Raw genomic sequence first — 56,717 nt, forward strand, 5'->3', positions numbered from 1 at the left:
TGATTCAGCCTATGCCGTGAAGACGCTCGAAAGGCTCGACCGGGAATGCGAGGGTGGGCGCGCCGGCAACAACGGTCTCATCAAGGCCTATCTGACGACGATCCTGACGCTCGCGGCGCGGATTTCGGCGGCAGGGGGTGAAGAAGCCAAACAGGAGACGGGAGAGAACGAGCGCCGCGTCGAGCGGCTGAACGGCCTCATCCACCGGCACTACCAGTCGCATAAGACGGCTTCGTTCTACGCGCGGGAATTGGGTATGTCGCTCACCCATCTCAATCGCGTCGTGCGCGAGGCGACGGGGCTGAGCACCCACCGGCTGATCGCCCGCAGGCTGGTCGAGGAGGCCAAGCGCGATCTGGTCTTCACGCTCACCAGCGTCCAGGGCATCAGCTTTCGCCTGGGCTTTAGCGATCCGGCCTATTTCTCGCGGTTTTTCCTGCGCGAAACCGGCATGACGCCACGCGCCTACCGCAATGCGGAACAGGATAAGCTCGCGGAGAACCCCGCTTCTTCGGAGAACTGACCTGGATTTTTGAAAGAGCCCTATCGCAGCATTGTGCGCAGGTCGCTTTGCACCTTCAGCATCTCGGGCAGCATGAGCTGGATAAGATCCTTTACCTCCACTTTGGCCACCGGCGCGCCGATGTTGAGCGCGGCCACCACCGTTCCGCGGTGGTCGAAAACGGGGACGGCAATCGAGCGAAGTCCAAGTTCCAGCTCCTGGTCGTTGACGGCATAGCCCTGCTTACGGATTTGCCTGAACTCTTCCATGAGATGGTCGGGTTCGATATGCGTAAAGGGAGTTCGGGGCTTCAGTTCGGTTCGATCAAGCACTGATCGGGCTTCAGCCTCGTCCAGCCATGCCAGCAGCACGCGTCCCATCGAGGCGCAATAAGCGGGCAGGCGACTTCCGGCCATCAGATTGATCGACATGACGCGCCTTTGTGAGGCGCGCGCGATATACACGATTTCGGTTCCGTCGAGCACCGAGGCCGAAGCGCTTTCGCCCACAGCATCGGACAGGCGGTTGAGGTGCGGCTGGATGATCGTCGGCAAAGGCGTCGCGGAAAGATAGGCGTGGCCAAGGCGTAGCACTTTCGGCAACAGCATGAAGAACTTGCCATCATATTCTGCATAGCCAAGCTCGGCGAGGGTGAGGAGGCAACGTCGCGCTGTCGCCCGGTTCAGCCCGGTAATCTTCGAGACGTCGGCAATGGAGAGCCGCGGCTTGTCCTCGCCGAAAGCCTCGATCACCTTCAGTCCTTTGGCAAAACCGCCGACAAAATCCGTCTCGCGCATGCGACGCCTCCAATATGATACATCCATTTTGTGCGGTATACGAACAAATGTCAAATAACGCACAAACTGATTGACCCCGAGCCGGCGGTTTGGCTAACTCCAGCCGGGTTGATGCCGGGAGATGGCGCGAAGCATGGCTTCGTGTGCCTGCTCGCCGGCATGGAGGTATGATGGACAAGACAATCGGAAGTCTGGCGGAAGCGGTTGCCGAAATCGGAGATGGCGCGACCGTCATGATCGGAGGTTTCGGCGGCTCGGGCGCGCCGATCGAGCTTATTCATGCCCTGATCGACAAGGGATCAAAGAACCTGACGGTGATCAACAACAATGCGGGCAATGGCCGTATCGGCATTGCCGCGATGATCGATGCCGGCATGGTCAGGAAAATGATCTGCTCGTTTCCACGCTCGTCCGATCCGCGTGCATTTACGGACAAGTATCTTGCCGGTGAGATCCAACTTGAGCTGGTTCCCCAAGGTACGCTCGCCGAGCGCATCCGTGCCGGAGGTGCCGGTATTCCGGCGTTTTATACGCCAACGGCGTATGGCACCGAACTTGCCGAGGGCAAGGTCATCGCGGAATTCGATGGGCGGCCTTACGTTCAGGAGCGCTGGTTGAAAGCCGATTTCGCGCTGATCAAAGCGCATACCGGCGATATCCACGGCAATCTTACCTACCGGATGGCGGCGCGCAATTTCAATCCATTGATGTGCATGGCGGCCGCGAAGACCATCGCGCAGGTGTCGAAGATCGTGCCGCTTGGCGGCATTGAGCCAGAGCATGTCGTGACCCCCGGCATTTTTGTCGACCGCGTTGTCGAAGCCGCCAATCCGCAACAGGAGGAAGAGCTCATTCGGGCAGGAGTGGCCTACGTATGACCATCGATACTCGCGAGGACATCAAGCTTTCCAACGCCCAGATCGCCTGGCGCGCGGCACAGGATATCGTTGATGGCGCCTATGTAAATCTCGGCATCGGTTTCCCGGAAATGGTTGCCCGTTATCAGCCTGAAGGTCGCGAGGCGATCTTCCACACCGAAAACGGCATTCTTGATTTCGGTGAAGCGCCGCCGGAAGGCGAAGAAGACTGGGATCTGATCAATGCGGGCAAGAAGGCCGTGACCTTGAAGCCGGGCGCTGCTTTCTTCAATCATGCTGACAGCTTCGCCATGGTGCGCGGCGGCCATCTCGGTGTAGCGATCCTCGGTGCCTATCAGGTCGCCCAAAACGGCGATCTTGCCAACTGGCGCGTTGGCGCCAGGGGGGTGCCTGCGGTCGGCGGCGCGATGGACCTCGTGCATGGAGCAAAGCAGGTCGTCGTTATCACAGAACACGTCACCAGGAAAGGTGAGCCGAAACTGGTGGAGCAATGCACTTTCCCGCTGACGGGCGTTGGTTGCATCACGCGCATCTATACGAGCCATGCCGTCATCGACGTCGATAAGGGCCGTTTCGTGTTGCGTGAAAAACTGACGGCGATCACGTTGGAAGAGCTTCAGGCCATGACGGGCGCGAAGCTCCATATCGATGGCCCCGTCGCTGATCTCGTCGTTCCTGAACTGTGAGGCTCACCATGAGCGAAGCCTATATCTGCGATTACATCCGCACGCCGATTGGTCGTTATGGCGGAGCACTTTCGTCAGTTCGTGCCGACGATCTGGGCGCAATTCCGCTCAAGGCCCTGATGGAGCGGAATGGTTCCGTCGACTGGGATGCCGTTGACGATGTCATATTTGGTTCGGCAAATCAGGCAGGCGAAGATAATCGCAACGTCGCACGCATGTCGCTGCTTCTGGCCGGGCTTCCGGTCAGTGTGTCGGGTACCACGATCAACCGTCTTTGTGGTTCCGGCATGGATGCGGTCATCACCGCCGCCCGTGCCATTAGGGCAGGCGAGGCGGAACTGATCGTCGCCGGGGGCGTGGAAAGCATGAGCCGCGCGCCCTTCGTCATGCCGAAGGCAGATAGCGCCTTCTCACGCAAGGCGGAAATCTTCGACACGACCATCGGATGGCGCCTCATCAATCCCTTGATGAAAAAGCAGTATGGCGTCGATTCCATGCCGGAAACCGGAGAGAACGTCGCCGAGGATTACAAGGTATCGCGTCAGGATCAGGACGTTTTCGCGCTCCATAGCCAGGAAAAAGCTGCCGCTGCGCAGGCTAACGGCCGCCTCGCGATGGAAATCGTCTCAGTCCCGGTCCCGCAGCGCAAGGGCGATCCGGTGATCGTTGAAAAGGACGAACATCCGCGTGCAGCAAGCATCGAAGCGCTCGCAAGGCTTGGTACGCCCTTCCGCGAAGGCGGTACGGTGACGGCGGGCAATGCATCCGGCGTCAACGATGGTGCGGCAGCGCTTATCATTGCTTCTGAAACCGCGGTGAAGAAATATGGCCTTAAGCCGATAGCCCGCGTCATCGGCGGTGCGGCGGCGGGCGTTCCGCCGCGTATCATGGGTATCGGACCGGCTCCGGCAACGAAGAAGCTTTGCGCTCGGACCGGCATCGCGCCGGGTGCTTTCGATGTCATCGAACTGAACGAAGCCTTCGCCTCGCAATGTCTTGCCGTTTTGCGTGAACTCGGAATCGCCGACGATGACAGGCGCGTCAACCCGAATGGCGGTGCAATCGCCCTCGGTCATCCGCTTGGCATGTCCGGTGCGCGCGTCGCCGGAACCGCGGCACTGGAGCTGTCGCTCAAAGGCGGCCAATATGCGCTGGCAACCATGTGCATCGGCGTGGGCCAGGGTATCGCAATCGCGCTCGAGCGCGTTTAGAGCTGCCGCCAGACGGCGGCGTCGAAACAACCTGATATGCCAAGATCAACTTTATCCGCACGACCTGGATCGGCGGGCCAAAGGGATGCGTTCATTCGGTCTACACATCCTGCCAGCGGGGAATGAGCGCGGCTTGTCCATGCAACTGCCCATGCTTGTCGACCAATTGCCACACAGTGACGTGATCAACCCGGAATCGTCTTCCCGATTTTGCCACGCGTACTCCACGGTAATCCGAGATGTAGCCATCCCGTACAACGATGTCGAGCAGACGCTGCCGTTCTTCACGATCCGGCAGCTCGGCTGAAAACCGCGACAAAAGCGCGGTGAATTCATCCCAATCATATTCGAAACATGACTGAGCAGTCTTGTTTGCATAGATGAAACGGGGATCGGCATCGGTATTGTGGGCCAGCAAGCCGAAAGGAGCGTCTTCATAAAGCCATCGCGCTGCACGCGAAGCTTCCTGTTCTCCGGGCACAAGCGATTTCCTTGTGAACCTGAAATAGCTGTCCGAGAGCAGGTTGAAGAAATCCAGATCCGTGCTTTTTCCCATAATATCTCCCATGGAATCGCAATGTTGTTCTCTGCGATGAATGCGGCAATTCAGCGTTACAGATTGGTGGCACGCGGACATGGGCGCACAACCTGTCCTGCATCGAACAGCACTTCGAGGAGTATCTATGGGCGCTGGCGGCAGTGCGCAACACAAACGCCGGAACTGGCAAGCCGATGATCAAAATGCAGAGTTCTCTAGTGGCTGATCATCCAGGGCCTCGCGCCGACAAAGGACTTGGACCCGTCCGGCCGGCGTGTGGTCCTTGACGAGCGTTCTGTCGAGCAGCAGGAACATCCGGGGCCATGAGAACGCTCGGAAAGCCTGTTGCTCTTCGGGGTGTGCCTGGCCTGCTCATTGACGGCGTGTGCGGCGCGCAGCCCCGTTTCCATCGAGGCAATGTTGGGCATGCGCAAAATAACGCGGCGAGCGGATTGCCCGCAGTCGGGGCAGTCGCGCGGCTCGGCGGATTTGGCCATGGGGCGGAGTGCGGTAAAGACACCGCACTCCGCGCATTCGTAGTCGTAGAAGGGCATCGGGAGCACCTCAGAGGTCGGGAGCGAGCGGGACGGAGACCGAGCCGTCGAGGAACTTCGTCGGCCCGTCGCTGCCTGGCATGATGTCGAACTCGAAGATATCCGTCGGTAGCCACAAGGTCGCGCAGGCATTGGGGATGTCGACCACGCCCGAGATGTGGCCCTGGACCGGGGCCGTGCCGAGGATGGCATAGGCCTGGGCGCGCGAATAGCCGAACTTCGTCAGATACTCGATGGCGTTGAGGCAGGCCTGGCGGTAGGCGATGTGAACATCGAGATAATGCTGTTTGCCCGCCTCATCGACAGAGATGCCTTCGAAGATCAGGTAATCGTCGTATCTGGGCGTGATGGGGGAAGGGCGGAAAATCGGGTTCCTGATGCCGTATTTGGCCATGCCGCCCTTGAGTAGCGACACCTTGATATGCAGCCAGCCGGCCATCTCAATGGCGCCGCAGAAGGTGATCTCGCCGTCGCCCTGGCTGAAATGCAGATCGCCCATGGAGAGCCCGGCGCCGTCCACATAGACGGGGAAATAGATCTTCGAGCCGCGGCTCAGATCCTTGATGTCGCAGTTGCCGCCATGCTCGCGCGGCGGCACGGTGCGGGCGCCTTCCGCCGCGGCCTTGTCGCGGGCCTCACCCTTGAGCTTGCCCATATGGGCGGTCTCGTCACCATTGGGGAGCGTGGCAAGTGCAGGTACGCGCTCGGGATCCGTGTCGAACAGTGCCTTTTCGCGTGCGTTCCACGCCTCCAGCATCTTCCTGTCGGGCAGGCAGCCGATGAGCCCGGGATGGATGAGGCCGGCATATTTCACGCCTGGCACGTGGCGCGAGGAGGTGAACATACCGTGGAAATCCCAGATGGACTTCTGTGCTTCCGGAAAATGTTCGGTGAGGAAGCCACCACCGTTGTTCTTCGAGAAGAAGCCGTTAAATCCCCATAGCGAGTTTTCGACGGCGCCGATGTCGAGGATGTCGACCACCAGGAGATCACCGGGTTCCGCACCCTTGACGCCGATGGGGCCGGACAGGAAGTGGACCTGATTCAAGTCGACGTCGCGCACGTCGGCCGCGTCGTCGTCGTTCTTGATCTGCCCGCCCGTCCAGTCATAGGTCTCGACCCGAAAATCGTCGCCAGGCTCCACCCAGCAGGCCATGGGGATGTCGGGGTGCCAGCGGTTGTGGATCCTCTCGTTCTCGTAGGGTGAGGTGGCGAGATCGACCTTGATCAGTGTTTCGGGCATGGATGGCTCCTTTTTGTGAATGATGAACGGTCAGACGGACAGGAAGGCGGCGACTTTCTTTTCGTCGATGCCTTCCCGCCGGCTTTCGTGGACGAATTCGCCGTTCTCGATGACGAGCACGTGGTCGGCGATGTCGAGCGCGAAGCTCAAGACCTGCTCGGAGACGACGATGGAAAGGCCACGCTCGTCGCGGATGCGGCGCAGCGTGCGCGCCATCTCCTTGATGATCGAAGGCTGGATGCCCTCGGTCGGCTCGTCCAGCAGCAGCACCTTGGGCCGCGAGGCGAGCGCGCGGGCGATGGCGAGCTGCTGCTGTTGGCCGCCGGAGAGATTGCCGCCGCGCCGGTTCCTCATCTCCAGGAGCACCGGGAACAGCTCGTAGATGTCGCCGGGCACGGCGCTTTCGCCGGTGACGGTCAGCCCTGTCTCGATGTTCTCCTTCACTGTCATGGTGGAGAAGATCATGCGCCCCTGCGGCACGAAGGCGAGACCCTTGGCCACGCGCTCGTAGGGTTCGGAAGCCTCGATCGCTGCGCCGTCGATGCGAATGCCACCCGATTGCGAGGGCAGCATGCCGATCAGCGACTTCATGAGCGTGGTCTTGCCCATGCCGTTGCGCCCCATGATGGCGACGATCTCGCCCGGTCTCACATCGAAGGAGACGGAATGGATCACCTCGCTCTGCCCGTAGGCGACGGAAAGATTGTCGACGCTCAACATTGTCTAATGCCCCAGATAGACTTCGATGACCTTGGGATCGTGCTGGACATGGTCCATCGAGCCCTCGGAGAGGACTTTGCCCTGATGCATGACGGTGACGCGGTGGGCGATGTCCTGGACGAATTTCATGTCGTGCTCGATGACGATCACCGAATGGTCCTGGATGATGCGGTGCAGGAGTTCGGCCGTCTTCACGCGCTCCGAAACGCTCATGCCGGCCACCGGCTCGTCGAGCATCAGGAGTTCCGGGCTCTGGATCAGGAGCATGCCGATCTCCAGCCATTGCTTCTGCCCGTGGCTCAGGATTGCCGCTTCCGTCTTGAGCTGGTTCTTGAGGAAGATCATCTCGGCGATCTCCTCGACACGGCTGACCACCTCGGCATCGCGCTTGAAGGCGAGGGCGCCGAAGACGCCGCGGCCGCGCGGGAAGGAGAGCTCGAGATTCTCGAAGACCGTCAGGTCCTCGTAGATCGACGGGTTCTGGAATTTCCGCCCCACGCCGGCATGAACGATCTCGTGCTCCCTCATCCGCGTCAGCTCCTTGTCGCGAAAGCGAATGGAACCCGCGGTGGCCTTTGTCCGTCCGCAGATCAGGTCGAGCACGGTGGTCTTGCCGGCGCCGTTGGGGCCGATGATGACGCGGATCTCGTTCTCGTCGACGTAGAAGGAGAGGTCGTTGACGGCCTTGAATCCGTCGAAGGAGACGGTGAGGCCTTCGACGGAGAGGAGGAAGTCCTTGGACGTGGAGGCCGGGTTGGTCTGTTGCATGAGTGAGCCTCCTATTCAGCGGCCAGCTTGACGGCTTCGACCGGTGCGGTGTCGGGAGCGGGCGACGGAGGCGATTTCCGCGTCAGCTTTGCCAAAAACGGCTCGACATGGGACCGGTAGAGCCCGGCAAGCCCATTGGGGAAAGCCATGACGACGGCGATGAAGAGCCCGCCCATGGCGAAGAGCCAAAGTTCCGGGAAAGTTTCGGAAAAGCTGGTCTTGGCCCAGTTGACGATGAGCGCGCCATAGACCGCGCCGAAGAGCGACAGCCGCCCGCCGACGGCGGCGAAAATGACCATCTCGATAGAGGGTACGATACCCACGAAGGAGGGCGACATGAAGCCCACCTGCAGGGTGAACATCGCCCCGCCGATGGCCGAGAAGGCGGCTGCCAGGCAGAAGATGAAGATCTTGAAATCGGCCACGCTGTAGCCGGAGAAGCGTACCCGGTCCTCCTTGTCGCGCATGGCGATGAGTAGCCGGCCGAACTTCGACATGCGCACCATCTGGCCGAGAACGAGGACGGCAATCAGGAGGACGGCGTTGACGAAATAGAGGATGAACTTGGCGCTGTCGGTGCGGATGTCCCAGCCGAGCAGCGTGCGCAGGTCGGTGATGCCGTTGACCCCGCCGGTATAGCCCTGCTGGCCGATGATGAGGATGGTGAGGATGGCGGCGATGGCTTGCGTGATGATGGCGAAATAGACGCCGCCCACTCGCCTTTTGAACATCGCCGCGCCGATGACGTAGGCGAAGACGACCGGCACCAGGATGACGGCGGCGGCCGCGAAGGGGAAGGATTTGAACGGCACCCACCAGAAGGGGAGCTCGGTCACCTGGTTCCAGTCCATGAAGTCGGGGATGCCGGGGGTGGACTGGATGGCCGTATTCTCGGGGCTGGAGGCCTCGAGTTTCAGGAACATGGCCATGCAGTAGCCGCCGAGGCCGAAGAAGATTCCCTGGCCGAGGCTCAGGATTCCGCCATGCCCCCAACACAGCACCAGACCGACCGCCACGAAGGCATAGGTGAGGTACTTACCCACCAGATTGAGGCGGAAGACGTCCATGGTGACGGGAAAGACGATCAGGATGAGCGCGGCCACGATGGCAAGCGCAATCCATTCGCGCCTTGTGTAGAGGGTGGTGTTCATGGCGTCGTCTCCCGTCAGCGGCGCATCTTGAGGGTGAAGAGACCTTCCGGCCGCAGCATGAGGATGCCGACCACGGTGAGAAGTGTGAGAACCTTGGCCATGGAGCCGGACATGAAGAATTCCATCGTCGACTGCGCCTGGGAGATGGTGAAGGCGGAGGCAATGGTGCCGAGCAGGCTCGCAGCCCCGCCGAAGACGACGACCAGGAAAGTGTCGACAATGTAGAGCTGGCCCGCTGTCGGCCCGGTGGAACCGATCATGGTGAAGGCCGAACCCGCCACGCCGGCCACACCGCAGCCGAGGCCGAAGGTGAGGCGGTCAACCTTCTTCGTGTTGATCCCGACCGCGCCCGCCATGGCGCGGTTCTGCACCACCGCGCGCACCTGTTTGCCCCAGCGGGAGCGGAACATCAGGAGGAAGACGGCAAGCGAGATGAGCATCGTGAGCGCCATCACGAAGATGCCGTTGATGGGCACCTCGATGATGTCGGTGAGTGCGAAGGAGCCCATCATCCAGTCGGGTAGGCTCACCCCCACCTCGCGCGCGCCGAAGACGGAGCGGTAGAGCTGCTGCAGGATAAGGCTCAGGCCCCAGGTGGCGAGCAGCGTGTCGAGTGGGCGCCTGTAGAGATGGCGGATCATCGCCCACTCCACCAGGATGCCGAGCGCGCCGGTGACGATGAAAGCGAGCGCCATCGCGATGAAGAAATAGGCGGGAAAGAGTGCGGGTGCGTAGGCTGTCACGAGCCCCGAGCAGAGCCAGGTGACATAGGCGCCCAGGATCATGAACTCGCCATGGGCCATGTTGATGACGCCCATCTGGCCGAAGATGATGGCGAGCCCCAGCGCCATCAGCACGAAGACGGAGAAGAGGATCAGCCCGGCGAAACCCTGCATCGCCAGGATGGAGCTGAATTCGAGAAGGGTGTAGTCGCCGATCATGTTCGCCTCGCGCAGACTGGATGTGCCGGTGGAACGCTGTGAGGGAGAGCCCCTCCGGACGAGCGCCGGAGGGGCCGGGTCGAAAGGTTTATTGATACCCTGCCGGGAACGGATCGGGCTGCACGAGATCGGCGGTCTCGAACACCACCTCGTACTGTCCGTCGTTCAGCGCATGGCCGACGCGGGTCTTCGACCACAGATGATGGTTCTCGTGGATGCGCACATAGCCTTCGGGCGCCTTGGCGAACTCGATGCCGGGAGAGGCCGCACGCACTTTGTCGATGTCGAAGCTGCCGGCCTTCTCCACCGCCATCTTCCAGAGCCAGGGACCGAGATAGGCGGCCTGCGTCACGTCTCCGATGACGATTTCGTCACCCCACATTTCCTTGAAGGCCTTGACGAATTCGGCATTGTTGTCGTTCGGCAGGCTCTGGAAGTATTTCATGCAGGCATAGGCGCCCACGATGTTCTCGCCGCCGATGCCGAGGATCTCATCCTCCGTTACCGAGATGGTGAGAAGCAGTGGCTTCTCCTTGGTCATGTCGATGCCGGCCGCCTTCAACTGCTTGTAAAAGGCGACGTTGGAGCCGCCGACGACGATGGCGTAGATGACATCGGGCTTGGTCAGCTTGATCTTGTTGATGACCGAATTGAACTGGGTGTGGCCGAGTGGGTAATATTCCTCGCCCGACACCTTGAGGCCCAACTTCTCGATGTGCTTGCGGGCGATCTTGTTGGAGGTGCGCGGCCAGATATAGTCGGACCCCAGCAGATAGAAGCTCTTGGCGCCCTTGTTCTGCACCACCCAGTCGATGCCGGCGATGATCTGTTGTGTCGCTTCTTGGCCCGTATAGATGACGTTGGGAGACTGCTCCAGCCCCTCGTAGAAGGTCGGGTAGTAGAGCATGCCGTTATATTGCTCAAAGACCGGCAGCACCGCCTTGCGCGAGGCGGACGTCCAGCAGCCCATCACTGAGGCCACCTTGTCCTGCACGAGCAGCTTCTTGGCTTTCTCGGCGAAGGTTGGCCAGTCGGAGGCGCCGTCCTCCTGGATGAAGTCGATCTGCCTGCCGAGCACGCCGCCTGCTTCGTTGATCTGCTTGATGGCGAGTTTCTCCGCCTGCACGGAACCGGTCTCTGAAATCGCCATCGTGCCGGTGACCGAGTGAAGGATGCCGACCGTCACCTTGTCGTCGGTCACTGCAAGCCCGGTTGTATTCACCTCCGCAGTCGGATAATCGGCTGCGTTCACCTTGCCGCCAAGCATGCCCATGAAAGGCAGGGCGCTGAAGCCCGCCAGCACTTGGCGGCGTGTGGCTGAAAGTGCTTTTTTAGGAGTGTCGTCGCTCATGATGATGCCCTGTCCCGTTAGCCAATTGTCAAAGCGTGCTGGCTTGCTGGATGCCAACTGCTGCAATTTTGGACATCAAAGCGATTTGCCTATCAACGGGGCATTTAACGTATTCACGTTGCCCGAATTTACCCGTAAGCTGCGGGAAATGACGGAGTGTGAGGGCGGCGAATAAGGTGAATGGAGGGGCATTGAAGGCCCCCGACGGATGTGGAGGGTTAGAACAAGGGAGAGTTTTTGAGGGACAGGCCTGCGCTGTTGTTGCGGGCCGTCAGGGTTTTGGGGAACATATGACTGCAGGGTTCAAGGTTACCCGCACCAGACGCACCTACAATAAGTGGGTGGCCAATCAGACACTTGAAGACTTTGCGCTGCGCTTCACCGCCCACAGGGTCCGCAAATGGTCTGCTTGGCGCATCGCCAACACTGCAATCGGCGCGGTCTCGTTTCTCGCGCTGGAGGCGATCGGTGGAACGTTGACGCTGAACTACGGCTTTGAAACCACTTTCTGGGCTGTGGTTTCGAGCTGTTTCGTCATATTTCTTCTGGGAATCCCTATCTCCTACAATTCGGCGAAATACGGCGTCGACATCGATCTTCTGACGCGCGGTGCCGGCTTCGGCTATCTTGGCTCGACCGTTACATCGCTGATCTATGCCAGCTTCACCTTCATCTTCTTCTCCATAGAGGCGGCGATCATGGCGGCCGCGCTGGAGTTGTGTTTCGGCATTCCTCTTGCCGCTGGTTATCTGGTCAGCGCGCTTCTGATCATCCCGCTCGTCATTCACGGCATCACCTTCATCAACAGGTTCCAGGCCTGGACCCAACCCTTCTGGCTGTGTCTGCAGGTGTTACCTTTCGTATATATCGGCGCACAAAGTCTTCCCTCCGTGCGGGAATGGACCGGCTATACCGGCCTGCTCGGCCCTGTGGACGGCACATTCTCCTTGCCCTTGTTCGGCGCGGCGTCGGCCGTCGTCTTCTCGGTCGTCGCCCAGATCGGCGAGCAGGTGGATTATCTGCGGTTTCTGCCGCGCAAGCTGCACACCAATCGCGTTGCCTGGTGGACGGCATTGCTTGCGGCGGGGCCGGGATGGGTGGTGATCGGCGCATTGAAGATGCTGGCGGGTTCGTTCCTGGCCTACTACGCCTTTGAAAGCGGCGTTGCCTTTCATGACGCTTCCGAACCGACGCAGATGTATCTGACCGTATTCCGGGACATGGTTGCCAGCCCCGAATTCGCTCTGGCGCTGACCGGCATCTTCGTCGTTCTGTGCCAGGTGAAGATCAACGTTACCAACACCTATGCCGGCTCCATCGCTTGGTCGAATTTCTTCTCCCGTCTCACACACAGCCACCCCGGCCGGGTCGTGTGGGTGGTGTTCAACGTGGTGATCGGTGTGCTGCTGATGCAGTTCGGGGTCTATAAGGGGTTGGAGCAGGTTCTCGGGCTCTACGCCATCATCGCCGGGGCCTGGCTGGCGGCGATCGTCTCGGATCTGACCATCAACAAGCCGCTCGGCCTGTCGCCTCGCTATATCGAGTTCAAGCGGGCGCATCTCTATGACATCAACCCGGTCGGCTTCGGGGCCGTGGCCATCGCCATTCTGCTGTCGCTGATGTCTTATCTCGGCTGGTTCGGGAGCGTGGCGGCTGCGCTCTACGCCCACGTCGCCATCGGCTCCGCCATTCTGCTCGCGCCCCTGATCGCCGTTGCCACCGGCGGGCGCTACTATCTTGCCCGGACCTCATCCGCGTCCGGTTCGCAACAGACATTGCAGTGCTGTGTCTGTGAGCACAGTTTTGAGGTGGAGGACATGGCTGCCTGTCCCGTGTACAGGGGGCCGATCTGTTCTTTGTGCTGCTCGCTCGATGCGCATTGCGGCGACCGCTGCAAGGAAAATGCGCGTTTCGCGGAGCAGATCGGCATATTTGCCAGAGCGGTTTTCCCACCCCGCATCGCTTCCCTGGTCAGTTCGCGGATCGGTACATATCTCGGCATATTGCTGGTTGTCAGCGCTGTGATCGCCCTGGTCCTGCTGGTGGTTTACTACCAGTCCACGGCCCGCGACGGCCTGCCGCCGGAGCTCGTTTCGCTGATGTTCCTCCGGTTGTTCGTGATCATCTTCGTTATCGCTGCGGTCATGGTCTGGCTCTTCGTGCTGGCCCATGAGAGCCGTGTCTTTGCCGAGGATGAAGCGCGCCGCCACACGACCTTACTTATGGATGAGATCGAAGCGCATGAAGAGACTGACCGGCTACTTCAAAAAGCCAAGGAAGCTGCCGAGTCGGCCAATCAGGCCAAGAGCAAATATATCGTCGGTCTCAGCCATGAATTGCGCACGCCGCTCAACTCCATCCTCGGCTATGCGCAGTTGCTCAACCGCCGCGACCTGACGCCGGAGATCGTCGCTAATGCCGCGCGCACCATCAAGCGCTCCGGCGAACATCTGGTCGGGCTGATCGAGGGGTTGCTCGACATATCGAAGATCGAGGCGGGGCGAATGCAAATCTACCGTGACAAGACGGCGTTGCGCCCCTATCTCGACCAGCTCGTGGACATGTTCTCCCTTCAGGCTGCCGAAAAGGACATCCGCTTCGTTTTCGAGCCGGGGCCGTATATCCCCGACTATGTCTACACGGACGAGAAGAGGCTGCGGCAGATTCTGATCAACCTCCTGTCGAACGCAGTCAAATTCACCGAAGCTGGGCAGGTGTCGCTGCGCGTAACCTATCGCAGCCAGATCGCCATTTTTGAGATCGAGGACACCGGACCCGGTATTGCTGCGGCGGATATCGAGCGCATCTTCCTTCCCTTCGAGCGGATCGAGGATGCGAATGGGAGCGGTCATCCGCCCGGCACAGGACTTGGCCTGACAATCACCAAGCTCCTCGTCGAGATCATGGGCGGCGGTCTGAGCGTGAAGTCGGATCCCGGTGTGGGAACCGTGTTCACCGTGCGGTTGATGCTGGGCGCTGCCACCCGCCCCGATGATCAAAAGCGCCCCGCAGCCGCCATTGCCGGCCTCAAGAGCGGGCCGCACAGCGTCCTGATTGCCGACGATGACCCGGTCCAACGCGCGCTCATCACAGACATTCTGGTGCCTTTGGGGTTTGAGGTGACTGCAGTTCCCAATGGCCCCACCTGTTTGGAGGCCTTGAATGAATTCCGACCGGATATCCTGCTCCTGGATGTGGCCATGCCCGGCCTGTCCGGCTGGCAGGTGGCACGCATCGTGCGGGAAGGCATGCATCCGCTTTTGCCGATCGTCATGATTTCGGCGGATGCGGGCAACGAGCGCAACCTCAACGATTACCGACGCTTGCATGATGGTTATCTCATCAAGCCGTTCAGCATCGATGATCTGGTCGAACAACTGAGCTCAACGCTTGATGTCGAATGGAACTATCACCCGCAACAGGTTTTGCGCAGCAGTGGAGTCGGTTGATGTATGGAGAACTGCATGGGCGCGGCACAACACAGTGGCCAGAGAGAATCGCGATGAAACCGCAGGCGCAATCAGCCCCTGTCGTTCTCGTGGTCGACGATTCACCCGATACGCTCGGAATGCTCACGGACGCCCTCGATCTGGAGGGCATGAAGGTGTTCCTTGCCGATAGCGGCCGCGCCGCCTTGAACCTCGCACGGGATATCGAGCCGGATATCATTCTCATGGATGCGAAAATGCCGGGCCTCGATGGTTTCGAAACCTGTCGCATACTGAAAACCGAGATGGGGATGGCCGACACCCCGGTCATTTTCATGACGGGGTTCGGGGACAGCGAGCATGTGGTAAACGCTTTTGCGTCGGGTGGCGTCGACTTCGTCGTCAAACCCGTTCCACTGGTGGAGCTTTTGGCGCGTATGCGGGCGCATCTGGCCAATGCACGCCGCGCGCGCTCGGCGCGCGATGCGCTCGACAACACCGGCCGGCGCATCTTGGTCACCGATGCGGCGGGCCGGGTCCTGTGGGCAACGCCGCAGGCAAACGATCTCCTGATACTATGCGGTATTGCCATCGAGGAAGGCAGCCGGCTGCCGTGGGAGCTCACCGACTGGCTCTTGTCGCAAAACGCAAACGGCAGACAGGCCTATCTTTTTCAACGCAACGGAAAGCAAATCGAGTTTCGCGCCGCTGGTGGCGCGGAAGGTTCGGAGCGACTGGTACGGCTGATCGATCGTGATGCCGGAACGGACGAAGAGCGCCTGGCCATCGCATTCGGATTGTCGCTGCGCGTCGCCGAGGTGCTGCTATGGATCACGCATGGTAAGTCGAACAGAGAGATCGCCGAAATTCTCGATCTGTCGCCACGCACGGTCAACAAGCATCTGGAACAGATCTTCGACAAGCTGGGGGTGGAGAACCGCACCGCCGCTGCGACCATGTCGGTGCGCATTCTATGGAATGAATAGGCTGATGCCTTGACCATCGGGTGTTATCGGTCGAAACCGAATTGCATGCCTTCTACAAATCGATCTGGATGCTCGGTGCGCCGGAAAAAATCAGCAAGATTGACAAGGAATTGGCGCGCAATCGGTGCGGCACGAGGTTGTCACCCATGTCTTAGGTACGATCTGTTACCTATGTCTCCGGGCTGGACCCCTAATTTCGTTGGTCGGAGTGAGAGGATTCGAACCTCCGACCCCCTCGTCCCGAACGAGGTGCGCTACCAGGCTGCGCTACACTCCGTGACCAATGATGGCGGCTTATAGCGCTGCGTTTTTCCGCCTGCAAGACGTTTCGTCAAAAAAACGATGTGAACCTTCCCCACATGCTTTTGGACGGATTCCATTGGCTGCGAGCCGGGCGTAGGCTATGTCTGAAAATGAAGCCAGCAAGTGGAATCGCGAAGCCGGTGCCACAATCAGAAATTATCCGGGGTGAGACATGACCGACCTTGTTGTCAGCTTTATCATGAGCGGCGGCGTCGGTTCACGGCTTTGGCCGCTGTCGCGAGAGGATTTCCCGAAACAGTTTCACGACCTTTCCGGCCAGGGATCGATGCTGCAGAAGACGGTCCGGCGGATGCGTGCGCGCCGGGCCGGATCGGCGCCGGCTTACCTGCTCGCATCGGAGCTCCACGCCGCCCGCATCGGCCAGGATCTGGCCGGCATCGGGCTTGGCGGCGGCAGGCCGATCTTCGAGCCGGTGGGCCGCAATACGGCTGCCGCCGTGGTGCTCGCCACCGAGATAACGTCGCGCGAACATGGCGATGCGCTCGTCCTGGTCGTGCCCTCCGATCACGAGATCTCCACCGATCGCGATTTCTGGGACACGGTCGAGGCAGGCGTGCCGGCCGCCCTTGACGGGCGTATCGTCGTTTTCGGCATTCGGCCGGACAAGCCGGAAACCGGCTTCGGCTATGTCGAAACCGGGCCTGAAAATGACGGAGTGCGCGATGTCGTCCGGTTCATCGAAAAGCCGGACGAGGCGGCGGCGAAATCCTATCTGCAGCAGGGAAATTTTTGCTGGAACGCCGGCATTTTCTTGTTCCGCGCGAGCGTCATGCGCGAGGCTTTCCTGACGCATGCGCCGGAGATCTGGCACGGCGCGGTGGCGGCGCTCGATCAGGCGGTGACGGATGTGTCCGGCACCTACCTGCCATACGATCTCTATGCCGCCGTGCCTTCGATCTCGGTGGATTACGCGATCATGGAGCATATCCGCAATATCGGGCTGGTCGAGGCGCGATTCCGCTTCCACGATCTTGGTTCCTGGCAGTCGCTCCTCGACATGCGCGCCCAGTCGGGCGAGCATGACGGCGATGGCAATGTCGTGGTGGGCGATGTTGTCGCCATCGATTGCGAGCACAGCTATCTGCGCAGCGAGGGGCGACTGATCTCGGCGGTGGGCCTGCGCGACATGGCGGTCGTCGCCACGGAGGATGCGACCTTCGTCGCGCCGATCTCCGAAAGCCAGCATGTCCGCAAGATCGTCGAGCAGCTGGAGAAGACGGGGCGGCTCGAGACGAAATTCACGCCCGCGCCCGACCGCATGCCGGTGGCGGGCGCCTATGCGGACCGCGTGCATCATTGGCTGTTCGAGGAGACCCTGCCGCTCTGGTCGACCGTGGGCGTGGACGAACGCCATGGCGGCTTCTTCGAGGTGCTGTCGCTCACCGGCCTGCCGATCGAGCGGATCAAGCGCACGCGCACCATGGCACGCCAGATCTATGCCTTCGCGGTGGCCAAGGAGATGGGTTGGGACGGCCCGGCGAGGGAACTGATCGATCACGGCATACGCTTCATCAAGGCGCATGGCCGCACCGAGCGCGGCGGCTGGGTGAAGACATTCAATCCGGATGGCAGCGCGGCGGACCCGACCGAGGATGCCTACGACCAGTCATTCGTTCTCTTGGCGCTGGCCCATGCCCATAAGGCGGGACACAGGGATGCCCTGCCGCTTGCGACGGAGACATTCGCCTTCATCGACGAATATCTCGCCGATGCGCGGTGCGCCGGCTTCCTTGAGGAGCCGGCCGATCGTGACAGGCCGGACTGCATGCGCCGCTCCAACCCGCACATGCATCTGCTGGAGACTTTTCTCGCCTGGCATTCCGTCACGGGCGAGCGCGGCTTCCTCGAGCGCGCCGCACGCATCGTCGATCTTTTCCGCTGTCGCTTCTTCGATCCCGATAGCTGGACGCTGGGCGAGTTCTTTACCCAGACCTGGGAGCGCATGCCTGGCGAGAAAGGCGAATGGACGGAGCCGGGCCATCATTTCGAATGGGCGTCGCTGCTTGTCGCATTCGCCGCTGCCTCCGGCCAGAAGGATGTGGTGCGGCTCGGGCGCAAGCTCTATGCCTCGGCCATCGCCAACGGGCTCAACCGGGCAACGGGCCTTGCCTATAATTCGGTTTCCCGCCACGGCCTGCCTATCGACCGCAATTCGCGCAGCTGGCCGCAGACCGAGGCGATCAAGGCGGCCATTGCGCTCGACGGCAATGGCGGACCTGATCTGAAACCGGAGATAGAAGCGCGTGTCGGACGCCTGTTCCGCTGGCATATCGAGCCGGCGCCGAAGGGTCTCTGGATCGATCTGATCGATGAAGAAGGGCGCGCGCGGGCCAATGACGTCCCCGCCTCCATCTTTTATCATCTCGTCTGCGCACTGACGCAATATATGGATTTTGCCAGGAAGGTTTAGGCCGGAACGACGGTCTAACGGTTGACGACGCTTTAGCAGCCCGCAAGGTAAGGGGATCAATATTTCAGAGCCGGGGCCGGTGGCGATGACCGAGGCGGGGCTGATCTGGAGCCGCATCGAGGCGGCGCATGGCCGCCATCATCTCGACCAGTCGCTCACCGATGCCGAATACGAGATCAACTCCTGGAAACTGGAGGCGGGCGTCGACGGCCAGTTCCACGAGAACGCGCGCGGCCGGCTGATCGGCAGCGTCTGGGTCAATTACGGCACCGCCACCGCCGACATCGCCTCCTATTACGGCCATGGCCGCATGGAGGTGGGCGGCACCGGGCTGGGCGCCGCACTGACCTGGTATGACGATGCCGGCTATTATCTCGACGGGCAGGCGCAGCTCACCTGGTTCGACAGCGACCTCACCTCGGCCAGCCTGCGCCGCAGCCTCGCCGACGGCCTGGACAGCCTCGGCTATGTCGTCAGCCTGGAGAGCGGCCAGCGCATCGCGCTCGACGAGCACTGGCTCCTGACGCCGCAGGCGCAGCTCACCTATGCCGCGCTCGACCTCGACGGCTTCACCGATCCCTATGGCGCGAAGTTCGCCTACGACAGGCCCGGCAGCCTGACGGCGCGCATCGGCCTGGCCGCCAACTACCAGAGCAGCTGGCAGGACGCCATGGGCTTCACCCGCCAGGCCGACCTCTACGGCATCGCCAGCCTCCACCGCCAGTTCCTCGGCCGCAACAAATGGAGCGTCTCCGGCGAACGCTTCACCACAACGGAGGAAAACGTCTGGGCCGAAATCGGCGCCGGCGGAACCTACAACTGGAACGACGGTCGCTACGGCATGTTCGCCAAACTCGCCGCACAATCCACCATCGAGGACTTCGCCGAAAGCTACGCCCTTTCAGGTAACCTCGCCTTCAAGGTCAAATGGTGAGGGGCAACCGGGCATTCCGATGTGGGGATTGCCCGATCCGCTCTCAGCCTGCGGAATAGCCGAAGGTGACGGCCGGCTCGGCCGCCGTCTCGACCCAGATGCTCTTGGTCTGGGTATAGGCCAAAAGTGCCTCCCTGCCGCTCGACCTGCCATAGCCACTCTTGCCGAAGCCACCGAAGGGCGACATCACGCTGATCGTCTTATAGCCGTTGATCCAGAACGTGCCGGCCCGCACCTGCGAGGCAATCCGGTGCGCACGGGCTACATTCTGTGTCCACACGGCGCCCGCCAGCCCGTATGGATTGTCATTGGCGAGGGCGATCGCTTCCTCTTCCGTGTCGAACGGGGTCACGCCCACGACGGGACCGAACACCTCTTCCCTCGAAAGGGTCGCATCCGGCGCGACATTATCGAGAATGGTCGGGGCGAAATAGAAACCGCCGCTGCTCTCCAGCTCGGCCGGCCTGCTGCCGCCGGTGACGAGATGGGCGCCCTCGCCGACACCCTGCCTGACCATCGCGCTGATCTTGCCCCACTGGCGCAGATTGTTGATCGGGCCGATTTGTGTCGTCTCAAGACCGGGATTGCCGACCGGTATCCTTTCCGATGCCCGCGCGTAGCGTTCGACGAATTCCGCATGAACGGAGCGATGGACGAGCAGCCGTGAGCCGGCGACGCAGCTCTGACCGGCGCCGCCGAAGATCGCCGACTGTGCGCCCAGGGTCGCCCGGTCCATATCGGCATCGGCGAAGACGATGTTGGCGGATTTCCCGCCGAGTTCGAGGATGCACGGCACGAGGTTCTGAGCCGCTGTTGCCGCGATCAGCGCACCAGCCTGCGCCGAACCCACGAAAACCACCAGTCCCGTCCGGCGATCCGCGATCGCCGCCTGGCCGGCGGTGACGCCCTGGCCGGCGATGACGTTGACCAGACCGCGCGGCGCGCCGCCTTTTTCGCAAAGCAGGCCGAGGATGAGCGTGCTGAGGGGTGTCAACTCGGATGGCTTGATGACAACGGCGTTGCCGGCGCAGATGGCGGGAGCGATCTGCCAGCCGCCGGTGAAGAGCGGCGCATTCCAGGGTGTGATCTGGACGACGACGCCAACCGGCTCGTGCCTGGTATAATTGAGATGCGAGGTCGGCACGGGGATGACGTCGCCATGGAGCTTGTCGCACCAGCCCGCGTAATATTCGAACATCTCGGCGACACGGATCACCTCGCCGCGGATATCGCGGATCGGGCGGCCCGCCGAGCGGCTCTCGATCTCGGCGATATCGGCGGCATGTTCGCGGATTTTCCGGCTTATCTCGGTCATCACGCGGCCACGTGCCGATGCCGTCAGCTGCATCCATTGCCGCTGCGCCTGGGCAGCCGCCTCCATCGCCGCATCGATGACTGACTGGTCCGCGTCCCGGAAGGTGGCGAAAGGCTTGCCCGTTGCCGGATCGGTCAGCGTCAACTCCTCGCCGCCGCCGACGACGATCCCGCCATCAATCAGGCTGCCGATTTCCTCCATACCGCTGAAGTCCTTCAGGATTTCCCTGATCCGTTGCCCGGGATCGCGCGTAATATCCAGATTACCCATTTTTCCTCACCCTTACTTTGACGTTTGGAAGTCGCCCATTCGTGTGAAGTCGTCCTTGTCCTCCAGTTCCGCGGCGTCGGCCCAGAGTTCGGCGACCAGATCGGCGACGGGCAGATTCACGCCAGTCCGGGCGGCAAGTTCCCGTGCGAGGCGGACGTCCTTGCGCATTAGCCCCATGGAGAAGCCGCTGTTGAATGTGTTGGACATGATCCAGGTCGGGAAATGCACCTCGCTGATCATCGAGCGTCCCGAGGCGGCGTTGAGCACCCTTAAAGCCGCTTCCGGATCGAGGCCGGCGGAGAAGGCGAGTTTCAGCCCTTCCTTCGTGGTGATCATGTGGGCTGCCGCAAGCAGATTGTTGACCAGCTTCGCGACATTGCCGGCGCCGCTGGGGCCGACATGCAGTGCCTTTGCCGCCATCGCCTCGATCACCGGGCGGGCCAGCGCGACATCTTCCTCGGCGCCGCCGATCATCATGGTGAGCTTGCCCGACGCCGCGCCGCCAGGGCCGCCGCTGACGGGAGCATCCAGGAAGCCGTGGTCGAGGGCGTTGAGCCGGAGCGCCAACTCGCGGCTGACATCGGGCTCCGATGTGGAGGTGTCGATGATGATGACGCGGTCGCCATGGCGGTTTTTCAGGGTATCAATGTGGTCGTTGACGACGCTGGCGACATCCTTGGCCGTGGGCAATGAGAACACCAGGAATGTGCTTCGCTCGAAAGCATCGGCGATGCCGTTGACGGGGACAACGCCCGACTTTTCGGCAAGCGCCTTGCGTTCATCGGAGAGATCGAAGCCCAGTGTCTCGAAGCCCTTTCCCGCCAGGGTCTGCGCCATGCCGAGCCCCATGCTGCCCAATCCGATGACGCCGACGATTGTCTGCTTTTCCTTTGACATACGGTGAACTCCCTTGGTCAGCCGCCAACATGGTCGGCAAGGTCGCATCAAAGCAAAGGAGGTGGTAGACGATGATCCGGGAACAAGGCGTTGCCGGGGGAGCAACGTGATGCTCAGCTTTTGAAAGCCGACATCTGCGAGGCCAGATAGGTCGCCAATTTTTCCACGGATGCCGGCAGTCTCCTGCGAGCCTTCACCATCAAATGCGCGCTGGCCTCGAAGAGCAGTGGGTCCGAAAGCTCGACGACGCCCAGAATACCCCGCGATAGCTCCGTCGTGACAGCGAACCTCGGGAGAAATGTCACGCCCAGGCCTGCACTGACGAAACGGCGCAGAATGTCGATCGAGGGTGTATCGAGCAGCGGCGCAACCGCCACGCCACGATCGGCGGCAACGCGTTCCACGAGCTGGGTGACGCCATGGCCCTTGCTGAGCATCGCACAGGGCGTTGCGAGGCATTCCTCGAGTGCTATCCGGTTTCGCGAAAGCAGCGGATGGCCAGGCGGTGCAACGAAACAGAGCGATTGCCGGGAAATCGCCAGCGAACGGATGCGCGTATCGATCGGTGGATTGTAGGCGATGCCGATATCTGTATCGCCGTTCGCCACGCTGTCGAGGATATGCTCGGTGCTGCCGAGCTGCACATCATATCTGATGGTAGGGTAGACCGCGACGAACGGTTTCATACCATTCTCGATGAGGTCGCCAAGAAAGCCCTCGCCGCAGCATATGCGGACGCGGCCCTGTTGGACACCTCGCAATTGATCGAGCTGCTCGGCGAGCAATTCATGATCTTCAACCACGCGCCTGGCGTGGTCGAGAACGAGCTGCCCTGCGTCGGTAAGCTCGACGCCGCGGCTCGTTCGGTCGAATAGTGGCAGGCCGATATTGCGTTCCGTCTCGGCGATCTGCCGGCTGACGACGGAAGGCGCCACATTCATGCTCTCCGCGGCGCTGCGGATCGAGCCGAACCGCACCACCGCCATGAAAATCCGCAGCGCCTTGGCATCCAGTGTTTCCATGGGAATAGCGTGGGCCAGGAGACAGCACGAGTCAATCAGCGTTGCTGTGGGAGCAACACCTTGCCGGTGGCAAATCCGTCAGGCAGCGCGCAGCCGCTCCTCTACCAGCGAAACCCACATGTCCGCGCCGAGCGGAAGGAGCTTGTCGTTGAAATCGAAATAAGCCGAATGCAAGCCCGGATTGGAGCCGTCCTTTCGCGCTCCGAGCCAGAAATAGCAGCCAGGAATCTCACGCAGCATGAAAGCGAAGTCCTCGGCTGCCATGCTCGGCAGGGCGTCCACGACCTCGATTCCGTTGACGCGGGCACCGAGCTCGCGCACGAACCGCGCGCAGTCCGGATTATTGATCGTCGCCGGATATCGCGCGGTATGGTCGACATCCGCCGTGCAGCCGAAGCCTGTCGCCACCGAAGTGGCGAGCCCGCCGATGCGCTCGGCGATCTTCCGGCCGACATCTTCGTCGAACCAGCGGGTCGTCCCGCGGATCACGACCTCTTCCGGGATGACGTTCCAGGCATCGCCGCCATGGATCTGGGTAGCGGAAACGACCGCGGACTGCAGCGGCGAGACATTGCGGCTGGCGATCGTCTGCAGGCCGGAGACGATCTGGGAGGCGGCCACGATCGGGTCCGCGCCCTCATGCGGCATGGCTCCGTGCGCGCCGCGCCCTCGGACCTTGATCTCGAAGGTGCCAAAGGCCGCCATCATTTCGTCGTCCCTGGCGACGCAGCGCCCGAGATCGAGGCCCGGCCAGTTATGCATTGCGTAGATGTCGTCCATGGCGAAGTCGCGGAAAAGCCCGTCCTCGACCATCGCGCGTCCGCCGCCTTCGCTTTCCTCGGCCGGCTGGAAGATGAAGTGGACGGAGCCATCAAACTGAAAGCGGCTTGCCGCCCGCGCCGCCGCAAGGGCCATCGCCACATGGCCGTCATGACCGCAGGCGTGCATTCTGCCTGATGTCTTCGACGCGTAGGGAACACCGGAATACTCGAGGATGGGCAGCGCATCGATATCGGCACGGATGCCGATGGCCCTGGAGGACGTGCCACGCTGCAGCGAGCCAACGACCCCCGTCTTTCCGTAGCCGGTTTTGACGGAATAACCCCATTCGGAGAGCTTCCGGGCGATGAAATCAGACGTTCCATGCTCCTCGAATGCAAGTTCGGGATTGGCGTGCAGATGATGACGCCATTCCACCGCTTCTTCGATTTCCGCTCCGGGAATGCGGGGCTCACCCATTCTGTGTTCCTTTCTCCGGCAGATGCGGCGTAGACCGCCGCATCTATCCTGTCAGATCAGCCGCTGACGCGCAGCATGATTTCCGCGATCACGGCGGAGCCAAGATAGGTGCCGAGCATGACGCAGATCGCGACAATCACGATCTTCCAGCCGGACTTTCGCGCAATGTCGAATTCTCCCTTGGTCAGGGCAAGGCCGCCATAGGCGAGTGCGGGTGTCGCCAGAGCAAGGAAATTCAGTGCTTCGACCTTGGCAACAACCCATTCCGCGCCGGGAATGCCGGGAATGGTGACGACGATCGCCAAGAGAGAAATCCAGGCAACGCTAGGCAGATAGAACGGCACGAAGCGGGCGAGGAACAGTCCGGCGACTGAGACGATATAGAGGATCGCCATGCCGGGCAGCGCGGTGAGCGGATCGGTTCCCGTGCCGACCCAGTTCGAGACGAGGCCGATGATCGATACGATCAGAAGCAGAACGGAATAGCGGGCGACGTCGATCTTGCGTTCGTCCTCGCCATGCAGCGGAAGCGACTGTTCGGCGGAAGAGGTGTTTGCGGTATTGAGGCTCATGGTTTCCTCCTATCGGGCTGCGGCGTCTTGCGGGCGGCACTTCTTGTAGAGCCACTCCGTCAGGGGAAGCGCGACGAACAATCCGACATAGAGGCCTGTCGCGTAGGTGAGGATGTTGCTCGCGGCGGCAAGGGCCAGGATGACGTCCTTCTGCTCCGGCATGATGGAAACCAGGCTGCCGGTGCAGGCGGCGAGCATGCTGCCCGAACCCACGCCGCAGGACATGGCGAGGGCCCGCATGTCGAACCAGCCGAGGCCATGGATGAGCGGAGGCATGATGGCGAAGACGAAGGTTCCTATCAGTGTTCCCGTCGCATAGACGCCCATTGCGCCCGCGCCTTCCGGACTGTTGAGGCCGAACTTGTCCGCGATGACGGCAAGGTTCGGCTCACGGTCGATCGAATAGGTCGCGCCGATGGATTCGCGTCCCATGCGCAACAGGAACACCGCGATCGGGAAAGCGATGAATATCGTTCCCAGATTTCCGATCTCCTGCAGGATGAGCGCCGGGCCGGCCTTGATGATCTCCTCGATCTGCGGCCCGACGGTCGTGCCGAATTTCGCGATGAACGGCATGATGGCGATAGTGATCATCGTTCCCGACAGCTTGACGGCCTTCGGCGGAATGAGCGCGGCCATCTTTTTGAAAATATAGGGATTGAGGGCAATTCCCATCGCGAACGCATAAAGGATGGGAAGGAATACGACCGTTCCGATTCCGATCGAGATTTTCCGGATGCCAATCAACTCGGCGATGATGACGAGGGCGAGCACGATGGCGTGAAGCCACCAGCCTCCAGCTGTCAGGGAACGTTGACTCATATGATTCTCCTCTGGTCGAAGCACATTGGTTATTATTGGTTTTCGTGCGGAGAGCGAGTATGAATTCCAACTGGCGGTTTTGTAGTCCCCTGACGGGGAACGAGGCGTTGCCGGCCGAGCAACGCCGCCGCAGTTGCTCCGTTCACCGACACTTCATCAGGCACCGATCCCAGTGCGGTTCGCCACCGAAACGCTCGACAAGCGTATCGATCAGGAGCCTCACCTTGCCCGGGACGTTGGTCCCCGGTGGGCGCACGACATAGATGCCGAATTCGGGAGTCGGATAGTCGATGAGCAGTGGCTCGAGTGCGCCGGTATCGATCTCATCGGCAAGCAGAAAGGTCGGTGTTTCGGCGATGCCCAGTCCCGCCTTGGCCCATTCGATGATGGTTTCTCCGCTGTCCGAACGAAGACGACCGGTTGGGCGCACCGCAATCCATCGCTTGCCGGAGCGGAATTTCCATTCAGGGCTACTGCGACCGGTATAAATGAGGCATTCGTGCCTTGTGAGGTCCGCCGGCATGGCCGGTCGTCCGTTACGGGCGAGATAATCCGGACTGGCGACCACCAGGGACCGGGCGGGAGCAATTCTGCGGGCCACCAGGCTTGAATCCTGCAGCACGCCGATACGGATGGCGGCATCGTATCTTTCACCGATCAGATCGACGATCCGATCGGTGAAAGATACGTCCATCTCAAGTCTTGGGTGACGCCTGCTGATATCCGCCAGTATAGGGGCGACATGACGAACGCCGAAAGATAGAGGTAGAGACAGGCGCAAGCGGCCGACCACTTCTCCGCTATGCTGGGTCACCGCCTCGCGCGCCTCGTCGAACTCGGCAAGAATACGTTCACTGCGCGCCTTGAACTCGAGCCCCGCTTCCGTCGGGCTGATTCCGCGCGTCGTCCGGTTCAGGAGCCGGGTACCGAGATCGGCCTCCATCTTCCCAATGCGCCGGCTGATGATGGATTTGGAAATGCCCAGATGCACTGCGGCGCGATTGAAGCCGCCATTTTCCACGACTTCCACAAAGCACCGCATATCGTCCAGATCGATCATGAAAGTGTTCCTGTGAGAGCAACAGTTTGGTGCTCATTTTAAGCATTCTGGTGCGCAATTTGCATCACTATTTTATCGCCACCACATTGATCAGGAGCATCCCAATGTCGAAAGTTCACGTTCTCACCAGCAGTGTGCTGGGCGACGCCTCCGTTTCCAATCAGCTGGTCGACGAGACCGTCTCGCATTTGCGTTCACAGGATCCCGGTATCGAAGTCACCACGCGTGATCTCGGCGGCAATCCGGTTCCCCACCTGACCGTTGACTCGGCAACCGCCATACGCGGCGCCGAACCGGCGAATGCCGAGCAGGCTACCGCCCAGAAGCTCTCGGATGAACTTATCGCAGAGTTAAAAGCTGCAGATATTATCGTCATCGGTGCGCCGATGTATAATTTCGGCATGGCGTCAACACTGAAGGCGTGGTTCGACTACGTGCTGCGGGCAGGCGTCACCTTCCGCTATACGGAAGCCGGGCCGGAAGGTCTTGTCACCGGCAAACGGGCGATCGTCGTCCTGACGCGAGGCGGCCTCTATAGTGAAGGCCCGGCGCAAATAATGGATTCCCAAGAACCGCATCTGCGCAATCTGCTTGGCTTCATCGGAATTACCGATGTCACTTTCGTCAGAGCGGAGAAGCTTGCATTCGGCCCGGAAGTTCGCGCAGAGGCCATCGAGGCAGCGCGCGCCCGGATCGGGCAGGCCGTCAAGGTTCAACAGTTTCAGGCAGCTTGAAACAGTCGATGACGGCATGGGCAACTCCCGCGAAGCATCGGAGTGGTTTTCGATCTGGCCGAAAATCACTCCGGAGCCGCCCATGCCGCTCCGCCTTGAGGCGGATCAGGATTTCAGCGCGGTCACCACGACTTCGATGAGCGCGCCGCCGCCGAGATCGGCAACGCCGACCGTGGCACGGGCTGGCAGGTCTTCGCCGAAGACTTCGGTCCAGACCGCGTCCATCTCCTTTTTATGGGAAAGATCGGTGACGAAGATCGACGCCGAAACAACCTTGGGGATGTCGGTGCCGGCTTCCTTGAGATAGGAAGCGATCTTGCCGAGAATGTTGCGGGTCTGCTCGCCCATCGACACGCTGGTGTCGTCGGCGATGGTGCCGCCGACAAAGACGAAGCCGTTGGCCTCGACGGCGCGATGCATGATGGGCGTGCGGATGTTGCGCGTGATCGTCATTGATTTCTCCTGTTTTTGAGCTGAAGTCAGACCGCTGAACGGCCGGTGAAACGGTCGATCGCAAGATCATTGATTGGCGTGTTCGTTTTGCCGGTGGTGATCATTTCCGCCATGACGGCCCCGGTGCCGGGACCGAGCTGGAAGCCGTGGAGCGAAAAGCCGAACTGATGGTAGAGACCTTCGTGCTTGCTGCTTCGGCTCACCACGGGAAGATCGTCCTCCATGCGGGCTTCAATGCCCGCCCAGGCGCGCACGATCGTCGCGTTGCGCATCACGGCGAAGAGCGCGAACACGGTTTCCGCGCTCTCATGCAATTTTGCCCAGTCGAGCACGGTTTCGTTGGTTTCGGGATAGGGCGTTCCGAGATGGCCGCCGCCGATCAGGACGGTTCCATTGCGGAATTGCTTGAAGGAGAGTTTGCGGCCGCGCAGAATGACCACCGGCTTGATGAAATCAGGCACGCGCGAGGTGATCATCAGCATCGGCGCGACAGCCTTCATGGGCACCGGCTCGCCAAGATCGGCGGCGATGCGTCCGGCCCAGGCGCCTGCGGCATTGACCAGGATGGGCGCCTCGAATGTCTCTCCGCCCGCATCGACACGCCATAGGCCATTCTCTTGGCGGATGTTGGTGGCGGCAACACCTTCCCGAACGGTTGCACCCAGCCGCCCCGCTTTGCGGCGGAAAGCGGTGGTGGTACGGGCCGGATTGGCGACGCCATCGCGACGCGAGACGATGCCACCGGGGCAGGTTTCGGCGACCGCCGGTACCAATCGGCGCAATTCCGCAGCACTGATCAGTTCCTCATGGGTGAAACCGTGCCGATTGAGTTCGGCCACGCGGTCGCGGCAGGCATCGAGCTCTTCCTCGTTTTCGGCCACCAACACCTGGCCGTGATTGTCGAAATCACAATCGTCGTCGAGGAGATCGCCGATATTTTCCCAGATGTCCATCGAGCGGATGGAGAGGGGGATTTCGGCAATGTGGCGGGCAAGCTGACGCACGCCGCCGGCATTGACGCCGGAGGCGTGACGCCCAGCATAGTCCTTCTCGATCAGCACCGGGCGGAGGCCGCGCAGGCAGAGATGCAAGGCTGTCGAACAGCCGTGAATACCCCCGCCTACGATGATGGCATCCGCCCGCGTGATCATCAGCGCACCACCGCCTTGGTCGCCTCGTCGGTCTTCGGCAATCGGGCGAGCTCCGAGAGCATGATCGGCTTGACCGGCGCGCGCAGGCGGTAATAGCCGATCTCCTCCGGCGTCTTGCTACGGGCTTCGGCCATGAGTTCGGTTACGGTCAGGCCGCAAAGCCGGCCCTGGCAGGGGCCCATGCCGGCGCGCCGATAGGCCTTCAGCTGGTTGGGGCCCGTCGCGCCCACCGCGACGCTGTCGCGGATATCCTGCGCCGTCACCTCCTCGCAGCGGCAGACGATGGTGTCGTCTGACGGAATGCGGAACTGTTTCGTGGGGCGAAAGAGGAGATCGAGGAAGAGGCGCCCCTTTTCCGCCTTTGCGACAGCGGTTTTCAGGTCCGCCGCGCTCGGCAGGCTTGCGCCGGCATCCGGCTTCAATGCATCGATCGCGGCACGGGCGACGACGCGTCCGCGCGCGACGGCTGCAAGTGCGCCGCCGATGCCCGCGCCGTCGCCGGCGATGTGGACGCCCGGTACGGAGGTTTCGGCTTTGCCATCCAGTTCCGGGGCCCAGCAGAGCTGAATATCGTCCCAATGGTGCTTCACCCCCGCCGACATGGCGAGATTGACATTGGGCACGACGCCTTGATGGAGGAGTAGCACATCCACCGGAACGGTCGTCTTCTTGCCCTTCGCCTCGAAGCTAAGACTCTCGACATGGCCTTCGCCCGAGGCCACGAGGCTGGTGACGCCGCTGACAACCCGCGTTTTCCTGCGGACCTCCCGCATCATGGCGAGACCCTTCAGGAAATAGGGCGAGGTGATGAAGGCCGCCGCATGGGGGAGGGCGCGACGGTAATTGCGCTTGTCGGTGGTGTCGAGCACGAGATCAATCTTGCCGCCCATCCGCAGGATTTGCGCGCTCAGGAGCCAGAGCAGCGGCCCCTGGCCGGCGATGACCGTCCTGCCTTCCGGTAGAAGTCCCGAGGATTTGAGCACGGTTTGCGCCGCGCCCGCAGTCATCACGCCCGGTAATGTCCAACCGGGGATGGGAAAGGGACGCTCCAGCGCGCCGGTTGCGATGATGACGCGCTTCGCCTTGATGAGACAGGCGCCGCCACCCACCGAAATGCCGATCTCCAGATTGCGGTCGAGGCTCCAGACCGTCGCGCCCTGCAGGATTTCCGCGCCGCTCTTGCGCAAATCCTCCACCAGCTCCTTTCCGGCCCAGTAGTCCTTGCCGAGCAGGGTCTTGTCCTGAACGGGCGTGGTGGTGATTGCCCGCCAGACCTGCCCGCCCGGACCTTGGTTTTCGTCGAGAAGGAGCGTGGAAAGACCGGCTTTCGCCGTCAGTGCGGCCGCCGCGAGGCCGGCCGGACCAGCGCCAATCACCGCCACATCATACTCATCGCGTGCTGGAGTCATCGGCCGATCTCCCTTCTGCCTTTCTGGATCTCGATTTTCATGCCTTCGCGCACCGGCACGAGGCAGCCTTGGCGGTTGCCGACGCCATCGATGGTGACGAGGCAATCGAAGCAGACGCCCATCATGCAATAGGGCAGGCGCGGCGCGCCGCTGACGGCGGTCCGGCGGCGTACATCGAGGCCCGAGGCGAGCAGCGCGGCGGCCACCGTGTCGCCTTCGCGCGCCGTGACACGTTGTCCTTCGACTGTGATCTCGACCGGTTTTCTCCGGTCCTCTTCAATGCGTTTGAACATGCAGCTTCTCCCATGCCCCGCGTCAGTAATATCCACTCGATTTGGCCTCGGACTTCTCGAAACGCTTCACCGTGAAGGCGCCGAGCCTCGTCTCGTCCAGCGCGCCGGCGGCAATCATCGGAGCGATCTCGTAGGCGTGATTGGCGGCAAGCGTCACGCCGGAATGGCAGCAGGCGACAAAGGCGCCGGGGCAGGTTTCCGATTGCTCATAGATCGGGAAACCGTCTTTCGGCATGACGCGGATGCCCGACCAGCTGCGCACCACATTGAGCCGCCCCAGAAGCGGAAACATCCGTTCCGCACGGTCGGCCATGACCGAGGTGATCCCCTTGTTGGTGACGGTATCGTCGAGGAGATCTTCCTTGCTGTCGCCGATCATCACCGTGCCCTCGTCGGTCTGCCTGATGGTCGAAACCGGATGTGGCAGGAAAGGCTGGGTGCGTTCGGTGACGATCACCTGCCCGCGGGTAGGACCCATCGGCGCTTCCAGCCCGACCATCGGCGCAAGCACCTGATTGGCATTGCCGGCGGCAAGCACGATCTTGCCGGCCGCGATATCGCCCTGCGCCGTCGTGAGACGAAACGCGCCGTTTTCATAAACGATATTGGAAACCGCGTGTTCGGGCCGGTATTCGACGCCGAAGCGGGCGAGGCCTGTATGCAGCGCGCGGAAGGTGCGCAGCGAATTCACATGACCATCGAGCGGACAGAAGCTCGCGCCTGTCACTTCTGGCCCGATATGCGGCAGCATTTGCTTCATCTGAGCGTGGTCAAGGATCTCGATCTTGTAGTCGACGCCGCCGGGCTGAGCGCGCAGTTTGCGGAAAATCTCGGCGCGGCCCTCCAGCTCCTGATCGCTGAGCGTAATGTGGAAACCGCCATTCTGCTGCAGGCAGACATCGAGCCCTGTCTGTTCCTGCAGTTCGGCCGCAAGCCTTGGCCAGCTCCGCGCGCCATGCACCGTCCATCTCGTATAGGCGGGCATGCCGAGACCCTTCGACTGCACCCAGACGAGAGCGAAATTGGCCCGCGAGGCGCGCTTGGCGATATCGCCTTCATCCAGCACGCAGACCCGCTGGCCGATGCGGCCCAGGCCCCATGCTATGGCCGAGCCGAGCAGCCCGCCGCCGACGACAGCGACGTCATATTCCCTGGACATCTTTACGTTTCTCCTTATCTGCTGCGGTCGCTATGCCCGGCGAGGACGCGATCCAGTCCGTAGATACGGTCGAGCAGGATCAGCGCGGCCATGGTGATCGCGATGACGCAGGCGGAGACAGACGTTACGAGCGGATCGATATTGTCCTGCACGTAGAGGAACATGCGTACCGGAAGCGTCTCGGTGCCGGGGGCAGCGAGGAAGATTGTCATGGTAACCTCATCGAAGGACTGGATGAAAGCGAGCGCCCAGCCGCTGACGACACCGGGCAGGATGAGCGGCAGCGTTACCCGCCGGAACAGGGTCCAGCTGCCCGCTCCGAGCGAGATTGCGGCCATCTCGACGGAGCGGTTCATGCCGGTCGCCGCCGCAAGCGTCAGGCGCAGCGCGAACGGAAAAACCAGGATGACGTGGGCGATGATCAGCGCCGTGAACGTGCCGCCGATGCCTGCCTGGGTGAAGAAGCGCAGGAAGGCGATGCCCAGCACCACATGCGGGATCATCAGCGGCGAAAGGAACAGCGCCGAAAGCGCATCGCGGCCCGGGAACTGGTAGCGCGCGATGGCGAGCGCGGCGGGTATGGCGAAGAAAAGCGCGATCAGGGAGGATGCCGCGCCGAGCCACAGGCTCACCCAGAATGCATTGATGAATTCCGGATAGCTGGCGATGGCGCGGAACCAGCGCAGCGAGAAGCCATTGACGGGCAGGGAGAGAAAGCCCTCCGGGGTGAAGGCGACAAGGCATACCACCACGATCGGCGCGAGCATGAAGATCACGAAGAGCGTGTGGAAGATAAGGGCGACCGGTCCGTTTTTGCTCATCGGAAAGCCTCCGCATAACGGCGTTCGATAAGGGCGTTGCTGCTGACGACGATCAGCACGATGGCCATCAGAAGCAACACCGCGACAGCGGCGCCGAGCGGCCAGTTCAGCGTGTTGAGAAACTCGTCATAGGCGAGCGTGGCGGCCACCTTCAGGCGTCTTCCGCCAATGATCGCGGGCGTGGCGAAGGCGCTGGCGCATAGCGAGAAGACGATGATACCGCCGGAAAGGATACCCGGCATGATCTGCGGCAGGATGATACGGCGGATGATGGTGAGCGGACCGGCGCCTAGCGACATGGCAGCATTTTCGATCTGCGGGTCCACCCTTTGCAAGGCTGCCCAGACCGAAAGCACCATGAACGGCATCATCACATGCGCAAGCGCGATAATGACACCGGTCTCGGTGAACATGAAGGGGATGGGCGTGTCGATCAGGCCGATCGACATCAGCGCCTTGTTGGCGATGCCGTTCTGTCCACCGAAGAGCAGCGCCCACCCGAGCGTGCGCGCGACGACGGAAATCAGCAGCGGCCCGAGGATGATCAGCAGAAAGATGCCTTTCCACGGCGCCCGCATGCGGTTCAGGATATAGGCTTCCGGCGCACCGCAGATCGCGGTCAGGAGCGTCGCCGCGACGGCGATGCGGAAGGTGCGCAGGAACATCTCATGGAAATAGGAATCCGACCAGATTTCCCGCCAGTTCTCGAGAATGAAGACGGGTTCGATGCCGGTATATTGTCCCCATTTGTGGAAGGAGAGCATGATCGTCATCGCGAGCGGGATCAGCACCACCGCGATGAACAGCATGAGGGCGGGCAGGAGCAGCTTCCAGGGAACGGGATATCTGGCTGGAGCGGCGGCGCTCATCGGCTTTCCCCCGCGCGACGAAGGCCCATATCGTCCTTACGCCAGATGAGAGAAACGGTTTCACCTTCTTCCGGCTGGGGTTCGCCATTGTTCTGGCGCACGACGATCGCGGGCCCGCATTCGGTCTCGCACTGGAACAGCCAGTGATTGCCCTGGAAAATACGGCTCACGACACGGCCCTTAAGGCTGTCGCTCTTTGGCGAGGCAAAGCCTACTTTCTCCGGACGCACCGTGACGGTGACCGGGCCGGACGGCCCCGCCGGCGCCTGCCATTCGCAGGAGCCGAAAATGAGCTTCTGCGCCCCGTCAGACAGGCGGATTTCAGCAGGAAATTCGTTGGTCTTGCCCAGAAACTGCGAGACGAAGGCGGAAGCCGGGCGCTCGTAGGTTTCCTGCGGCGTGCCAATCTGTTCGATGCGGCCCTTGCTCATCACCACGATACGGTCCGACAGCGCCATGGCTTCGGTCTGGTCGTGGGTGACGAGAACGGTAGTGGTCCCGAGATTGCGCTGGATCTGGCGCAATTCGATCTGCATGTCCTCGCGCAGCTTGGCGTCGAGATTGGAAAGCGGCTCGTCGAGCAGCAGAACGTCGGGCTTGATGACGAGCGCACGAGCCAGCGCCACGCGCTGCTGCTGCCCGCCGGACATGCGACGCGGATAACGGTCACCATAGCCATCGAGCCCCACCATGGCGAGTGCGTCGCGCACCTTCCCTTCCCGTTCCGCGCGGGCGATGCCACGCATCTCAAGGCCGAAGGCAATGTTTTCAGACGCCGTCATGTGCGGAAAGAGCGCATAGCTCTGGAACACGATACCGAGGCCGCGCTGCGCCGGTTTCGTGCTCAAGAGGTCGCGTCCCTCCAGATGAATGGAACCGGCGGTCGGATCCACGAAACCGGCGATCATCTGCAGCGTCGTCGTCTTGCCGCAGCCGGAAGGCCCAAGCAGCGAGATGAATTCGCCCTTTTTGACCGAAAGGGTGAAATCCTCGACGGCGATATGATCGCCAAAGCGTTTGTTGACATGGTCGAGAGCGAGAAAGGCCATGTGCAGTGCTGTTTCCCTGTAATACGAATGAACTGGAGGGCACCGGCTTGGGCAGCCGGTGCCGACGGCCCTCTTTTGAGGAAGCGGGTTTTAGCGCTCGACCTCACGGTTCCAGCGCTTGGTCCAGTCCTCGCGCTGCGGGTTGATAGCCGCCCAGTCCGGGTTGTAGAGCGCGTTGACGCGATCACCGATCGGAGCCATCTTGCCGAGACCTTCGGGGATCTCGACTTGTCTGTTGACCGGGCCGTAGCCATAGTCGCGCAAGAGGACGAGCTGCACCTTGGATTCCAGCATTGCCTTGATGAAATCCGAAGCAAGCGGCGAAGCGTCTGGCTTCTCGATCGGGCAGGCCGAAGCAAGCAGGGTCACAGCCTTTTCTTTCGGATAGACGAAATCAACGGGGAAGCCGGTATTGGCGAAGGACTGGACGCGCCCTGTCCCCCACACAGCCAGCACGGCCTGACCGGACTGGAAGAGTTCCGTCATCTTGCCGGGCGAGGGCTCGTAGGCGAGCACATTGTCGTTGACCTTTTCGGTCATCGCCTTGAAGCCCGGTTCGATATCGTTTTCGCCGCCGCCGTTCATCTTGGCGAACATCAAAAGCGTATAGAGGCCATAGGTGTTGTTGATCGGCGGGATGACGATCATGCCCTTGTATTTCGGATCCTCCAGATCGGCCCAAGAGGTGGGCGCGGCCCAACCCTGCTTCTCGAAATAATCCTTGTTATACATCAGGCCCGTGGCGACGAGGCCAATGGCGACGGCGCGATCGTCCTTGAAGCGGGCGGCATCATAGAGATCATTGGTTGCAAGCTCATCGATCGTCTTGCAAAAACCGAGCTCGATCGCCTGATACATCGGGCCGTCGTCGAGCAGCGCCACGTCGATCTGCTGATTGCCTTTCTGCGCCTGTAGCTTGGCGAGCGTATCGGTCGAATTGCCGGCGACATATTCGACCTTTACCCCATGTTTCTTTTCGAACTCCGGAATGACCTCATCGCGCATCGTCTTTTCGAACGAACCGCCATAACCCGCGACATACAGCGTCTTATCCTGAGCCGAAGCCGGTCCGAAGGTAGCCGTGAGCGCCACAACGCTCGCAGCCGCAAGAAACCCGGATAGTTTCATTGATCGTTCCTCTCATTTTTGGATCGCTGGCACGTTTTGCTTTTTAGGTTGTGCCTTCCCCTGCCTTGGAACCATTCCAAACCGTCGCTTGACCGTCAAATTCATAATGGTACGCTTTGCATAACCAAATATTATGAGGGGAAGTCATGGCGCGCGTGAATCTGCGGCAGGTGGAAGCGTTCCGGGCGGTGATGCTGTCGGGCAGCGTCACGGCGGCGGCGAGCCATATGGGCGTGACCCAGCCGGCGGTAAGCCGCATGCTTCGCGATCTGCAGAGCGCGCTCAAGATGCCGCTTTTCGAGAAGAAGGGCAGCGGCCTGGTGCCGACCGCTGCGGGAAGTGCGCTCTATACAGAGGTCGAACGATCGTTCCATGGATTGGACCGCATCGTCACAGCCGCGGAGGAAATACGTACGCGCCGTACGGGCATGTTGCGTGTCGCCGCTCTTCCGGCTTTGGCGAACGGCTTCATGCCCCGCTTTGCCGGCAAATTTCTGATGGAGCGGCCCAATCTCAATCTTTCATTGTTCGGGGTGATCTCCCCGATCGTGGTCGACTGGGTGCTCAATCTCCAATGCGACGTCGGCTTTGCCGAAGTGCCGATCGCCCATGCCGGATTGCCCATCGTGCAGATGCCCGCGCTGCCGCGGGTGGCCGTCATGCCGGAGGAGCATCGACTTGTGGAAAGAGAGATCATCACGCCGGATGATTTCGAGGGCGAAAACTTCATCTCGCTGACACCTGGCAGTTCGAGCCGGCACCTGATCGATACGATCTTCGCCAAACACAACGTATCCCGCATCCTGCGCGTGGAGACGGCGCTCTCCGAAATCATGTGCGGCATGGTGGCCTCGGGCCTGGGCGTCGCGATCTGCGATCCGTTCACGGCGGCGGAGTTCTCCGGCCGTGGCGTGGTCAGCCGGCCGTTCCTGCCCAAGATCGATTTCGATTTCGCCGCCGTGTTCCCGCCGCAACGCGGTCCTTCGCCCGTGGCCACGGATTTCGTGCAGGCCTTCGTTCAGCACGTGACGCAGAGCGCGGCCAGCGAACCTCAGCTGGCTTGATGGGGTTAATGCTTGCGGGATGGGAGAGGGGGCTCTCCCGTCATTGGTCCTGCGGCAGTGCGTCCGCGCTATATTGCGTGGCGAATTCCGCTGTGGGCGGGATCGGCCTGATGATGTCGATCAGCACGCCATTGGGGTCGGCGGTGATGAAATGCCGCTGTCCGAAAGCCTCATCACGCAGTTCCTGCAGGATCGGCAGCCCCGCGCTTTTCACCCGCTCATATTCACCGTCGACGTCATCGACCTCGAAATTGAGGATCACGCCCGAAACCTGCCCCCGCCCCGCTTCCGGAATGGTTTCGTGGTGCCCGTCAAGGATTGCGAGGTTGATGCCTTCATCCTCCCGTGATTGCAGATGCACATACCAATCGCTTTCGAACTTCGGCTCGAAGCGGAAATGGTCACGATAGAAGGCGGCCGTGGCCGCCACGTCGTCAGTCATGATCACGGGATAATAGCTGGTCGATCGCATGGGTCTTCCTTTCCAAGACAATTTCACATACAGTCTGCATGTATCTGTAGTTAACATACAGGCTGCATGTATGCAAGAGATCAAAATGCGCCGCTCCAATCGCGAGCGTTCCGAAGAGACGCGCGAAAAGCTCATCGAGGCGGCGCGGCGTCTTTTTGTGGAGAAGTCCTATGCGGAGACCGGCACGCCAGAAATTGTCGAGGCGGCTGGAGTGACGCGCGGCGCGCTCTATCACCATTTTGCGGACAAGCAGGCGCTTTTTCGCGCCGTGGCGGAGCAGGAGGCCCGACGGGTGGCGGAGGAGATCGACGCAAAGGCCAGTCCTGCGCTCGCGCCGATCGAGGCATTGATCGCGGGCGGCAATGGCTTCCTCGATGCAATGACGGTTCCCGGTCGTACGCGCCTCCTCCTGCTCGACGGGCCGGCTGTTCTGGGGCGCGTCGCCATGGACGAGATCGATAACGACCATGGAAACCGCACCTTGCGCGAGGGATTGCAGGCGGCGATGGAGGAGGGCGCCATCCGTCCCCTGCCGCTGGATGCGCTCACCACGTTGCTTGGCGCTGCCTTCGATCGCGCGGCTCTCGCGGTGGAAACGGGGGCCAATTCAGATGATCTGCGCCTGGTTCTTGCAGAAATGATCCGCGGCTTGGCGACTGTCCACGAATAGCCGGCAAAATCAGTGGCTGTCCGAAGCAAAGGTCAATGCGAGATTTCAGCGTCGCAGCTTTTTCCATAGAGACAGGGCGGCCAATATCAGGAACAGGCCGGCTGGGAGAATCCACAACGATCCGCTTGCCGTCAGGTTGGCGCCGTCTGGCGTCCCGCAACTTGATGAACTCTGGGCGATGCAGTCTCGCCAGCGCCAATAGCGTTCGTAGGAGATGTAAGCAAACAGCAGCGCAAGGAACAAATAAAAGGCAGGCTGGACGAAGCGCATTTCCAAATCCGTAGGCTGATGTGGTGAATTTGTTCGTTCGGAGCGGGTCTGAAAATGAGACGAATTTCAGATTCGGGTGATGAAAAGGGGCCAATCTCATACCCATCCCGGCCGCGCTGGAAAAGGCAGTCGCGTGGCATCTCCGGAAGAATCATGCGTCGAAAGCGCACAAGCGGTTCGGAGAACAGGGTCTGCCAGCCGAAGGACGAGACTGCGGCAAGCTATACCACTTCGGTCAATGCGAGGATCAGCGTCAGCACCAGCATTCCCGCCGCCAATCCTATCATCATGATTTCGAGGATCGACATTTTATAGCCTTCAACGTGTTGACCGCCAGAATTGGAGGCCTTTTCGAAGTAAAACTCAGATGAGATAGAAATAGAACGAATATTTTCGAATAGGGATAACCTATATTTAAAGTTATACTCTTTCGAAGTTTTGGATCGGGCCGGTGTCACATTTTTTACAGGGACAGGTGGTCGATATCAGAAGCAGCCAAGCGCATCTTTCAAAATTTGGTGCAATGGGATTGAGGAGAGGGATAATCTTCATATTGATGTCGGCCGCATGGAAGAAAGGGTAGCCGGGGTGAATTCAGATCACCCAACCTGTAGCGGGTCCGGCAGATTGCTCATAACAGCGGCGCTGATGGTGGAAACGCACAAGCGGTCTCTTGGGCGCAGGATTAGAGCCTGTTGATCGCGGCTACTATTTCCTTGCTGAGAGCCCGATTGCCAGCAGCAGTCAGGTGCGTGCCGTCAGTGTAGTAGGAATCGACGTTCGGATCGCGGAGCCACGGTTCCCATACGTCAATGAATGGTACCGCCAGTTGCTGGAGATACCTTTGAAAGCGACTGCGGTAGGGCGCGTATAACTGCAGTTCCGGATCGATCTCCGAGGTCATCTCAAACAATGTGGGCATGATCACGACGAGTGGTAACGAATTCTGTCGTCTAATCGTCGCAATCAAGTTGGCGAAATGTTGCATATTTTGCTGGAATTGCCAGTCTCGATCTGAGGGGGCGGGTTCATTTCCCTGATCTTCCAAGCCCATGAAAATCATCAGGCGTGGGATTAAAACTCTCTCAAAGAGTTCACCAATCGCACTGAAAGGCTTTTGGCTCGGCTGACCTGCGTTTACGCCCACGCCATCACCGGTGCTTGTTGGTTGAAGCAGATCCGCTGAGCCTATCTGTAAAACGGAAATTTTACTGCCAAATGTGCCGAACCGACGCACATAGGCAAATTCGTTGCCAATACCCCAAGATACGGCGGAGGCGTTCATCACTTCGACATTCTGGCCCGATCTACGAAGCGTACTTCCTACCAATTCAGAAAAGATTTGCGTTTGGTCAACACCAGTCACGCCGAATGTTATCGAGTCGCCTAAGAAAAGAATCCGCGTGACCCCATCAGCGGGATGTAAGGGTAGGTCGTTTGAGCGTTGATGAAATGCGTTTATTTTTATCCGGCCTCCGCGCCGGTACACATCCTGGTTCGCAACCATCAGATAGCCGATCTCAGGATCGGATTCGAATAGAGGCGGATTACCTAGCCCCAAAATTAAACGTAAGCTGATTTCCGCCCCTATTATCAAAGCCACTGATATAAAAATGGGAATGAGTAGGTTGCGCGTGGAAGACATCTTAACCATAATGCGGCACCGATGGCTCCACGTATGGATCAGACTTAGAACTTATTCTTGCATAATATATGGCAGGAAATAGAAATATAACCATATGAATCCACGCAATAACTATTTCATTTGTGAAATGAGTTATTACCAATATAGCGGGTACAACTGAAAGCATGTATATAATTTGACTTGTAGTGCTTCCGTTAATGGCGGAATTATATATTCCTCCAAGGAGAAATGCTATCAAGAAGAATTTAAAGGCGCCAAAATACCAAAACGACGCAAACGCATCCGCCATGCCGGTCGCTGTCGAGCCGGTCGGTGGGGTATGGTTGCCGAATATAGAGGGCAGATTTATCAAAAGAGCCCTTTTGAGATTAGCTCCTACAAGTTGCGCAGGCACATAGCTGAATATGGTTGAATTCCAGTGATGGAGACCAAAATCGAACGTTTGGCTCTGATCAACATGCTCGATGGCAATCAGTGCATTTTCCATCTCTGGTCCGCCTTCTTTCAGCAGGCGCTCCCAGTTTTCTTGCAGGTCAATATTCGAAATGGCCTTCCATCCGCTTGTGGTCTCGCCATACCAGGTCGATTTTCTATATTCCTCTGCTCCCAGCAAGCCGATCAGGCTTAGAGCAAGTCCGGCAACCACGGCAGTTCTTGGAACGGCTCGCCGCCTTTGAAACCAAAATGCAAGTGCGATAAGAATGCAGAATTCCGCCGTTTCCCCACGCCGCCCGGCAATAAAAATGCGTTCTAGATAAAAGGCGGAGTCAAACAATATGATGTAAAGTGCAAATAAAGACCTGCGATGTGCATAGCATATCAACGCCAAGGCAAAGCCATATGTAAGTAGTTTTGCAAAGAACAGGTAAGCAACGGCTCGGCCTGTCAGGATACCCCGTAGGCGTTCGTCGTCGGGCAGGCGGCCAAATTCAAAGAAGAAGTAAGCGCCAACAAGCGATAGAAATCCTGCCGCCTTCAATAAGCGATATTCGCTGAACGCGTGATCCTTCAGAGGGCTTGTTCGTAACCCAACGCTCCAGCCAATTCCACACATTGCGAGACAGATAGATGAAAACGCTAATGTTTTCGAAAGACTGGCATCCGGAATAAATCGACTATTAGCCAATCCGGGTAGCTGCGGTAGAATAAAGGTGAGGAATATTCCCGCAGCAATGAATGGATACTGGTAAAAACGTCCGCGTACGAGCAACCCGTGAAAAAGCATCCCGAGACAAAGTATTGTAAGTATCCATATAAAGAGCCAAGACATCTTCTCTCTCTGAATTTTGTTGTAAATCAGCATCGATGCGAAGATGCGTCAATTCGACCATAAGGCGTAACGGCCGCCAGGCCGTTGCGTATCAGAGTAGGCAAGGTTGGGCATCGGAACAGACCGCACAGCTTCAAACCAGTATTGCGGGTTGGCTATGCGGCAGAAGATGCCAGAATTCAGCGTTGGTATAGCGCCAGCATTTGGAAGCGGCCTTATATGGATATGCGATGTGAGCAGCAGCTAAGGCCGCTGGGAAATTCTGCAGGTCTCCTCCCTGAGATCGTCGAGGAGCATGCGGATGTGGCCCCGCCATCCTCGATAAAACTTCGCTGTCTACATCTTTCGCAGCAGTTGGTACTTCTATTTCCCCATTGTACAGACCCGAATTTCGGAAAAGCCGAAATGGGATGCTTCGCATTAGGATGGAACTCTTGTCATCGGATAGCTAATAGGAGGGCTTGATGTCACCGACGAGAGATCGGCAATTGCGGCTTAATCGGGCGAGGCGCCATTTTCTTGGTGTGGCGATCGCAACGGGTGCAAAGATTGCGGCGCTGGGCGCCGTGGCAACGACAATATCTTCCCTGCCGGCGCGTGCTCTGGGAACCAATTGGGGAAAAGATCCCGGCGGCGGTGGCGGAGCTCATTGTTTTCTTCGTGGTACCTCCATCACGACTCCCACGGGAGAGGTGCGTATCGAGGACCTCCGGACCGGTGATCTTGTTGAAACCGTGCGTGGCGGGGCAAAAGCGGTCAAATGGATCGGCCGCCAGAATTTCAGGAAAAGTGGGCCCTCCTGGCCCGAGAGCGTTGTGCCGGTCCGCATCGCGCGGCACGCGCTTGACCGGCAGACCCCGCACCGGGACCTTTATCTGTCACCCAATCACGCCCTGTTCATCGACGGCGTCCTCATTCGCGTGAAGGAACTTGTCAATGGAAGGTCGATCGTTCCGGCCCTTCCTGCGGGTCTGGAGACGATCGAATATTTCAATATCGTGTTCGATACGCATGAGGCGGTTCTGGCTGAGGGAGCGCCCGCCGAGACCTATCTCCTCGGCACCGACAACTACGAGAGCTTCACGAATTTCGTCGAATTCGAGCGCCTCTATCCGGCCGAACAGCGGCTGGCCATGGTCCCCTTCGCGCCCATCGTCGGCTATGAGGGCGGCCGCCAGCATCTGAAGGCTCTTCTTCGCCTGGGAGCATCCTGCCTGGTTCCGGTGCGTGATCCCATCCGGGAAGCCTATGAGAGAATTGCCGCTCGTGCCGAACTGTCACCGGCCGAGATCTGAGGATGGGTTCACCCGATCGAGGTGCGTTTTACAAATGCACCTCGATATTGCTTTCCTCGAGTTTCTTCAGGAGCGGTTCCTTCGGCATCTTGTCGGTGACGAGAACGTCCACGTCCCGCAATGAACCGAGCTTGACCAGCGCGCGCTTGCCGAATTTGCTGCTGTCGACGGCCAGAAGCGTTCGATCCGATTGCGCCAGCGCCGCCGAAACCGCCGCGACCTCGCCATGGTCGTCGTCGCACATATCGCCATCGTCATCGATGCCGCTCACCGAAATGATCGCGTAATCGAATTTGAACCTGCGGATATATTCCGCGGTATCCTCGCGGAATACGCCGCCATCCACCGGCCTGACAAAGCCGCCGGGAACAGCAAGCACGAAATTCGAATTCTCGCTCAGGATGGTGGCGACCCTCAAGCTGTATGTCACCACACGCAAATCACGTCTTCTGACCAGCGCATGGGCAATGGCTTCACATGTCGTGCCGGTATCGATGAAGACCGCAGCGCCATCAGGAATGATTTCGGCCACCATCGCGCCTATCCGCTCCTTCTGCGGGGCATTGTCGACGCGTCTCTGGCGATAGGTGAGGGGATCGACCGGCGTCGCGATCGCCGCTCCGCCATGCAGCCGGCGCACCTTTCCCTGTTGCTCCAGCGCCATCACATCGCGTCGCGCCGTCTGGGTGGTCACCGAAAAAAGCCGTGAGATCTCTTCGATCGAAATATAATGGTTTCGCTCGATATAGCGGAGGAGATAGGCCTGCCGATTCTCTTTCTGACCGCCGTCTCCGGCTACCGGATCGCCTGTCATCATCCCGTCCATGCCCCGTCCATTTTTTCTGAATCCGTGCATTCATTTGTGCTGCCTGGGTCCGGGGAATGCAAGGTTCTCCCAGCGCAATGTTGTCAAACTGACATATATCCAAGCTAATGTTGGAAAAGTGACATTGCCAATATGTCCGTTCAAACAATCATCAGTGGGGCCAATATGCAGAAGCAGAAGAAGACGGGCAGTGCGCGGGCAGCTGCCAAAATCGGCGTGGCTGTCGGGGCTATCATCGCGGCGATGCCGGCGGAAGCGGCGGACAACACATTGAGGATCATCTCCTTCAACACCTGGGGGGCGAGGTCTCTCATCCCGGCGGCTATCGATCTCTACAGCGCCGGCAAGTATGACATCATAACCATACAGGAATACAACGCCGATTATGGCAACGATCTCGTAGCCAAGCTGCCTTATACGGTGCATTCGTATAGCGACACGGGGGTAGCGTCGGCCCTGCCGATGACCACCGGATTAGGCGGTGTTCAGAATACGCCTTACGTGAAACTGGAAGCGGAGGGCGGCCGGCCTGCGACCATCGTCGCCACCGAGCACTTGAACTACTGGGACAACCCTTTCGATCACCGCGTCAGAGAGGCGAAGGAACTGAACGACTGGGCGAGGAGCGAAACCGCGCCCATCATCCTGACCGGCGATTTCAACGCGGGCGACGTTTCGGAACGCGGCCTCCTGGAAGTGGTCCAGCAGGAGTTGATGATGACCCGCGCCAGGGAAACCGGGAACGCGGACTACAAGGCATGGACGCTCCAATACGTGGCGCGCAACCATCCTATCGGTTCCGAAAAATATAAAGCCGCGGAAGCGTACATAAACAAGACGTCGGACACGCGTCCAACGGATCTGTTCACGGACGAGATGTACCCCGTCTTGGGAAATACGCCCAACACCATGAACATTCTCAAGAAGGATTTTCAGATCCTCCAGAATCCGGAGGATAAGGAAAAGTTCGCCCCGCATGAACTTGCGGATGGAAGCACCACTTGGCCAAGCGTTGGGGAAGATGATGAGGCGTTCAAGTGGCCATCATGGGGCCGCACGCAGATCGACCATTTCGTGGCGTCGCGACCCTACGCGAAGTGGTGGGAACTGGTCGATCCGGCCGACGACAAATATGTGGGCGGCGTTCTCGATCAGTCGGTGAGCCAGAAGCCCGATGGCACGCCTCTCTCCGATCACGAGCCGGTGGCGCATGAAATCCGCTGGAAAGGCCCGCGGGTCGAAGAGACCGGCGATGGGACGGCGCGGCTGGCTTTCGACAATCAGGCAAGCGGTTTCGACGGCGCGGGCGAGTTCAAGCTTTCGCGCAACAATAACCGCACGGACGTCTATCTGGGACAATTGTCGGATGCCAATGGTCAGCCGGTCTATCGACGCCCGGAGCAGGTTCAACCGATCTCGGACGACCAGTTGGCCAAGCTGGTTTCCTATACGATCTATGACCGGCACGATACCACGCCTTACCTGGAACAGTTGAAGCCCTTCATTCCCGAAGACAAAATGGACGTCTTCAACCAGCGCCTCACCGAACTGCTCGTTGGAGCCGAAACTGGCAATGGAGCTTTCCGCAAGGTTATCGATCAATATTTTCAAACGCATCGCAGCGAATTCCCCGGCATCAGCGACTATACCAAGCTTAGCTGGGAGCAATGGGGGAACATCCTCATCGATCATCTGAAGGCCGACCTGACCTTCCAGACGGTTCCAACCGATACGGCTACCCCCGCCTGGAATGAACTCTGGGCTACGCTTGGTCTCGATGATCCGGCGGTGCGGGCGCGCTTGAGCCAGCTGACGGGCCTCGATTTCGAGAGTGATCCTTACGCGCCGCTGAAGCTCCAGCTCGATTGCTTCGACAAGCAGCATCTGTCCCTGCAGGGCGCCAAGGACATGTGCGTGGATGATCATAGTCGTTTCAAGGACATCGCGATTGCCGACGGCAAGACCGTGGCGATCGATGAGAGCGAGGCGCTGGGTTCACCGGACGGCACCATCATCCTCGCCAATGGCGGCATCCGCACCGCGGGTCCGGACGACGATTGGGCGGCCTGGGCGGATCCCGTCACCAGGATCGACAAGGCCGTCCATCTCGCCGGGCTGGGCTGGATCGATGTCTCGCATCCGACCGTGCCGGTCGAAATGGTGCAGGCAATCTCCGGCCAGGGTACACTTGAAAAGCGCGGTGTGGGCACGCTCGATCTCATGGCCGCCAACAGCTACACCGGCGGCACGATTGTCACTGACGGCACCTTGCGGGCCCGCGTTGACGGCGCATTCGTCGATAACACGGCCTATGCAATCAATGGCGGCGCGCTTGATCTCAACAATTTCGATCTCACCGCTTCCTCTCTTTCGGGCCAGGGCGGCGCGGTGAAGCTCGGCAGCGCTTCGCTTGCCGTCAATCAGGCGGCCAACACCCGCTATGACGGCACGATCGAGGGTACGGGCGGCCTGACGAAGAACGGTAACGGCTGGCTTATCCTCAACGGCGCCAGCAGCTATACCGGCGGAACGCTGATCAAGGGCGGCGGGCTACTGGTTGGAGACAAGGATCATTCAGGCGCGCGCCTTTCCGGTCTTGTGGACGTGGGGTCGGGCGGCACGCTGGGCGGCGCCGGCACTGTCGGCGGATTGACGGTCGCCGGCGGCGGCACGCTCGCGCCCGGCGACGGCATAGGGACATTGTCGATCGATGGTGATCTCCTGCTCAAGACCGGCTCGACCTATCTTGTCGACATCGCGCCGGACGGCTTCAGCGACAAGGTCGTGGCGACGGGAACGGCTACGCTCGAAGGCGGCGACGTTTATATCGCCAAGCTCGCAGGCACCTACATGCCGGGGCAGCGCTATGCGATCCTGACCGCCAATGGCGGTATCACCGGCACGTTCGGCAATTTGAGCCAGAACATGCCGTTCGTCGATCTCGGCCTCGCCTACGATCCGCGCAACGTCTATCTCGACATCGCGCGCAACGAGGTCGCCTTTCCCACCGTCGGCGTCACGCGCAATCAGAAGGCGACGGCGGCGGCTGTCGAGGCGCTCGGCGCTGGCAACAAGGTGTTCGATACCGTCGTCCTGCAGGAGAGCGAGGCTAATGCTCGTTGGGCTTTCGACCAGCTGTCCGGCGAGCTTCATGCCTCCGTTACGACAGGGCTGATCAATGACAGCCGTCTCATCCGCAATGCGGCCAATGACCGTATCCGCGCGGCCTTCAATGACGTGGCGGCGGCCGATGTGCCGGTGCTGGGCTTTGGCCCGGATGCCAAGCCGCTGGCACAGGGCGACGTGCCGTTGATGGCGGCCTGGGGGCAGGCATTCGGCGTCTGGAGCGAGACCAAGACCGACGGCAATGCGGCGCGGCTCGACCAGTCGACCGGCGGCTTCGTCACCGGCTTCGATGCGGCGGTGGCGGAGAATTGGCGCCTCGGCGTGCTGGCCGGCTATAGCCGCTCCAGCTTCGATGTGGATGGCCGAGGCTCCGGCGACAGCGACAATTATCATGTCGGTGTCTATGGCGGTGGCCGGTTCGATGCGCTTTCGATCCGCTCCGGCCTTGCCTATAGCTGGCATTCCGTCGAAACGTCGCGCGCTGTGGCCTTCTCCGGTTTCGAGGATCGCCTCCGGGCCGATTACGACGCCGGGACCTTCCAGGCCTTCGGTGAACTCGGCTACCGGATCGATACGAGCCGCGTTTCCTTCGAGCCCTTCGCCAATCTTGCCCATATCATGGTGAAGACTGACGGCTTCACCGAAAAGGGCGGCGCGGCGGCGCTGACGGTCGAGAGCGAGACGACGGATACGACCTTCACCACGCTGGGTCTGCGGGCCTCTGCTCCGCTGATGCTCGGATCGGTCGAGACGCAGGCCCGCGGCACGGTGGGCTGGCAGCATGCCTATGGCGACATGGCGCCGGTTTCGACGCTGGCCTTCGGCACTGGCGATGCCTTCTCCGTCACCGGCATTCCGCTCGCAGAGGATACGGCGCTGGTCGAGGCAGGCCTCGATTTCAAAATCAGCCGCCGGGCAACGCTGGGCGTGTCCTACACGGGGCAGTTCGGCTCGGATCTGAGGCAGAATGCGATCGACGCGAAGTTCACCGTCAATTTCTGAGGCGGTCGTTCTCAGCTAAATTATGGCCTCGCATGCGAAAATGCATGCGAGGCCATTTTGTGTCGTCCAGCTTCGTATTGCGTCCAGGGAAACCTATCCAGGCGCCATCCGCTCGAATTTCTGCAACGAGGCATCGACCGCGTCCCAGGCGTGGCCGCGGATGCTGTATGTGACCACCTGGGGATTGAATTGGCCTGGGTCGTCAAGGCTGCCGGCATGGACCGCTATCAGGTCTGGCCTGTTAACGGTGGTCAAATAGACCGGTGTTCCACAGGTCAGGCAGAAGGCGTGGATCTTCTCGTTCCCGCCATCTCCCGTGACCCGCCAGTTCTTCGCATCGCCCGCGATAGTCACATCGGCCCGCCGGAAGGTCAGATAGGATCCGTGACCCGTGCCGCTGCGCTTCTGGCAATCTCGGCACTGGCAGTGGTTTTCGAAGATGGGTTCACTGCTGGTTTCGTAGCGGATCGCACCGCATGCGCATCCGCCCGTGTAGGGCCTGGTCATTGCCGTTCTCCTGATAGCAGACTTCCTGATTGACGCTCGACGGGTCAGGCGGCTTTTGGCTTGGCGAAGACGTCAAGTCCGCGGCCGGTTTCCAGGAAGGACTTCAGGCTGGAGAGGACGACCGGCCAACCTTTGCTGATGCCCTTCGCCATGCCGCTGCCGGCTTCGAGTTCGTCATGCGTGACCGTCAGCCGGGCCATGCTCTCATATTCCTCGATCTCGAATGTCACCCGGCTGTAGCTCGCGGGATCGGCGGCCTGCGAAGCGTTCGCCCAGGTGATGACGAGACGGTTCGGCGGTGATATCTCGACCACCTTGCCGACGAGTTCGACAGTCCGCTCGTCATTGGCGCGGATGTGCTCCCAATTCGATCCGGGCTTCCAGTCAGAGACGTTCTCATGGCCCCAGTAGCGCCTGGCGAGTTCCGGTTTCGTTATGGCCTCGAACACCTTTTCCGGCGTCGAGAGAATATAGGTCACGTAGACAAAGCTGATCGTTTCTTTGGTCATTGTCATTCTCCTTCGAGTTCTTTCTTCAGATCGTGCAGCAGACTGAGCCGCCGGTGTTCGAATTTACGTACCCATCGCTCGTAGACCTCATGGATTGGTACGGGATTGATGAAGTGCAGCTTTTCCCGGCCGCGCCTGACCGTGCTCACCAGATTGGCCTCCTCCAGTATCCCCAGGTGCTGCGTGGCGGATTGCCGGGCCATGTCCAGATCCTCGCAAAGCTGGCCGAGCGTCTGCCCGTTCTTCTCATAGAGCCGGTCCAGCAGCGTCCTGCGTGTCGGGTCGGCCAGCGCCTTGAAAACCTTGTCAGCGTCCATCGGTCTCACTCGTTATGTCGGAGCATAATATGCAGGTAAATGCCTGCATGTCAATGGTGAGGCTGCATTCGGTTCGTTGCGATCGAAAGCGCGAACAAGGATGGCCCACATTCGCGGCCTCCTTTTCAAGAAAAGCGGTTGTAAAATTGGCTGACGCAAGCCAATTGCTGAATCTTCGGTACGGGCGCTGAAGGCGGCCGACTCCAATCCGAAAGCGAGATTAAGAAGAATTTCAATGAAGAGATTTCCGCTTGCGTTCTGGGCACCCTCTGCCTGTTTTGGCTTTTCGTCGGGATCGAGACGCATTATCGCGAGCACGATACCGATTACCGGCTCTTCCTGAAACAGTGGCCGTCGCTGCTGATCGTGTTCCCCAATCCGATCGCCTGCGGGGAATGCGACGTCGCGATATTCGTGAACCTGCCGATCGAGCGCGTGGAGGATATCAAGCGCTATTGTGCGACGCGTTTCGGTCTCGACAATCTACGCATGTGCCACGCGATCTTCTCCGAGAAACAGCGGCAGGTGCGCTCGCCGCTTCAATCGAACGCGGCGATGGCTGCGGTCGCGGCGCGCTTCATCGAAGAGGAGAATGTGGAAAGTAACAGCAACTGGGCCGCGCCGGCGGTCAACGACAAGGTCTTCATGCCCGAATGCATGCTCCCGCTCGCGGTCTCCTGGCGTAACAACGCGGATGGTCAGCCTCGGGTCAACGTATACTGTGCAGGAACTGGCAGGGCCACGCCTGAAGATTGCTGGGACGCCAGCCTGCCGGTGAGGTAGAGCCAGGTATTTGATTCCAGGCTTTGAAGGTGGTTGCCCCTCCGCAACCAATCACAGGGAACAGCGCTCCTCCAATCTTGTCAGTCCGACGACCTGGGGTGTGCCGATACAACGCCGAATTATGCTCGCCGATAAGTATTGCTATCCATTGACGATTAGCTATTTCACCAATTGCTATTTCAAGGGCTGGTTGGCGCCGAAGAGCGCTATGACTCCGCGCCTGGCTATCGATCGCTTGAGGATTTTAAAACCCAACTTGTCCGGCGGGCGGCTTAGTTTGATGCGCCGTGCTGGTCCAGTCCGAGGGGTCGCTTCAATCCCGGGCCACATCCCAGCACAAGTCAATGTCTATCTACCTTTCCCCAATTTCCCGCTTGACAGCAAACGGCTTGATCCTGTTAATGCGTATTAGCAGCTAATACGCATTAGCAAGGCAAGGAAAGATCGGGAGGTTATCGCGTTGGCAGGCCCTAAGCGCTTGACTCAGCATGATATTGCGAAACTCGCCGGCGTCAGCCAGGCGACTGTTTCGCTTGTGTTGAATGGAGCTCCGATAGCTCTTGCGCGCATTCCCCAGGAGACCCGCGAGCGGGTTCAACACGTGATCCGCACGACCGGCTACGTAGCCGATCCGATTGCTCGCCGCATGGCGAAAGGCCTCAACCGCATCCTCGGCGTCTTCACTTACGAACCGGCATTTCCGAGCGAGCAGGCGGACTTCTTCGCGCCCTTCCTGCTGGGCATCGAGGAAGAGGCGCAACAACAGAATTACGATCTCCTGCTTCTGACCAGTGCCGGCGTCGGCGGCGACCGTAAGATCTTTTCCGAAGGCAATCGGCTGAGGATCGCCGACGGTTGTCTGGTGCTCGGCCGCGAGTTCGACCGGACCGAACTGGAGCGCCTGGTTTTGGGGGATTATCCGTTCGTGGCCATCGGACGACGTGAGGACGCTGGCGGGCCCGTTCCTTACGTCGGCGGCGATTATGCCGCGGGCACGCGGCAGCTTGTCGAGAAAGCTCGGTCGCTCGGCCATTCGAAACTCGCCTATATCGGACCGAAGGGGCCGGCGGAGTCCATCGCCGACCGCTGGCGAGGCTTTGTCTCCGCGCTGGGGCAGGGGGTTGAGCTTGCCTTGCATATAGACGCCGTCAATCGGCCGGCCGCCGAGATCCTCGATGCGATCGCCGGAAGCGGTGCTACGGCCGCCTTCTTTATCGAACTGGCGGATGCCGTGCGCGTCGAGGCGCTCGCGCGCGAACGCGGGCTCGAAGTGCCGCAAGATTTCTCGATGGTCGTGCTGGGCAGTCACATCCGGGCAGGGCGCAGCCCCGTGCGCTTCACCTCCTACGAAATCCCGCGCGAGGAGATGGGCCGGCAGGCAACCGCCATGCTGGTGAACCGCATCGAGACCGGGAGCGCCGGCAGCCAGGTTCTCCTGACCTGCGAGCCCGTCGAGGGTGAAACGCTTGGACCCGTTCCCATGGGTTCCACAACAAAACGGACTTAGAGACGTGAAAGAAATGCAAGCAGATATTCTGGTGGTGGGCGGTGGTCTCGGCGGCGTGGCGGCCGTGCTTGGCGCGTGCAGGGCGGGCAAGAGCGTCATCATGACCGAGGAATATGACTGGATCGGCGGTCAGTCCACCAGCCAGGCGGTGCCCTCCGACGAGCACAGCTGGGTCGAGCAGTTCGGCATCACGCGTTCCTACCGAAAGCTTCGCAACGGCGTCCGCCAATACTACCGCGATAATTACCCGCTGACCGAAGGCGCCCGCGCCTGGGGCGACCTCAACCCTGGCGGCGGCTGGGTAAGCCGCATCTGCGCCGAGCCGCGCGTCAGCCTCGCCGTCATGGAAGCCATGCTAATGCCTTACCGCGGTGCTGGCCGCCTCAAGGTGCTACAGCCCTACCGGCCGGTCGCTGCAGATGCGGATGGCGATACGGTGCGCTCCGTTACAGTCCGCCATCGAGACACGGGCAAGGAGGTTACCATCTCCGCCGATTATATTCTCGACGCGACCGAGCTCGGCGACCTCCTGCCGATGACCGGAACGGAATATGTGAAGGGTTTCGAGGCGCGGTCCGACACCGGCGAGCCGAGCGCACCCGCGGAAGCCCAGCCGGACAACCTTCAGGCCGTCTCCATCTGCTTTGCCGTTGACTGCGTGGACGGCGACCAGACGATCGACAAGCCGGAGAACTATGATCACTGGCGCAAGTACCAGCCGCATTTCTGGGGCGGTCCACTGCTTGGCTTCACCGCGCCGCATCCGCGCACGCTGGAATTCACCACGCGTTCCTTCACGCCGAATGTCGACGATGATCCGTTGCTCGTCGATGCCGATCAGCGCAAGGGCGGTGGCGACGAAAATCTCTGGCTCTTCCGTCGCATCGCCGCGCGCCGCAACTTTCAGCCCGGCTTCTACCAGTCGGACATCTGTCTCGTGAACTGGCCGATGATCGACTATATGGACGGCTCCATCATCGACGTTTCCGAGGCGGAAAAGGCGAAGCACCTGAAGTCGGCCGCCGATCTCTCCTACGCGGTCTTCTATTGGCTGCAGACGGAAGCGCCGCGCGTCGATGGCGGGCAGGGCTATCGTGGCCTTCGTCTGCGCGGTGACATCACCGGCACCGAACACGGTCTCGCCATGGCGCCCTATATCCGCGAAAGCCGCCGCATAAAGCCGGTCACCCGTATCACTGAACAAGATCTTTCCTATGCGGTCCGTGGCGAGAAGGGGGCCGTAAACTATCGCGACAGCGTCGGCATCGGGATGTACCGCATCGACCTGCACCCCTCGACCGGCGGCGACAACTATATCGACGTGCCGTCCTGCCCGTTTGAGATTCCGCTCGGAGCGCTTCTGCCACAGCGGATGAAGAACCTCATTCCGGCCGGCAAGAATATCGGCACCACCCACATCACCAATGGCTGCTACCGGCTGCATCCGCTCGAATGGAACATTGGCGAGGTGGCCGGCATGCTTGCGGCCCATTGCCTCGAGAAAGGCATGACACCCCATCAGGTGCAGGCGGACGATGAGCGGCTCCACGACTTCCAGCGGGAACTCACCCGCGAAGGCATTGAAATCCGCTGGCCGGATATTGCCGCCTATTGATCAAACCCATCTTTGGAGGAGGAACGGGAATGAACTATCACAGAACCCTGAAATCGGCGGTGGCAGCACTTGCCATCGCGATGCCGCTCGGCTGGGCCAGCATCGCCAACGCACAGGATGCCGTTAACCTGCGCATGACCATATGGAGCGCCAACGAGGCGCATCTGAAGCTCTTCAACGAGATCGCCGTCGGCTTCAAGAAGGATCACCCGAACGTCACCGTGACCTATGAATCGCTGCCGTTCGATACCTATACCACCGCGTTGACCACACAGATCGCCGGCGGCAATGCGCCTGATATGGCCTGGATCTTTGAAACGGCGGCTTATGACTTCGTCAATTCCGGTGCGCTCTACCCGCTCACCGATACGCTGAAGGCGAGCCCCGGCTACAATCTGGAGGAAGTGAGCGCGACGGCCACCGAGCGCTGGTCGAAGGACGGCGTCCTCTACGCCTATCCCTTCTCGACCTCGCCCTTCGGCGTCTTCGTCAACAATCATCTCATCAAGGCGGCCGGCGCCAAGACCCCGGCCGAGCTGATCGCGGCGGGTCAGTGGGATTGGGAACAGGCAATCTCGACCGCGTCCGCCGTGGGCAAGACCGGTAAGGGCGGCCTGATCGTCCGCGACTTCAATTACCAGATGTGGCAGAACGTCGCCTCTGTGTGGGACGGCTGGGGAGCATCCCCCTGGAGTGCCGACGGCAAGACCTGCACGATGGCCGAAAAGCCGATGGTCGACGCACTGACCTTCATCCATGACGCGATCTTCGAGAAGAAGGCGATCCCGGGGCCTGGCGAAAACATCGACTTTTTCGCCGGCAATGCGGCGATGACCATCACCCAGATCAGCCGTGCCTCGCTGCTGCCGAAGGACAATCCCTTCTCGTGGGATCTCGTACCGCTGCCGAAGGGGCCAGCCGGTGACTATGCGCTGATCGGCCAGGCTGGCATCGGCGTCATGCAGGCGGGCAAGAACGCCAAGACGGCCGCTGAATTCGTCGCCTATATGACGAACCCCGAAAACTCGGCCAAGCTCAGCCAGTTCTTCCCCTCGGCCCGCAAGTCGCTCTTGAACGCCGAAGTGCTGAAGAAGACCAACCCGCTCTTGAGCCAGGAGCAGATCGACAAGGTCGTTATCTCCGGCATCGAGACCGGCAAGGTCATCCCCGGTCATACGGGTTTTGCGCAGATCCAGCAGGCAGTGCGTTCCGGCCTCGATGCCGTCTGGCGTCCCGATGCGGATATCGCCGGCACGCTCCAGAAGATCTGCGGCCAGATCGGCCCGCTCCTGAAGCGCTGAGGGACGGACGATGGCTGTCGCGCAAGATCATGCTCGTCCGGAAAGCCGTTCCTCATCGCCGTTCTGGACGATTGCCCGACGCGACAGCCTCGCCGGGTTCCTTTTCATTGCCCCGCAGGTGATCGGCATCATCGTCTTCGTGCTGATCCCGCTCGGGCTGGTTTTCTGGTATTCACTGCACGAGTGGAACGTGCTCGCCAATACCTTTACCTATACGGGCGCGCAGAACTACCGGATGCTGATCGAGGATACGAACCTCGTTGAAGTGCTGGGCGCGACCGCGATCTTTTCCGCCGGTCTCGTCGTTCTGAACCTGTCGCTGGCGCTGCTCTTGGCGGTACTGCTCAACCAGAAGCTCGCCGGCATAACCATTTTCCGCACGCTGTTCTTCTCGCCGGTTGTGGTGTCGCTCGTCGCCTGGACGATTGTCTGGGGCTTTCTCCTGCAGAAGAACGGCGGCATCAACGGCATGCTGCAGGTCTTCGGCATTGAAGGGCCGAACTGGCTGCGCGAGGAGACGACAGCGATGATTTCGGTCATCGTCGTGCAGGTCTTCAAGAATGTCGGCCTTAACATGATCCTGTTCCTGGCCGCGCTGCAGGGCGTACCGAACGAGCTCTATGAGGCCGCCCGCATCGACGGCGCGCCGGCATCCAGGCAGTTCCGCCGCATAACCCTGCCGCTGATCAGCCCGACGATCCTGCTCACCTCGATCATCACTATCGTCGGGTCGCTGCAGGTCTTCGCGCAGATCGCGGTTCTGACTCAGGGCGGGCCGGGCATGTCGACGACGGTGCTGGTCTATTACCTCTACCAGCAAGCTTTCCAGTTTCATCTTTTCGGTTACGGCTCGACGCTGTCGATCCTGCTGTTCGTGATTGTCGCCGTGCTGACCTTCGCCCAATGGCAGATGCGCAAGAGGATCGTCTTTTATGAAAGCTGAGCTCTCCCCGCGTCTGAAAACCGTTCTCTACGGGGTGATGTGCGTATTGCTCATCCCCTTCGTCTTCCCGACCTGGTGGATGGTGACCTCATCAGTGAAGCCGATCAGCGATATCTTCGCCTTTCCGCCGCAGCTCATCCCGCGGAGCTACGACTGGACAACCTATTCGAAGGTCTTCGAGCTGCAGCCCTTCGTGCGGCAATACTGGAATTCGGCCTATATCGCCGCGATCGTGACATCAGGCACGATGGTCGTCTCCTCCATGGCCGGCTACGCCTTCGCGAGGATCAGGTTTCCTTTCGCCAACACGATCTTCATGATCGTGCTGCTCGGGCTCCTGATCCCGTCGGAAGTGACGATCGTGCCGCTCTTCCAGATGTTCCTGAAGGCCGGTATGGTCAACACCCATTGGCCGCTGATCCTGGTGCCGATCTTCGGCGCACCAAGCGTCTTCGCCACCTTCGTCATGCGGCAGTTTTTCGTTACGCTGCCGGCGGAGCTGGAAGAGGCCGCGCGCGTCGATGGCCTCGGCCGTTTCAAGATCTTCCGCAAGATCGCCCTGCCGCTCGCCAAGCCAGCGCTGGCATCGGTGGCGATCTTCACCTTCCTGCATTCCTGGAACCTGTTCCTCGAGCCGATCGTGTTCCTGTCGAGCGCCAACAAATTCACGCTGCCGCAGGCGCTGACCCAATACACAGATGCCTATGGCGGACCGATGTGGAATATCCAGCTCGCCGCAGCCACGCTGACGGCACTACCGGTACTCATTGTCTTCATCATCGCGCAGAAGCAGTTCGTCGAAGGGCTCGCGCATACCGGTCTCAAAGGTTGAAAAACCAGGGCTGAAGAAACGGAAATCTGATTAATGGCTGAAGTTACCCTTTCCCGTGTCCGCAAGAATTATGGCGCCGTCGACATCATCCACGGCGTCGATCTCGGCATCGACGACGGCGAATTCGTTGTGCTGGTCGGCCCGTCCGGCTGCGGCAAGTCCACGCTTCTCAGAATGATTGCAGGACTGGAAAGCATCACCGGCGGCGAAATCAAGATCGGCGGGCGGGTGGTCAACGACCTCGACCCCAAGGATCGCGATATCGCCATGGTGTTCCAGAACTATGCGCTTTATCCGCATATGACCGTTGCCACCAATATGGGCTTCTCGCTGGAGCATCGCGGGACCGGCAAGGCAGAAATCGCGGCCCGCGTGCAATGGGCGGCCGATATCCTCGACCTGTCGCATCTGCTCGACCGCTATCCGCGTCAGCTTTCCGGCGGCCAGCGCCAGCGCGTCGCCATGGGCCGCGCCATCGTTCGCAATCCGCAGGTCTTCCTGTTCGACGAGCCGCTTTCGAACCTTGATGCGAAGCTGCGCGTCGTCATGCGCGGCGAAATCAAGAGCCTGCATCAGAAACTCAAGACTACGACCATCTATGTTACCCACGACCAGGTGGAGGCCATGACCATGGCCGACAAGATCGTCGTGCTGAATGGCGGCCGCGTCGAGCAGATCGGTGCGCCACTCGATCTTTATGATAGGCCGGCGAACCAGTTCGTGGCCGGCTTCATAGGCTCGCCGGCGATGAACTTTTTGACCGGCACGATCACTGCTGAAGGGTTTGCTGCGCCGGGCATCCTTCTGCCGCTGCCCGAAGCGGCATATGAATTCCGCGGCCGGGAGGTGGTCCATGGCATAAGACCGGAGCACTTTGTGCCAGACGACGACAACGGCGTGCCAGCGGAGATCGTGCTTGTCGAGCCGATGGGCTCGGAAACTCAGGTGACGATGAAGCTCGGCGAAACGCAGGTCACGGGCATCTTCCGTGAGCGCGTCTCCCTCTCTCCGGGTGCAACGATCCACGTTCGCCCGGACCTCGCCAATATCCATCTCTTTGCGGCTGATAGCGGCCAGC

The 56,717-nt window shown here is 60.3% G+C and carries 54 protein-coding genes and 1 tRNA gene (2 of these 55 only partly in view); 21 read left to right on the forward strand and 34 right to left on the reverse strand.

Annotation, left to right across the window (positions count from 1 at the left end):
- Positions 1-523, forward strand: partial view of a helix-turn-helix domain-containing protein gene (locus ATN84_RS21825; protein WP_068884617.1) — the 3' portion only. 389 nt of this gene lie to the left of the window's left edge; the window shows 523 of its 912 coding nt (coding positions 390-912); its start codon lies beyond the left edge, outside the window; the stop codon is at positions 521-523.
- Between the two features lie 20 nt (positions 524-543).
- Here the strand turns inward: ATN84_RS21825 and ATN84_RS21830 are convergent, their stop codons facing one another.
- Entirely contained in the window at positions 544-1,299 is a 756-nt protein-coding gene (locus ATN84_RS21830) for an IclR family transcriptional regulator (protein ID WP_068884618.1), read from the reverse strand.
- Between the two features lie 170 nt (positions 1,300-1,469).
- Here ATN84_RS21830 and ATN84_RS21835 point away from each other — a divergent pair, with 170 nt between their 5' ends.
- From ATN84_RS21835 to pcaF, 3 genes are read left to right on the forward strand one after another with little or no spacing between them, the layout of a single operon-like run.
- Positions 1,470-2,177 carry a 3-oxoacid CoA-transferase subunit A gene (locus tag ATN84_RS21835; protein ID WP_068884619.1) on the forward strand — a complete coding sequence of 236 codons (708 nt, stop codon included), beginning with the start codon at positions 1,470-1,472 and terminating at the stop codon, positions 2,175-2,177.
- Positions 2,174-2,863, forward strand: a complete 690-nt coding sequence (locus ATN84_RS21840; protein WP_068884620.1) for a CoA transferase subunit B — start codon at positions 2,174-2,176, stop codon at positions 2,861-2,863. The genes ATN84_RS21835 and ATN84_RS21840 overlap by 4 nt, the downstream gene beginning before the upstream one ends.
- Positions 2,864-2,871: 8 nt before the next feature.
- Positions 2,872-4,074, forward strand: coding sequence for a 3-oxoadipyl-CoA thiolase (gene pcaF / locus ATN84_RS21845; RefSeq protein WP_068884621.1), 1,203 nt, complete (start codon positions 2,872-2,874; stop codon positions 4,072-4,074).
- Positions 4,075-4,174: 100 nt separating this feature from the next.
- Here the strand turns inward: pcaF and ATN84_RS21850 are convergent, their stop codons facing one another.
- The 8 genes from ATN84_RS21850 to urtA all read right to left on the reverse strand — a co-directional run bounded on the left by ATN84_RS21850 (position 4,175) and on the right by urtA (position 11,262).
- Complete coding sequence (locus ATN84_RS21850) at positions 4,175-4,630, reverse strand: MEKHLA domain-containing protein (RefSeq protein WP_068884622.1); 456 nt, start codon at positions 4,628-4,630, stop codon at positions 4,175-4,177.
- A gap of 197 nt (positions 4,631-4,827) precedes the next feature.
- Positions 4,828-5,166, reverse strand: coding sequence for a zinc ribbon domain-containing protein (locus tag ATN84_RS26425; protein WP_082766433.1), 339 nt, complete (start codon positions 5,164-5,166; stop codon positions 4,828-4,830).
- A gap of 10 nt (positions 5,167-5,176) precedes the next feature.
- A complete protein-coding gene (gene fmdA / locus ATN84_RS21855) occupies positions 5,177-6,409 on the reverse strand; it encodes a formamidase (RefSeq protein WP_068884623.1) in 1,233 nt (410 codons plus the stop codon).
- Between the two features lie 30 nt (positions 6,410-6,439).
- Positions 6,440-7,129 (reverse strand): urea ABC transporter ATP-binding subunit UrtE, encoded by a 690-nt coding sequence (gene urtE, locus ATN84_RS21860; RefSeq protein ID WP_068884624.1) that lies wholly within the window; start codon positions 7,127-7,129, stop codon positions 6,440-6,442.
- Between the two features lie 3 nt (positions 7,130-7,132).
- On the reverse strand, positions 7,133-7,897 hold the full coding sequence (urtD, locus tag ATN84_RS21865; RefSeq protein ID WP_068884625.1) for an urea ABC transporter ATP-binding protein UrtD: 765 nt from the start codon (positions 7,895-7,897) through the stop codon (positions 7,133-7,135).
- A gap of 11 nt (positions 7,898-7,908) precedes the next feature.
- Entirely contained in the window at positions 7,909-9,048 is a 1,140-nt protein-coding gene (gene urtC / locus ATN84_RS21870) for an urea ABC transporter permease subunit UrtC (protein WP_068884626.1), read from the reverse strand.
- A gap of 14 nt (positions 9,049-9,062) precedes the next feature.
- Positions 9,063-9,989 carry an urea ABC transporter permease subunit UrtB gene (gene urtB / locus ATN84_RS21875; RefSeq protein WP_068884627.1) on the reverse strand — a complete coding sequence of 309 codons (927 nt, stop codon included), beginning with the start codon at positions 9,987-9,989 and terminating at the stop codon, positions 9,063-9,065.
- Positions 9,990-10,077: 88 nt separating this feature from the next.
- Entirely contained in the window at positions 10,078-11,262 is a 1,185-nt protein-coding gene (urtA, locus tag ATN84_RS21880; RefSeq protein ID WP_425287441.1) for an urea ABC transporter substrate-binding protein, read from the reverse strand.
- A gap of 368 nt (positions 11,263-11,630) precedes the next feature.
- On the opposite strand from urtA, the gene ATN84_RS21885 reads away from it, so the two are divergent.
- Together ATN84_RS21885 and ATN84_RS21890 are read left to right on the forward strand one after the other, a co-directional pair.
- Positions 11,631-14,789, forward strand: a complete 3,159-nt coding sequence (locus ATN84_RS21885) for a hybrid sensor histidine kinase/response regulator (protein ID WP_068884628.1) — start codon at positions 11,631-11,633, stop codon at positions 14,787-14,789.
- 53 nt (positions 14,790-14,842) lie between these two features.
- On the forward strand, positions 14,843-15,754 hold the full coding sequence (locus ATN84_RS21890) for a response regulator transcription factor (RefSeq protein ID WP_068884629.1): 912 nt from the start codon (positions 14,843-14,845) through the stop codon (positions 15,752-15,754).
- Positions 15,755-15,954: 200 nt separating this feature from the next.
- Here ATN84_RS21890 and ATN84_RS21895 read toward each other — a convergent pair.
- A tRNA-Pro gene (locus ATN84_RS21895) sits at positions 15,955-16,031 on the reverse strand.
- A 198-nt stretch (positions 16,032-16,229) separates the two neighbouring features.
- Between ATN84_RS21895 and ATN84_RS21900 the strand changes: the two genes are divergently transcribed.
- The gene (locus ATN84_RS21900) at positions 16,230-18,488 is read left to right on the forward strand and encodes an AGE family epimerase/isomerase (protein WP_068884630.1); all 2,259 of its coding nucleotides are present in this window, start codon (positions 16,230-16,232) and stop codon (positions 18,486-18,488) included.
- A gap of 85 nt (positions 18,489-18,573) precedes the next feature.
- Positions 18,574-19,422 carry an autotransporter family protein gene (locus ATN84_RS21905; RefSeq protein ID WP_068884631.1) on the forward strand — a complete coding sequence of 283 codons (849 nt, stop codon included), beginning with the start codon at positions 18,574-18,576 and terminating at the stop codon, positions 19,420-19,422.
- A 43-nt stretch (positions 19,423-19,465) separates the two neighbouring features.
- On the opposite strand, the gene ATN84_RS21910 is transcribed toward ATN84_RS21905, so the two are convergent.
- The 7 genes from ATN84_RS21910 to ATN84_RS21940 form a co-directional block, all read right to left on the reverse strand.
- Entirely contained in the window at positions 19,466-21,007 is a 1,542-nt protein-coding gene (locus ATN84_RS21910) for an aldehyde dehydrogenase family protein (protein ID WP_068884632.1), read from the reverse strand.
- Positions 21,008-21,019: 12 nt separating this feature from the next.
- Entirely contained in the window at positions 21,020-21,904 is an 885-nt protein-coding gene (locus ATN84_RS21915) for an NAD(P)-dependent oxidoreductase (RefSeq protein ID WP_068884633.1), read from the reverse strand.
- A 113-nt stretch (positions 21,905-22,017) separates the two neighbouring features.
- A complete protein-coding gene (locus ATN84_RS21920; protein ID WP_068884634.1) occupies positions 22,018-22,926 on the reverse strand; it encodes a LysR family transcriptional regulator in 909 nt (302 codons plus the stop codon).
- Between the two features lie 78 nt (positions 22,927-23,004).
- Entirely contained in the window at positions 23,005-24,165 is a 1,161-nt protein-coding gene (locus ATN84_RS21925; protein ID WP_068884635.1) for a M20 aminoacylase family protein, read from the reverse strand.
- A gap of 56 nt (positions 24,166-24,221) precedes the next feature.
- Positions 24,222-24,737, reverse strand: coding sequence for a hypothetical protein (locus tag ATN84_RS21930; protein ID WP_068884636.1), 516 nt, complete (start codon positions 24,735-24,737; stop codon positions 24,222-24,224).
- Between the two features lie 9 nt (positions 24,738-24,746).
- Positions 24,747-25,559: a DUF3100 domain-containing protein gene (locus tag ATN84_RS21935; RefSeq protein WP_068884637.1), complete on the reverse strand. Its 813-nt coding sequence runs from the start codon at positions 25,557-25,559 to the stop codon at positions 24,747-24,749.
- Positions 25,560-25,701: 142 nt separating this feature from the next.
- A complete protein-coding gene (locus ATN84_RS21940) occupies positions 25,702-26,619 on the reverse strand; it encodes a LysR family transcriptional regulator (RefSeq protein ID WP_068884638.1) in 918 nt (305 codons plus the stop codon).
- A 104-nt stretch (positions 26,620-26,723) separates the two neighbouring features.
- On the opposite strand from ATN84_RS21940, the gene ATN84_RS21945 reads away from it, so the two are divergent.
- Positions 26,724-27,353 (forward strand): FMN-dependent NADH-azoreductase, encoded by a 630-nt coding sequence (locus ATN84_RS21945; protein ID WP_068884639.1) that lies wholly within the window; start codon positions 26,724-26,726, stop codon positions 27,351-27,353.
- Positions 27,354-27,458: 105 nt separating this feature from the next.
- On the opposite strand, the gene ATN84_RS21950 is transcribed toward ATN84_RS21945, so the two are convergent.
- From ATN84_RS21950 to ATN84_RS21990, 9 genes are all read right to left on the reverse strand, one after another.
- A complete protein-coding gene (locus ATN84_RS21950) occupies positions 27,459-27,806 on the reverse strand; it encodes a RidA family protein (RefSeq protein ID WP_068884640.1) in 348 nt (115 codons plus the stop codon).
- Between the two features lie 26 nt (positions 27,807-27,832).
- Entirely contained in the window at positions 27,833-28,957 is a 1,125-nt protein-coding gene (locus ATN84_RS21955; protein WP_068884641.1) for an NAD(P)/FAD-dependent oxidoreductase, read from the reverse strand.
- Entirely contained in the window at positions 28,957-30,366 is a 1,410-nt protein-coding gene (locus tag ATN84_RS21960) for an FAD/NAD(P)-dependent oxidoreductase (protein WP_068884642.1), read from the reverse strand. The genes ATN84_RS21955 and ATN84_RS21960 overlap by 1 nt, the downstream gene beginning before the upstream one ends.
- Positions 30,363-30,659, reverse strand: coding sequence for a (2Fe-2S)-binding protein (locus ATN84_RS21965; RefSeq protein WP_068884643.1), 297 nt, complete (start codon positions 30,657-30,659; stop codon positions 30,363-30,365). Before ATN84_RS21965 ends, ATN84_RS21960 begins: the two co-directional genes overlap by 4 nt.
- Positions 30,660-30,681: 22 nt before the next feature.
- Entirely contained in the window at positions 30,682-31,818 is a 1,137-nt protein-coding gene (locus ATN84_RS21970; protein ID WP_068884644.1) for an NAD(P)/FAD-dependent oxidoreductase, read from the reverse strand.
- 14 nt (positions 31,819-31,832) lie between these two features.
- The gene (locus ATN84_RS21975) at positions 31,833-32,639 is read right to left on the reverse strand and encodes an ABC transporter permease (RefSeq protein ID WP_068884645.1); all 807 of its coding nucleotides are present in this window, start codon (positions 32,637-32,639) and stop codon (positions 31,833-31,835) included.
- On the reverse strand, positions 32,636-33,508 hold the full coding sequence (locus ATN84_RS21980; protein ID WP_068884646.1) for an ABC transporter permease: 873 nt from the start codon (positions 33,506-33,508) through the stop codon (positions 32,636-32,638). The genes ATN84_RS21975 and ATN84_RS21980 overlap by 4 nt, the downstream gene beginning before the upstream one ends.
- Positions 33,505-34,557 (reverse strand): ABC transporter ATP-binding protein, encoded by a 1,053-nt coding sequence (locus tag ATN84_RS21985; RefSeq protein ID WP_068884647.1) that lies wholly within the window; start codon positions 34,555-34,557, stop codon positions 33,505-33,507. Before ATN84_RS21985 ends, ATN84_RS21980 begins: the two co-directional genes overlap by 4 nt.
- Before the next feature lie 90 nt (positions 34,558-34,647).
- Complete coding sequence (locus ATN84_RS21990; RefSeq protein ID WP_068884648.1) at positions 34,648-35,685, reverse strand: ABC transporter substrate-binding protein; 1,038 nt, start codon at positions 35,683-35,685, stop codon at positions 34,648-34,650.
- Positions 35,686-35,831: 146 nt separating this feature from the next.
- Between ATN84_RS21990 and ATN84_RS21995 the strand changes: the two genes are divergently transcribed.
- Entirely contained in the window at positions 35,832-36,749 is a 918-nt protein-coding gene (locus ATN84_RS21995; protein ID WP_068884649.1) for a LysR substrate-binding domain-containing protein, read from the forward strand.
- A 40-nt stretch (positions 36,750-36,789) separates the two neighbouring features.
- Here ATN84_RS21995 and ATN84_RS22000 read toward each other — a convergent pair whose 3' ends face one another.
- Complete coding sequence (locus ATN84_RS22000; protein WP_068884650.1) at positions 36,790-37,221, reverse strand: VOC family protein; 432 nt, start codon at positions 37,219-37,221, stop codon at positions 36,790-36,792.
- Positions 37,222-37,291: 70 nt separating this feature from the next.
- Here ATN84_RS22000 and ATN84_RS22005 point away from each other — a divergent pair, with 70 nt between their 5' ends.
- Positions 37,292-37,891 (forward strand): TetR/AcrR family transcriptional regulator, encoded by a 600-nt coding sequence (locus ATN84_RS22005; RefSeq protein ID WP_068884651.1) that lies wholly within the window; start codon positions 37,292-37,294, stop codon positions 37,889-37,891.
- A gap of 45 nt (positions 37,892-37,936) precedes the next feature.
- Here the strand turns inward: ATN84_RS22005 and ATN84_RS26430 are convergent, their stop codons facing one another.
- Positions 37,937-38,161, reverse strand: coding sequence for a hypothetical protein (locus ATN84_RS26430; protein ID WP_082766434.1), 225 nt, complete (start codon positions 38,159-38,161; stop codon positions 37,937-37,939).
- Between the two features lie 153 nt (positions 38,162-38,314).
- On the opposite strand from ATN84_RS26430, the gene ATN84_RS27360 reads away from it, so the two are divergent.
- Positions 38,315-38,476 (forward strand): hypothetical protein, encoded by a 162-nt coding sequence (locus ATN84_RS27360; RefSeq protein WP_161939610.1) that lies wholly within the window; start codon positions 38,315-38,317, stop codon positions 38,474-38,476.
- 370 nt (positions 38,477-38,846) lie between these two features.
- Here ATN84_RS27360 and ATN84_RS22010 read toward each other — a convergent pair whose 3' ends face one another.
- Entirely contained in the window at positions 38,847-39,815 is a 969-nt protein-coding gene (locus tag ATN84_RS22010; RefSeq protein WP_068884652.1) for an SGNH/GDSL hydrolase family protein, read from the reverse strand.
- Complete coding sequence (locus ATN84_RS22015) at positions 39,808-41,076, reverse strand: hypothetical protein (protein ID WP_153020339.1); 1,269 nt, start codon at positions 41,074-41,076, stop codon at positions 39,808-39,810. The genes ATN84_RS22010 and ATN84_RS22015 overlap by 8 nt, the downstream gene beginning before the upstream one ends.
- 464 nt (positions 41,077-41,540) lie before the next feature.
- Here ATN84_RS22015 and ATN84_RS22020 point away from each other — a divergent pair, with 464 nt between their 5' ends.
- Complete coding sequence (locus ATN84_RS22020) at positions 41,541-42,371, forward strand: Hint domain-containing protein (protein WP_068884654.1); 831 nt, start codon at positions 41,541-41,543, stop codon at positions 42,369-42,371.
- 28 nt (positions 42,372-42,399) lie between these two features.
- Here ATN84_RS22020 and ATN84_RS22025 read toward each other — a convergent pair whose 3' ends face one another.
- Entirely contained in the window at positions 42,400-43,188 is a 789-nt protein-coding gene (locus ATN84_RS22025) for a DeoR/GlpR family DNA-binding transcription regulator (protein WP_068884763.1), read from the reverse strand.
- 174 nt (positions 43,189-43,362) lie between these two features.
- Between ATN84_RS22025 and ATN84_RS22030 the strand changes: the two genes are divergently transcribed.
- On the forward strand, positions 43,363-47,325 hold the full coding sequence (locus ATN84_RS22030) for an autotransporter domain-containing protein (protein WP_161939611.1): 3,963 nt from the start codon (positions 43,363-43,365) through the stop codon (positions 47,323-47,325).
- Between the two features lie 93 nt (positions 47,326-47,418).
- Here the strand turns inward: ATN84_RS22030 and ATN84_RS22035 are convergent, their stop codons facing one another.
- Genes ATN84_RS22035 through ATN84_RS22045 form a run of 3 tightly spaced genes read right to left on the reverse strand, consistent with a single transcriptional unit; the run spans position 47,419 to position 48,658 of the window.
- Positions 47,419-47,832, reverse strand: coding sequence for a GFA family protein (locus tag ATN84_RS22035; protein WP_068884656.1), 414 nt, complete (start codon positions 47,830-47,832; stop codon positions 47,419-47,421).
- Between the two features lie 44 nt (positions 47,833-47,876).
- Positions 47,877-48,341, reverse strand: coding sequence for an SRPBCC family protein (locus tag ATN84_RS22040; RefSeq protein ID WP_068884657.1), 465 nt, complete (start codon positions 48,339-48,341; stop codon positions 47,877-47,879).
- A gap of 2 nt (positions 48,342-48,343) precedes the next feature.
- Positions 48,344-48,658, reverse strand: a complete 315-nt coding sequence (locus ATN84_RS22045; RefSeq protein WP_068884658.1) for an ArsR/SmtB family transcription factor — start codon at positions 48,656-48,658, stop codon at positions 48,344-48,346.
- Between the two features lie 414 nt (positions 48,659-49,072).
- Here ATN84_RS22045 and ATN84_RS22050 point away from each other — a divergent pair, with 414 nt between their 5' ends.
- From ATN84_RS22050 to ATN84_RS22080, 7 genes are all read left to right on the forward strand, one after another.
- On the forward strand, positions 49,073-49,441 hold the full coding sequence (locus tag ATN84_RS22050) for a hypothetical protein (RefSeq protein ID WP_153020340.1): 369 nt from the start codon (positions 49,073-49,075) through the stop codon (positions 49,439-49,441).
- Between the two features lie 460 nt (positions 49,442-49,901).
- Positions 49,902-50,948, forward strand: a complete 1,047-nt coding sequence (locus ATN84_RS22055; protein ID WP_068884660.1) for a LacI family DNA-binding transcriptional regulator — start codon at positions 49,902-49,904, stop codon at positions 50,946-50,948.
- Between the two features lie 13 nt (positions 50,949-50,961).
- Positions 50,962-52,563: an FAD-dependent oxidoreductase gene (locus tag ATN84_RS22060; protein WP_068884661.1), complete on the forward strand. Its 1,602-nt coding sequence runs from the start codon at positions 50,962-50,964 to the stop codon at positions 52,561-52,563.
- An 80-nt stretch (positions 52,564-52,643) separates the two neighbouring features.
- Positions 52,644-53,864 (forward strand): ABC transporter substrate-binding protein, encoded by a 1,221-nt coding sequence (locus ATN84_RS22065; protein ID WP_425287442.1) that lies wholly within the window; start codon positions 52,644-52,646, stop codon positions 53,862-53,864.
- Positions 53,865-53,874: 10 nt separating this feature from the next.
- Entirely contained in the window at positions 53,875-54,807 is a 933-nt protein-coding gene (locus ATN84_RS22070; RefSeq protein WP_068884663.1) for a carbohydrate ABC transporter permease, read from the forward strand.
- Complete coding sequence (locus ATN84_RS22075) at positions 54,797-55,639, forward strand: carbohydrate ABC transporter permease (RefSeq protein ID WP_068884664.1); 843 nt, start codon at positions 54,797-54,799, stop codon at positions 55,637-55,639. Before ATN84_RS22070 ends, ATN84_RS22075 begins: the two co-directional genes overlap by 11 nt.
- Before the next feature lie 33 nt (positions 55,640-55,672).
- Positions 55,673-56,717, forward strand: partial view of an ABC transporter ATP-binding protein gene (locus ATN84_RS22080; RefSeq protein ID WP_068884665.1) — the 5' portion only. 11 nt of this gene lie beyond the right edge of the window; only the first 1,045 of its 1,056 coding nucleotides appear in the window; the start codon lies at positions 55,673-55,675; its stop codon lies beyond the right edge, outside the window.

Origin of the sequence: Paramesorhizobium deserti (genome assembly GCF_001558695.1) — a bacterium.
Classification (GTDB): Bacteria; Pseudomonadota; Alphaproteobacteria; order Rhizobiales; family Rhizobiaceae; genus Paramesorhizobium; species Paramesorhizobium deserti.

Coding starts and splice junctions, on each gene's coding strand:
- ATN84_RS21830 (WP_068884618.1), bottom strand. CDS start 1,299: ATGCGCGAGACGGATTTTGTCGGCGGTTTTGCCAAAGGACTGAAGGTG.
- ATN84_RS21835 (WP_068884619.1), top strand. CDS start 1,470: ATGGACAAGACAATCGGAAGTCTGGCGGAAGCGGTTGCCGAAATCGGA.
- ATN84_RS21840 (WP_068884620.1), top strand. CDS start 2,174: ATGACCATCGATACTCGCGAGGACATCAAGCTTTCCAACGCCCAGATC.
- pcaF (WP_068884621.1), top strand. CDS start 2,872: ATGAGCGAAGCCTATATCTGCGATTACATCCGCACGCCGATTGGTCGT.
- ATN84_RS21850 (WP_068884622.1), bottom strand. CDS start 4,630: ATGGGAAAAAGCACGGATCTGGATTTCTTCAACCTGCTCTCGGACAGC.
- ATN84_RS26425 (WP_082766433.1), bottom strand. CDS start 5,166: ATGCCCTTCTACGACTACGAATGCGCGGAGTGCGGTGTCTTTACCGCA.
- fmdA (WP_068884623.1), bottom strand. CDS start 6,409: ATGCCCGAAACACTGATCAAGGTCGATCTCGCCACCTCACCCTACGAG.
- urtE (WP_068884624.1), bottom strand. CDS start 7,129: ATGTTGAGCGTCGACAATCTTTCCGTCGCCTACGGGCAGAGCGAGGTG.
- urtD (WP_068884625.1), bottom strand. CDS start 7,897: ATGCAACAGACCAACCCGGCCTCCACGTCCAAGGACTTCCTCCTCTCC.
- urtC (WP_068884626.1), bottom strand. CDS start 9,048: ATGAACACCACCCTCTACACAAGGCGCGAATGGATTGCGCTTGCCATC.
- urtB (WP_068884627.1), bottom strand. CDS start 9,989: ATGATCGGCGACTACACCCTTCTCGAATTCAGCTCCATCCTGGCGATG.
- urtA (WP_425287441.1), bottom strand. CDS start 11,262: ATGGGCATGCTTGGCGGCAAGGTGAACGCAGCCGATTATCCGACTGCG.
- ATN84_RS21885 (WP_068884628.1), top strand. CDS start 11,631: ATGACTGCAGGGTTCAAGGTTACCCGCACCAGACGCACCTACAATAAG.
- ATN84_RS21890 (WP_068884629.1), top strand. CDS start 14,843: ATGAAACCGCAGGCGCAATCAGCCCCTGTCGTTCTCGTGGTCGACGAT.
- ATN84_RS21900 (WP_068884630.1), top strand. CDS start 16,230: ATGACCGACCTTGTTGTCAGCTTTATCATGAGCGGCGGCGTCGGTTCA.
- ATN84_RS21905 (WP_068884631.1), top strand. CDS start 18,574: ATGACCGAGGCGGGGCTGATCTGGAGCCGCATCGAGGCGGCGCATGGC.
- ATN84_RS21910 (WP_068884632.1), bottom strand. CDS start 21,007: ATGGGTAATCTGGATATTACGCGCGATCCCGGGCAACGGATCAGGGAA.
- ATN84_RS21915 (WP_068884633.1), bottom strand. CDS start 21,904: ATGTCAAAGGAAAAGCAGACAATCGTCGGCGTCATCGGATTGGGCAGC.
- ATN84_RS21920 (WP_068884634.1), bottom strand. CDS start 22,926: ATGGAAACACTGGATGCCAAGGCGCTGCGGATTTTCATGGCGGTGGTG.
- ATN84_RS21925 (WP_068884635.1), bottom strand. CDS start 24,165: ATGGGTGAGCCCCGCATTCCCGGAGCGGAAATCGAAGAAGCGGTGGAA.
- ATN84_RS21930 (WP_068884636.1), bottom strand. CDS start 24,737: ATGAGCCTCAATACCGCAAACACCTCTTCCGCCGAACAGTCGCTTCCG.
- ATN84_RS21935 (WP_068884637.1), bottom strand. CDS start 25,559: ATGAGTCAACGTTCCCTGACAGCTGGAGGCTGGTGGCTTCACGCCATC.
- ATN84_RS21940 (WP_068884638.1), bottom strand. CDS start 26,619: ATGATCGATCTGGACGATATGCGGTGCTTTGTGGAAGTCGTGGAAAAT.
- ATN84_RS21945 (WP_068884639.1), top strand. CDS start 26,724: ATGTCGAAAGTTCACGTTCTCACCAGCAGTGTGCTGGGCGACGCCTCC.
- ATN84_RS21950 (WP_068884640.1), bottom strand. CDS start 27,806: ATGACGATCACGCGCAACATCCGCACGCCCATCATGCATCGCGCCGTC.
- ATN84_RS21955 (WP_068884641.1), bottom strand. CDS start 28,957: ATGATCACGCGGGCGGATGCCATCATCGTAGGCGGGGGTATTCACGGC.
- ATN84_RS21960 (WP_068884642.1), bottom strand. CDS start 30,366: ATGACTCCAGCACGCGATGAGTATGATGTGGCGGTGATTGGCGCTGGT.
- ATN84_RS21965 (WP_068884643.1), bottom strand. CDS start 30,659: ATGTTCAAACGCATTGAAGAGGACCGGAGAAAACCGGTCGAGATCACA.
- ATN84_RS21970 (WP_068884644.1), bottom strand. CDS start 31,818: ATGTCCAGGGAATATGACGTCGCTGTCGTCGGCGGCGGGCTGCTCGGC.
- ATN84_RS21975 (WP_068884645.1), bottom strand. CDS start 32,639: ATGAGCAAAAACGGACCGGTCGCCCTTATCTTCCACACGCTCTTCGTG.
- ATN84_RS21980 (WP_068884646.1), bottom strand. CDS start 33,508: ATGAGCGCCGCCGCTCCAGCCAGATATCCCGTTCCCTGGAAGCTGCTC.
- ATN84_RS21985 (WP_068884647.1), bottom strand. CDS start 34,557: ATGGCCTTTCTCGCTCTCGACCATGTCAACAAACGCTTTGGCGATCAT.
- ATN84_RS21990 (WP_068884648.1), bottom strand. CDS start 35,685: ATGAAACTATCCGGGTTTCTTGCGGCTGCGAGCGTTGTGGCGCTCACG.
- ATN84_RS21995 (WP_068884649.1), top strand. CDS start 35,832: ATGGCGCGCGTGAATCTGCGGCAGGTGGAAGCGTTCCGGGCGGTGATG.
- ATN84_RS22000 (WP_068884650.1), bottom strand. CDS start 37,221: ATGCGATCGACCAGCTATTATCCCGTGATCATGACTGACGACGTGGCG.
- ATN84_RS22005 (WP_068884651.1), top strand. CDS start 37,292: ATGCAAGAGATCAAAATGCGCCGCTCCAATCGCGAGCGTTCCGAAGAG.
- ATN84_RS26430 (WP_082766434.1), bottom strand. CDS start 38,161: ATGCGCTTCGTCCAGCCTGCCTTTTATTTGTTCCTTGCGCTGCTGTTT.
- ATN84_RS27360 (WP_161939610.1), top strand. CDS start 38,315: ATGCGTCGAAAGCGCACAAGCGGTTCGGAGAACAGGGTCTGCCAGCCG.
- ATN84_RS22010 (WP_068884652.1), bottom strand. CDS start 39,815: ATGGTTAAGATGTCTTCCACGCGCAACCTACTCATTCCCATTTTTATA.
- ATN84_RS22015 (WP_153020339.1), bottom strand. CDS start 41,076: ATGTCTTGGCTCTTTATATGGATACTTACAATACTTTGTCTCGGGATG.
- ATN84_RS22020 (WP_068884654.1), top strand. CDS start 41,541: ATGTCACCGACGAGAGATCGGCAATTGCGGCTTAATCGGGCGAGGCGC.
- ATN84_RS22025 (WP_068884763.1), bottom strand. CDS start 43,188: ATGATGACAGGCGATCCGGTAGCCGGAGACGGCGGTCAGAAAGAGAAT.
- ATN84_RS22030 (WP_161939611.1), top strand. CDS start 43,363: ATGCAGAAGCAGAAGAAGACGGGCAGTGCGCGGGCAGCTGCCAAAATC.
- ATN84_RS22035 (WP_068884656.1), bottom strand. CDS start 47,832: ATGACCAGGCCCTACACGGGCGGATGCGCATGCGGTGCGATCCGCTAC.
- ATN84_RS22040 (WP_068884657.1), bottom strand. CDS start 48,341: ATGACCAAAGAAACGATCAGCTTTGTCTACGTGACCTATATTCTCTCG.
- ATN84_RS22045 (WP_068884658.1), bottom strand. CDS start 48,658: ATGGACGCTGACAAGGTTTTCAAGGCGCTGGCCGACCCGACACGCAGG.
- ATN84_RS22060 (WP_068884661.1), top strand. CDS start 50,962: ATGCAAGCAGATATTCTGGTGGTGGGCGGTGGTCTCGGCGGCGTGGCG.
- ATN84_RS22065 (WP_425287442.1), top strand. CDS start 52,644: ATGCCGCTCGGCTGGGCCAGCATCGCCAACGCACAGGATGCCGTTAAC.
- ATN84_RS22070 (WP_068884663.1), top strand. CDS start 53,875: ATGGCTGTCGCGCAAGATCATGCTCGTCCGGAAAGCCGTTCCTCATCG.
- ATN84_RS22075 (WP_068884664.1), top strand. CDS start 54,797: ATGAAAGCTGAGCTCTCCCCGCGTCTGAAAACCGTTCTCTACGGGGTG.